The organism is Enterobacter sp. 3U4 (assembly GCF_057224565.1).
This window is the reverse complement of record NZ_CP136665.1, coordinates 3,485,052-3,542,722: the sequence shown is the minus strand read 5'-3', so window position 1 is coordinate 3,542,722 and position 57,671 is coordinate 3,485,052. Positions and strand designations below refer to the sequence as shown.

Genomic DNA, 57,671 nt, shown 5'->3' with positions numbered 1-57,671 from the left:
AGCGAGCGCGCGCCGCGTAACGTCGGTAAAACCGAGCGTGAAAGGGCGAAAAAAACCGGTAACGGTAAACCGGGCGGCGGTAAACGTCGTCAGGCGGGCAAGAAGGTGAACTTCGAGCCGGACAGCGCGTTCCGCGGCGAGAAGAAGCAGAAGCCGAAGGCGGCGAAGAAAGAGGCCCGTTCAGCGAAGAAACCTTCTGCGAAGACACAGAAAATAGCGGCCGCCACCAAAGCGAAGCGCGCGGCCAAGAAAAAGCAGGCGGAGTAAAATCTCCCCTCATCCTGACCCTCTCCCCAGCGGGGGGAGGGGAAATACTTATTACGAGAACCATCAATGAGTGAAATGATTTACGGCATCCACGCGGTGCAGGCCCTTCTCGAGCGCGCACCGGAGCGTTTTCAGGAAGTGTTTATTCTGAAAGGGCGTGAAGATAAGCGTCTGATGCCGCTGATCCACGCCCTGGAAGCACAGGGCGTGGTGATCCAACTGGCGAACCGCCAGTTCCTGGATGAAAAAAGTGACGGGGCGGTGCATCAGGGCATTATTGCCCGCGTGAAGCCGGGTCGTCAGTATCAGGAAAACGATCTGCCGGATCTGATCGCTGAGCTGGACAATCCGTTCTTCCTGATCCTCGATGGTGTTACCGATCCGCACAACCTCGGCGCGTGTCTGCGCAGCGCGGATGCGGCGGGCGTGCATGCGGTGATCGTGCCGAAAGATCGCTCCGCGCAGCTGAACGCGACGGCGAAGAAAGTGGCCTGCGGCGCGGCGGAAAACGTGCCGCTGATCCGCGTGACCAACCTGGCGCGCACCATGCGTCTGCTGCAGGAAGAGAATATCTGGATCGTCGGTACCGCCGGTGAAGCGGATCATACTCTGTACCAGAGCAAAATGACCGGCCGTCTGGCGCTGGTAATGGGCGCGGAGGGCGAAGGCATGCGTCGTCTGACCCGCGAGCACTGCGACGAGCTGATCGGCATCCCGATGGCGGGCAGCGTGTCCTCCCTGAACGTGTCTGTTGCGACGGGCATCTGCCTGTTTGAAGCGGTGCGTCAGCGCGGAGAATAAACAGCAAGGCCGTCCAAAGGACGGCCTTTTGTTTTCTCCCTCTCCCCGTGGGAGAGGGCCGGGTGAGGGCACCAGACGGTGACAAACTCACTCCTCTAACGACCGCAAATGGTCATCCTTCCTCAGCGTCATCAGCGCGAAAATACTCACGACCGCCGTTGCCATCACGTAGTAGGCCGGAATATCCAGATTGCCCGTCTCTTTAATTAAGCCTGTAATGATCAGCCCCGCACAGCCCGAGAAAATCGCGTTCGACAGCGAGTAGGCCAGCCCCAGCCCGGTATAGCGCACGCGCGTCGGGAACATCTCAGAGAGCATCGCCGGGCCCGGCCCCGCCAGCATCCCCACCAGACCGCCCGCAATCAATACCACTATCGCTTTCATCGCCAGCGTGCTGGATTCCGCCTGCAGAAGTTTCAGCAGCGGCAGGGCGAGGATCAGCAGCAGCGCGGTGGCAATAATCATCACCGTGCGCCGCCCGATCCGATCGCTGAGGATCCCCGATGGAATGATGGTCAGCGCAAACCCAACGTTCGAAATTACCGCGATCAGCAGCGCCTGGTTAAACCCGGTGTGCAGCGCCGACTGCAGATAGGTCGGCATAATCACCAGGTAGGTATACCCCGCCGCTGACCAGACCATGACGCGGCCAATCCCCATCACGATGGCCCGGAGCGTGGCGGCAATATCCGCCTGCGCGACGGCCGGTTTGTCCTGCTGCTGCACAAAGCTGGGTGTCTCTTCCATGCTGACACGAAGCCACAGCGCAACAACGCCCATGGGCAGCGCCAGGAAGAAAGGAATGCGCCAGCCCCAGTCGTGTAATGCCTCAGGCGTGAGGAGGGCGGAGAGCAGCGCCACGATGCCTGCACCCGCTAACAGCCCCAGCGCCACGGTAAAGGACTGCCAGGCGCCATAGAGCCCACGCTTGCCGCGCGGGGCGAACTCCGTCATCAGCGAGACCGCACCGCCGTACTCGCCGCCCGCGAACAGCCCCTGCAGGATGCGCAGCAGCGTAATAATGAGCGGCGCGGCAATCCCGATGCTGGCGTAGACCGGCACAACGCCGATGGCGGCGGTAGCGAGCGTCATCAATACCAGCACAATAATGAGCGTCGGCTTACGGCCAATCCGGTCGCCGATGCGGCCAAACACCACCGCGCCCAGCGGACGGAAGAAAAAGGCGATGGCGAATGAGGCGTAGGTGAGGATCAGGCTGGTAAGCCCCGCTTCCCCTTCAAGCTGGAAGAAGTTCTTCGCAATGACGGTCGCCAGAAAACCGTAGACCGCAAACTCATACCACTCGATAAAGTTACCAATGGAGCCTGCAATTAATGCTCGCTTGTGCGCATCCGGTTGCATAACGATCCTCACTGAAAAGGGTAAGAATAAATTATTCAACAAAAGCGAAGTTATGAAATAGTTTATTCTTATGTTCTGTGAGCTATTTCACGAATGATATCAGCGGGATCGTGAACGTGTGACTCCCCTCCCATGCAGCGCGAGCGCGGTCTGTCCATACTTATCGTCATTGCCACTGAAGGAGGGAGACAGCATGCACTGGCAGACCCATACCGTTTTCAATCAACCAGCACCGCTTTCCAACAGCAACCTTTTCCTCTCGGACTGCGCGCTGCGTGACGCAGTTTCGCGCGAGGGTGCCGAGTGGGATATCGAGCTGCTCGCCAGCATCGGACAGCAGTTAGGCACCGCAGAGTCGCTGGAGCTGGGCAGGCTGGCGAACGTGAATCCGCCGGAGTTGCTTCGCTATGACGCCACCGGAGAGCGACTGGATGACGTCCGCTTTCACCCGGCATGGCACCTGCTGATGCAGGGGCTGTGTGCCAATCGGGTACATAACCTGGCATGGGAAGAGGAGGCGCGTAAAGGGTCGTTTGTCGCGCGGGCTGCACGCTTTGTGCTTCATGCTCAGGTAGAAGCGGGCACGCTTTGCCCGGCCACCATGACGTTTGCCGCGACACCGCTGCTGCAGCAGGCGCTCCCCAAAATATTTCACGACTGGCTGACGCCGCTGCTCAGCGATCGCTACGATCCTCATCTTGCTCCCGGCGCGCAAAAGCGCGGCCTGCTGATCGGCATGGGGATGACGGAAAAGCAGGGCGGCTCGGACGTGCTCAGCAACACCACCAAAGCGGAAAAATGCAGCGACGGAAGCTACAGGCTGGTGGGGCATAAATGGTTTTTCTCCGTCCCGCAAAGCGATGCGCATCTGGTATTGGCCCAGGCGAAGGGCGGGCTGTCCTGCTTTTTTGTGCCGCGCTTTTTGCCTGACGGGCAGCGCAACGCCGTGCGTCTTGAGCGCCTCAAGGACAAGCTCGGGAACCGCTCCAACGCCAGCAGCGAGGTGGAGTTTCTTGATGCCTCCGGCTGGCTGCTGGGGGAAGAGGGAGAAGGGGTACGGCAGATCCTCAAAATGGGCGGTCTGACGCGCTTTGACTGCGCGCTGGGCAGCCACGGACTGATGCGTCGGGCGCTCTCGGTGGCGCTGTACCATGCGCATCAGCGTCAGACCTTCGGCAAAAATCTCATCGATCAGCCGTTAATGCGCGAAGTGCTAAGCCGGATGGCGCTGGTGCTGGAGGGGCAAACGGCGCTGCTGTTCCGCCTGGCGCGGGCGTGGGATAAACGCGCGGATCCGCAGGAGGCGGCATGGGCGCGGCTGTTTACCCCGGCTGCGAAATTTAGCGTCTGTAAAGCGGGCATCCCGTTTGTGGCTGAAGCGATGGAGGTGCTGGGTGGGATCGGATATTGCGAAGAGAGCGAACTTCCCCGCCTGTACCGCGAAATGCCGGTGAACAGTATCTGGGAAGGGTCAGGAAATATTATGTGCCTGGACGTGCTGCGCGTGCTGGCGAAGCAGCCGGGTATTCACGACCTGCTTGCCGACGAGTTTGCGCAGGTTAAAGGGCAGGACAGACACTTCGACCGCAGCTGGCGACAGCTTCAGCAAAAACTGCGTAAGCCTCAGGAAGCGCAGGGGCGGGAGATTGCGCAGCAGCTTTTCCTGCTGGGTGCCGGAAGCCAGATGCTGCGGCACGCATCGCCCCCGGTGGCGCAGGCGTGGTGCCGCATGATGCTGGATACCCGTGGCGGCACGCTGATGAGCGAGCAGGTACAAAACGACCTGCTGCTGCGTGCGACGGGCAGAGTCGGTTAACCTTTTAGCTGGAACAGACTCACCAGCTGAGCCAGATGTGAACCCTTCTCGCGCAGCGTTTGAGCGGTTTGTTCGCTGCGTGAGATGCGATCGGCATTGATATGCGACGCTTCGCCAATATGAGTCATGGCGAGGTTAACCTGGCCGATCCCTGCGGACTGCTCGCGTGAGGCATGGTTAATCTCGGTGACCAGCTGGCTGATGTTATCGATATGAATGATGATGTCATCCATCGCCAGGCGCGTCTGTTCAGACAGCGCATGACCTTCACTGACTTTTCTGAGCGTATCGCCAATCAGCTGTTCAATCTCCTTCACCGCGTTAGCGCTGCGTCCCGCCAGGGCGCGAACTTCCTGCGCGACTACCGCAAACCCTTTTCCGTGCTCGCCTGCGCGGGCTGCTTCCACTGCCGCATTCAGCGCCAGAATATTGGTCTGGAAAGCGATGGATTCGATCACGCGCGTGATGTCTTCGATACGTTTTGACGCTTCGCGAATGTCGTCCATGGTCGACACCGCGTGGGTGACCGTCTCACCGCCCTGATGGACCGCGAGCGAGGTTTCACCCACCAGCTGCTGCGTTTGCTCCATGTTGGCGGCATTTTGCTGCACGGTGGCGGCCAGCTGCTCCATGCTGGCAGACGTCTCTTCCACGCTGCTGGCCTGCTTGTTGATCTGCTCTGAAATTTCGCCAGTGTCGGCGGCCAGCGCGTTGGTGCCTAAATGGATCTCGCCTGCGGCCTCGCGGACCTGCAGGACAATTTTTTGCAGGCCGCCGCCGATGCCGTTGATAGCATCGATCAGCTGGCCGACTTCGTCCTGACGCGTCACGGGCAGGCTGGAACGAAGATCCCCTGCGGCATATTGACGGGCAAGATGGATCACATTGCGCAGCGGTCGGGTCAGCACGCGGCGAATAAGAACCACGAACAGACCAGCAAACAGGATAGATAAGACCACGCCGGCCAGCAGGAAACGATCGCGCATGGCGGTAACGCTTGAGAGCAGCACCGATTTATCCACTTCGCCGACGATAGTCCAGTTCCAGCCTGGCAGCGGGGTATAGGCCATTTTCAGCGTGCGGCCGTCGTCGCTTACGCGTTCCAGCGTGCCGGGTTTGTCACTAAGAAGCTGTTGTTGCGTCGCGTCGTCCCACTTCGGCAGTTTTCCCTCTTCGCTGGCGTGGAACAGATATTGCCCGCGCGTTTTGCCGTTGCTGCGATCCAGCACAAAGAAGTGACCGCTCTCGCCCAGGCGGCGGTTGAGGATTTTCTCGCGCATGACGTTCCAGGAGTGGGTGATGTCCACCCCGACAAAGACGATCGCAATGACCTGTCCTTCGGCGTTTTTAACCGGCTGGTACTGGGTGATGTAGCGTTTGCCAAACAGCAGCGCCAGGCCGCGGTAGACTTCACCTTTGTTGACGGCGGCAAAGGCCGGGCTGGCGTTATCCAGAACGGTACCCATTGCCCGCTCGCCGTTCTCTTTGCGCAGGGAGGTCGCTACGCGAACAAAGTCGTTTCCGCTGCGTACAAACAGCGTCGAAATGGCTCCCGTACGATTCAGGAACTCGTCTGAAAGCGTGTTGTTTTCATGCAGCCCGGTGTCTCCGCCTTTCAGAAGCGGAACGCTAAGTCCGTTAATCGTCTGGGGTTGGGAAGTATCAATGTTCAGGGGCTGCGGTAAAAAGGTGGTAAAAAGACGGGTATAGCTCTCCACCTCTTCGCTCAGGCTGGTGTTAAACATCTGCACCATGTCGACCATGCCGGTGGACTGATTATGCAGGTCTTCGACCGCAAGGGCTTCAAGCTGCTGGCTGGCTTTTTGGCTGAGCAGAAAGGTGAAAAGCAGAAACAGCGTGGCGACACTGACGCCAGTCAGCAGCGAGAGTTTCGATCCAAGGCCCGCACGGCGGAAAAAGTTGATCATAAATTGCTCATCATTGAAAAGTTATGGTTCTTCAACGGCAGAGCGGGGATTACGTTTACTGTTTTAATGTAACAAAATGTTATTTAATTGTTCTTTATTAGTTTTATACAAGATAAAAAATTTGCAAAAACGAAAAGCCACTAAAAGTAAGTGGCTTTTATCAGGAGGGAGATTACACGTAGAGAATGGCCTGTACCCGCCAGTGGTCGATATGGTTATCTTCCTGCATCTGGATGATGCGATACCATGAAGCACCCTGCTCATCGGCCTTTAATGCTACGACACGTTCAACGTCTTGCGGGCTCCCCGAGATATTATTCACGGAGATCTGGCCAATTTCATTCAGGCCAGTCACACAATCAGCACTGGCGAATTCTGCTGACTGCGCGGTGGTGCTCACCAGGCCTGCTGAGAGCAACAGTGAGGTCAAAGCAAGAGTTCGTTTCATCGTCAGCTCCATTTCACATATATCCGGTATCCGCCGGGCAATCCTTCGCAAATAAACTCCCTTCCATTAACGCGGGCATGGAGTTTATTGTGGACAGGAAAATGTCTATGGACGCAAAGCAGTGTAAATCTCGTTCAAAGGAAAACCATTATTTACGGTACAAAATGGCCTGTGAATACCACTGTCCCGTTATGATGGTTTCGTCGATCATAATGATGACGTAATAATCTGCTTTGGCGGCGACGGCCTGTGCTTTTATTGCCGCTTCTGCGTCATCCGGAGAGCCGCGAACCAGCGCGGAGATGGTGCCCATTCGTTGTAATCCTTCCGTCTGATTACGACGAATCTCCTGTGGATGATCGGCGACCGGTGGAGCGGGTTGCGGCGTTCCCTGCAGCGCGCTACAGCCACTCAGCAGAAACACCAGCAATAAAGCAGCAAACCTGCGCATAACCATATCTCGTTTCCTGATAGCCATAGTGTAGTTGTCTGTGTATTTAGTTTTGGGGGAATGTTCCCGAAGTGTTATCTGGGACGTATATTTCGAATGAAAATGACGTGAAAGCGTAACCCAGTTCTCAACATTATGAATCATACATTCGCACAGGGTCGACAATGATTGAAATTGAAATACGCCACCTCGGCGGCCATGAAATTTTACACGCAATGCCGGCGGGTAAACGTGATAAACCGCTGCCTGTTGTGGTTTTTTATCATGGGTTTACCTCATCGAAGCTGGTTTACAGTTATTTTGCGGTTGCGCTGGCGCAGGCGGGTTTTCGCGTGGTGATGCCGGATGCACCCGACCACGGCGCGCGCTTTACGGGTAATGAACAGGCGCGGCTGGGGCAGTTCTGGCAGATTCTGCACGGGAGTCTGACCGAATTTGCCGGGCTGCGCGATGCCCTTTATGAGGCAGGGCTGGTGGCCGACCGTCGTCTGGCTGTCGCCGGGGCATCGATGGGCGGTATGACGGCGCTGGGGATTATGACGCATCATCCTGAAGTGAAGTCTGTCGCCTGTCTGATGGGCTCGGGCTATTTTACGTCGCTGGCGAAGACCCTTTTTCCCCCTCAGAATTTAACGGAAATGACCGCGACGCTGGCAGAGTGGGAAGTGACCCGGGCCTTGCCGCGCGTGGCCGATCGCCCGCTGCTGCTGTGGCACGGTGACGCGGATGATGTGGTCCCGCCTGAGGGAACCTTCCGTCTGCAGCAGGCGTTAATGAATGAAGGGCTGGACGGTAATCTGACCTGTCTGTGGGAGTCGGGCGTCCGCCACCGCATTACGCCCACCGCGCTGGACGCTACGGTGGCGTTTTTCCGCCAGCATCTTTAAAAGCGCAGCACTTTACTCCCTGATCTTCCCGCTTCTGGAGGATCTCAGGGTTGGCGCCTTTGCCAGCGAGCGCTACTAAAAGCGGCTGTAACCGGGGGTATTTTGGAGCCATTCACAAAAAAAAAGCCCCCGGGCAGGGGGCAACGTCAACTATGGCTATGTTCTCGTTGTTGGCTTTCCTGGTGCTAGCGTTAAAGCGTTATCGGTAAATATCTGCACTGGCGTGCATGTTGCCGTTGCTGCCGGGCTCACGGGTTAACATCACGTGGTAATAGGTTGCGCCCTGCGCATCGGTTTCTTCATTTAATGCCTGATCTGCTTCACTTTCCGTGGCGAAATTATGATTGATGTAAATTACGCCCAAGCTTTGCACATCATCCATGTTTCTGGCCTGTCGGCTGTCTATCTTGATGGCTGCCATCGCGTTTGCACTGAGCAAAAGCGCCGCCATTATGGCTAATGCGATTTTTTTCATGATATGCGCTCCACGACTACGTGCTGCGAGAGAGGGGATGCTCCTTCTTAATTCAGGCGATCTCTGATTAAAGTGTAATCACTCATCCGGCGGGGATGCGTGACCATTTCTGATGCAGTTGTTCAAAAAAACAGCTATTCCGGGTGTGACCAATTTTAAATCACCCACTTAGAGCCGCTTCGCGCTTTGTGCGAATTATTTGTGCAATCAGCTTGAGTTTCCAGGGGCGCGCAAGTATTATGACGCGTCAATTTTTCAGCCGACCTTTAACACGTTCCTTGCCTCCCCGGGCCTCGGCTGACCCAGACAGGAGGCTGAATAATCCGTAAGGAGCAATTCGATGCGTCATTACGAAATCGTTTTTATGGTCCATCCTGACCAGAGCGAACAGGTTCCGGGTATGATCGAGCGTTACTCTGCTGCCATCACTGGTGCAGAAGGTACGATCCACCGTCTGGAAGACTGGGGCCGCCGTCAGCTGGCTTACCCGATCAACAAACTGCACAAAGCACACTACGTTCTGATGAACGTTGAAGCGCCGCAGGAAGTGATCGATGAGCTGGAAACTACCTTCCGCTTCAACGATGCCGTTATCCGCAGCATGGTTATGCGTACCAAAAACGCAGTTACCGAAGCATCTCCGATGGTTAAAGCGAAAGACGAGCGCCGTGAGCGTCGCGATGATTTCGCAAACGAAACCGCAGATGATTCTGATGCTGGGGATTCTGAAGAGTAATTTCTGATGACCAACCGTCTGGCGTTGTCCGGCATCGTATGCAGGGCTCCCCTTCGAAAGGTCAGTCCATCAGGAATTCCGCATTGCCAGTTCGTGCTTGAGCATCGTTCTGTGCAAGAGGAAGCCGGGTTTCACCGGCAGGCGTGGTGCCAAATGCCCGTTATTATTAGCGGACACGAAAACCAGGCCATTACTCACAGTTTAACGGTCGGTAGCGCAGTAATCGTTCAGGGGTTCATCTCTTGCCACAAGGCAAAGAACGGCCTGAGCAAAATGGTTCTGCATGCCGAGCAGATTGATTTGATAGATTCTGGAGACTAGCCATATGGCACGTTATTTCCGTCGTCGCAAGTTCTGCCGTTTCACCGCGGAAGGCGTTCAAGAGATCGACTATAAAGATATCGCAACGCTGAAAAACTACATCACCGAAAGCGGTAAGATTGTCCCAAGCCGTATCACCGGTACTCGTGCAAAATACCAGCGTCAGCTGGCTCGCGCTATCAAACGCGCTCGCTACCTGTCCCTGCTGCCGTACACTGATCGTCATCAGTAATCGGGCACGGTCCATTAATACGACTTTAAGAGGATAAGGTAATGCAAGTTATTCTGCTTGATAAAGTAGCAAACCTGGGCAGCCTGGGTGATCAGGTTAACGTTAAAGCGGGTTACGCACGTAACTTCCTGGTTCCACAGGGTAAAGCTGTTCCAGCTACCAAGAAAAACGTAGAGTTTTTCGAAGCACGTCGCGCTGAACTGGAAGCCAAACTGGCTGACGTTCTGGCGGCTGCTAACGCTCGCGCTGAAGCAATCAACGCACTGGGCACCGTTACCATCGCGTCCAAAGCTGGCGACGAAGGTAAACTGTTCGGTTCCATCGGTACCCGCGATATCGCTGATGCAGTTTCTGCAGCAGGCGTTAAAGTGGCTAAGAGCGAAGTTCGTCTGCCGAACGGCGTTCTGCGTACCACTGGTGAGCACGAAGTTGACTTCCAGGTTCACAGCGAAGTGTTCGCTAAACTGGTTGTTAACGTTGTAGCTGAGTAATTTTTTACTCTGCTCACGTTGAAACGCCGGCCTTGTGCCGGCGTTTTGCTTTTTACAGACCCCAGTCCTTAACGCGCCCTGATAAAACTGCCGTCTGGCTGGCGGGTAAACAGTACCTGTTGTCCACTTCCCGTATCAATCGTTAACCCTGTCACTACCCCGCTGGCATTCTGGCGAATCTGTACCATCTGACCATTCTGCAGGTTACTGAGCGGTTTGCCCGCACCTTCTACCTTTGCCATGGCATAAACGTCGGTTGGCGGCAGGTTGTGGTCACGGAACAGCTGTGCCAGAGTTTTGCCCGGCTCTACGCGATAGGAACGCCACTGTTGTTCAATGCCGGTAGGCTGTTGCGTCTGAGGCTGAGACGGGGCGGCGGCTTGATCCTGCGGCTGTTCATCCTGAATGGGTTCTGGTTCAACCGGCGCGACCTGACCCGGATCGTTAGACGGGGTGACGAGCTGCGTCTGCATCGGCTGTGCGTCAGGCTGCGGCCGCGTCTGCGACTGAATATCCAGCTGAGCATTGCGGGTGACGGGGGCGGTATCAACATCATCGCCACCGGAAGGAAGCAGGAAGCCCACAATCACCATCAGCGCACCAATGATGATCCCTCTGCGATGCAGAGGAGGCAGCGGGTCCATGATGCGAAAATTGTCCGGCGCCTGCCAGATTTTCGCCAGGGTAGGTTTCAGTTCAAATCGCCCGGGCATGGCACTCCTCCTGCTCCGCGTATTTTTTATCCTGTGCCCCGAAGTATAGTTTGCTAACTGCCTGAACGGCGTAGTAAACCCGACATCCGTGACATCAGTTCGGGATTAATCCTGGTTCTCTCTATTGTTTCTGTTTCGTCGCGGTTTGTCACCTTAACTTCAGACAAAGTTTTACCCATAAGGGCATGGCTGATATGCTGCCCGCTACTTTAAATGTGATGGAAGGAAAACCCATGACCACCCCGACTTTTGACACTATCGAAGCGCAGGCAAGTTACGGTATCGGCTTGCAGGTAGGACAGCAGCTGAGCGAATCCGGCCTGGAAGGTCTGTTACCAGAAGCGCTGGTGGCGGGTATCGCTGACGCGCTGGAAGGCAAACAGCCTGCCGTTCCGGTTGACGTTGTGCACCGTGCGCTGCGTGAAATCCACGAGCGTGCTGACGCCGTGCGTCGTGCGCGCTTTGAAGAGATGGCGGCCGAAGGTGTGAAATATCTGGAAGAGAACCGCGAGCGTGAAGGCGTGAACAGCACCGAATCCGGTCTGCAGTTCCGCGTGATCAATCAGGGCGACGGCGCAATCCCGGCGCGTACCGACCACGTTCGCGTACACTACACCGGTAAGCTGATCGACGGTACCGTCTTCGACAGCTCCGTGGCGCGCGGCGAACCGGCTGAGTTCCCGGTTAACGGCGTTATCGCAGGCTGGATTGAAGCACTGACCCTGATGCCGGTCGGTTCTAAATGGGAACTGACTATTCCGCACAACCTGGCCTACGGCGAGCGCGGCGCTGGCGCGTCCATCCCGCCATTCAGCACCCTGGTCTTTGAAGTTGAGCTGCTGGAAATTCTGTAATCGAATTTTCTTATTTCCTCTCCCCTGTTGGGGAGAGGAAAATAGTGTAAAAACCTATAGTTACGGTGCTATCAACATTTTATCTTGCAAACGAAACTGTTGCGTGTATTTTTGTGAGCTGTTTCGCGCTGTATGAGTGATATGACACTCACTTTCAACATATTATTAACATAATATCTAAATCATAGTATTCATCCCGCCGATTCTTACCTAATATCGATTAGCCCTTACAAGGGAACGTCGTTTTTTGACGTATTTAAAGGCCAGAAGAGCCTTAACAACACAGACAGGCATAAACAGGAAAATATCACATGGTAGATCAGGTCAAAGTCGTCGCCGACGAAGAGGCGTCGTCTGAACAGTCGCTACGGCGCAATCTCACAAACCGTCATATTCAGCTCATTGCCATCGGGGGTGCCATCGGTACCGGGCTGTTTATGGGGTCAGGCAAAACCATCAGTCTCGCCGGACCGTCAATCATATTTGTCTATATGATTATCGGTTTTATGCTGTTCTTCGTGATGCGTGCAATGGGTGAACTGCTGCTCTCGAACCTCGAATACAAATCCTTTAGCGACTTCGCTTCAGACCTGCTCGGACCGTGGGCGGGCTATTTTACCGGCTGGACCTACTGGTTCTGCTGGGTCGTGACCGGTATGGCGGACGTCGTGGCGATTACCGCCTACGCACAGTTCTGGTTCCCGGGGCTGTCGGACTGGGTCGCCTCGCTGGCGGTCATCGTTCTGCTGCTGAGCCTTAACCTCGCCACCGTTAAAATGTTCGGTGAGATGGAGTTCTGGTTCGCGATGATCAAAATCGTGGCCATTGTTGGACTCATCGTGGTGGGGCTGGTGATGGTGCTTACCCACTTCCAGTCACCAACCGGCGTTCAGGCATCGTTTACCCATCTGTGGAATGACGGCGGCTGGTTCCCGAAAGGCATTAGCGGCTTCTTTGCCGGCTTCCAGATTGCGGTGTTCGCGTTTGTGGGAATTGAGCTTGTCGGAACGACCGCTGCGGAAACCAAAGATCCGGAGAAGTCCCTGCCGCGCGCCATCAACTCCATTCCGGTGCGTATCATCATGTTCTACGTCTTCGCGCTGGTTATCATTATGTCCGTGACGCCGTGGAGCTCCGTAGTGCCGACCAAGAGCCCGTTCGTTGAGCTGTTCGTGCTGGTGGGCCTGCCTGCGGCCGCGAGCCTGATTAACTTCGTGGTCCTGACCTCTGCTGCCTCTTCCGCGAACAGCGGCGTATTCTCCACGAGCCGTATGCTGTTTGGTCTGGCGCAGGAAGGCGTGGCGCCGAGCGCGTTCGCCAAGCTCTCTAAGCGTGCGGTACCGGCAAAAGGGCTGACCTTCTCATGCATGTGTCTGCTGGGCGGCGTGGTGATGCTCTACGTGAACCCAAGCGTGATTGGCGCGTTCACCATGATCACTACGGTCTCTGCGATCCTGTTTATGTTCGTCTGGACCATCATCCTCTGTTCATACCTGGTGTACCGCAAGCAGCGTCCACACCTGCATGAAAAATCGATCTACAAGATGCCGCTGGGCAAGCTGATGTGCTGGGTGTGCATGGCGTTCTTCGTCTTCGTGCTGGTTCTTCTGACGCTGGAAGATGATACCCGTCAGGCGCTGATCGTCACGCCGCTGTGGTTTATCGCGCTGGGGCTGGGCTGGGTGTTTATCGGTAAGAAACGTATGGCTGGCATGCGTTAAGCATGTTGCCGGGTGGCGCTGACGCTTACCCGGCCTACGTTCGAGGACGTTGTAGGCCCGGTAAGCGCTAGCGCCACCGGGCCTTTTTTATTCCCCAGCTAAAGTCCGCGGGAACAGAACGTTGTTCTCAAGACTGATGTGTTCCATCAGGTCGTCGATCGTTTCGTTAATGCCGTTGTACATCGCTTTCCACGTTGTGCACGCTTCTGGCGGCGGCGTGACGTTGTGGGTGGTGTGTTTGATCACTTCCAGCAGTTCGCCCGCGTCATCGTGCTCGCTTTCCATCACGCTGATGGGCCCCATCGCCTGGCTTCCCATTCCCTGTTTAATCATCGGGAAGAGGATCTGCTCTTCCTTCATCATGTGGCTGGAAAGCTCTTCGTGCAGCAGGGTCAGGTACTTCGCCAGACCGCGCGGTACGGAAGGTTTGTCGGCATGGACGCGTTCGACTTTGGTCGCCTGGAGGATCAGCTCCGGCAGCTGTTCACGGTGACGGTCATGATAACGCACGATGATATGGTCGATGATTTCCGCGAGCGGAGCGGTTCGCCAGTCTTTGTCGATCGGCTGCTCGGCCAGCAGCGCCAGCTCGGCTTCAATCACCTCAACGTTCAGCTCTTTGCGTGAGGCCGCACGCGCCAGGGTTTGCTTACCGCCGCAGCAGTAATCCATATCGTATTTACGAAACAGCGCAGAAGCGCGAGGAATGGAGAGCGCCAGCTCGCCGAGTGGTTGGTCGCGAAAGGCCATAGCAATTACCTCGTCATTAATAATATAAGATGCATGTTAAATGCATCTTTAGGCCGGCGCTATAACCCTTTAGAGGGACGGGTAAAAATGAGATGCGCATCACAAAAAAATATCTGATTTAACTCTCTGAATGGCCTTAGGAAAGTGGTTTCGAAAGTTTTTAAAGGTGGAGAAACAGTAAACAACCCGCTGCGCCTGCCGATATATCCACGTCAGACAAACCTGCATATAACAAAGGCAACGCATGTTTAAACGTATAAAAGTCATTACCCTTCTGATTTCGGTGCTGCTTGTGCTCGGCATCATGCAAGTGATTTCCGCCGGTATCTTTATCAATGCCCTGAACAACGATAAAGACAACTTCACCGTGGCGCAGCTCTCCAGCAAGAACGTGGCGGAGTTTACCGATGCGTGGATCAGTCTGAACCAGGCGCGCGTCACTCTGAACCGCGGGATGCTGCGCCTGCAAAGCAGCATGGCCTCGCAAATTAACGGCGGTCAGCTGAATGAGCTGGTGACCACGGCGAAAAATCTGCTGACTGAAGCGCAGGTTCATTACGATAAATACTATGCCTTGCCGAATACGCCAGGCCTGGATGAGAACCTGACCAACCAACTCGAAGAGCAATACCGCATTTACTCTGCAACGCTGACGCAAATGAACGTTCTGCTGAGCCAGGGCAATCTGGAAGATATGTTCAAGCAGAATGCCGAACAAAAACAGAACGCGATGCAGACGGTTTACCGTGAATGGCGTGAAGCGCAGGCCGCGCTCACGGATAAAGGCATTCAGGATAACGAAAGTGATTACAAGCGCATCCTGTGGATCCTCTCTGCGGTCATGCTGCTGGTGATTGTGGTGATTATCTCCAGCTGGATTGCTATGCGCCGCGTGCTGCTGCTGCCGCTGGAAGAGGTGATAAACCATATTCGCGCCATTGCGGCAGGGGATTTAACCCAGCCGATTCAGGCCGAAGGTAAGAACGAAATGGCTATTCTGGCGCGCAACGTGCAGGAGATGCAAACCTCGCTGGCGAACACCGTGGGCGTGGTGCGTGAAGGTGCGGATACTATCTACACCGGAGCCGGTGAAATTTCTGCAGGCAGCAACGATCTCTCTTCCCGTACCGAGCAGCAGGCCGCATCTCTGGAAGAGACGGCAGCCAGCATGGAACAGCTGACGGCAACCGTGAAGCAGAACGCCGATAACGCGCGTCAGGCTTCCCGTCTGGCGCTGGACGCCTCCTCAACGGCGAAGAAGGGCGGTAACGTGGTTGAAGGCGTGGTGCGTACAATGGACGAAATTGCCACCAGCTCCAGCAAAATCGCGCAAATTACTAACGTGATCGACGGCATTGCCTTCCAGACTAACATCCTGGCGCTGAACGCGGCGGTGGAAGCCGCGCGCGCGGGCGAGCAGGGCCGAGGTTTTGCAGTGGTGGCTGGGGAAGTACGCACCCTCGCCCAGCGCAGCGCCCAGGCGGCGAAAGAGATCAAAGCGCTGATCGATGATTCCGGCGAGCGCGTGAACGCGGGCTCGCAGCTGGTTAACGAAGCCGGGGAGACGATGGCCGAGATCGTTAATGCGGTTACCCGCGTCACCGACATCATGGGTGAAATTGCCTCGGCTTCTGACGAGCAGAGCCGCGGTATTGACCAGGTGGGCCAGGCGGTAGCCGAGATGGACCGCGTGACCCAGCAAAACGCCTCGCTAGTGGAGGAGTCAGCGGCCGCGGCGGCGGCGCTGGAAGATCAGGCTGCACGTCTGAACGAAGCGGTGGCTGTGTTCAAAATTACCCGCAACCAGGCGGTTAAAGCGGCGCCGGTGAAAACCTATGTGCCAAAAGCGCAGCCCGTAGCGACGGCGCCTGAAGCGAACTGGGAAACGTTTTAAGGGCTTGCCCGGTGGCGGCTACGCCTTACCGGGCCTACGGTTTTGTAGGCCCTGCAAGCGCAGCGCTGCTGGGCAAAAATCACATCTCCGACGCCGGAACAACACTTGGTTTTTCCGGCTTCGCTCTCACCGCCATCACCACCCCCACGACCAACAGCACGATCCCACAGGCCGTGAACAACGGCGGCACGCTCTGGCGCATCAGGAAGGTATAAAGCAGCCCGGCCAGGGTTTCAAAGACTATCAGCGGTCCTAAGATCACCGTCGGCAGCTTCTGGCTGGCAATGTTCCAGCACAGCGCGCCCACCCATGAACACAGCACCGCAATCGCCACCATCAGGCCGATAAACACCCACGGTCTTGGCCCGAAAGGCTGGGCGAAGTCCGGCTGCTGATGGCCCAGCCAGAGGCATGCGCCGAGATACCCTACGACCGATACGGGCAGCGTGACCAGCGCCTGCGCTGTTGCCCACATCATCGGGTGCTTGTCCGGGTTCTCCCGCAGCCAGCGCGCGTTGCGCAGGGCATACCATGCCCAGCACGCCACGGAAATGAACGCCAGCAGAATGCCAGAACCGTAACGCCACAGGTCAACGTCCGCCTGGCCATGACGCAGCTCGGCAATATTGACGCATATCAGCCCCAGGGCAGTGCACACCAGCGCCGGTGCCATTTTTGACCACGCCAGTTTGCCATCGCGGTGGCTGTAGAGCAGGTTAGCAAAGACGGGAATGACGACCGGCAGCGTGCCGATAATCATGGTCGATACCGGCGCTCCGGTACGCTGAATGGCACTTGCAAGGCAAACGTAATAGATAAGGTTACCCATCATGGTCAGCGCCAGCGCGGTGGCCCAGTCCTGACGGCTGAGCTGACGCAAGCGCGCGCGCCCCAGCCACGCCAGGGGCAGGGCAATCAGCCCCAGCGCCAGATATCGTCCGGTCGACTGCAATATTGCCGGATACTCGGGCACGATCAGCGGGCCGACAAAAATCAGCCCCCACATCATCCCGGCCAGAAGGGCATACAACACTCCACTAATCATTTTTCCATCCACAGGTATTTACGCTGTAGCCAGTGTAGAAGGGGCAAATGCGCGCGTATTGTATGAGATTGCGCATTAGCGCCGGGTGACCTGCTTCTGGTAGCGCACGGGAGTAATACCGTAGCGGTGGGTAAACGCGCGCGTGAGATGCGACTGATCGGTCAGTCCGGTTGCGGCGGCGACCTCTGCAGCGGGCATGCCGTGGGTGAGAAACGCTTTGGCGCGCCAGAGGCGAATGGCCATCAGCATCTGATGTGGCGTCACGTGAAAATGGGCTTTGAACTGGCGCTGGAAATGATACGGGCTGAGTGAAACGACGCTGGCCAGCTCGTCCAGCGTCAGGGCGCGCATATAGTTGTCGTGCAGGTACTCGCGTACCCGTTCGAAGCGGTGCGCGCCTTCCTGAACCTGCGGCGCGTGATGGGCAAACGGCTGGAAAGTTTCAATCAGATCCAGCAGCAATCCTTTTTGCGCAAGCGGATCGTCCGCGTGCCACAGGCCGTAAATAAGCCTGCCGATTTGCTGCGAGCGCAACGGGTCATGACGGGTCACGTCGCTGAACCACCAGTGCCGCAGACCGGTCATCTCTTCCAGCAGATTGGGTTCGATATAGACCATCCGGTAGCGCCAGCCGCCTTCGGTGGCGGATTCGCCGGTATGGATCTCGTCCGGGTTCATGGTGACGACGGATTTTTCCGCCGCGAGATGCTGGCTACCGCGATAGCGAAAGCGTTCGGCACCGGTTTCAATTGTGCCGATCCCGAAGGCTTCATGGGTGTGAGGCTCAAAGGCGTAGTCAGAAATATGGGCATGATAAAGCTCCAGGCCCGGCAGCTGCGCCAGATGGCGAAAGCGCGCGCTGTCTCTTTCATCATTAAACTGTTCCGGTACGCCTTGCACGTTGAGCCTCCTCGCGGTCATCTTTTCATTATCAGAGATGACCGGAGTTTATGCACTAAACATCTTTGCCCGGACCGTCTTACGATAATCCCCCGGTGACACCGTGGTTTTATGCTTAAACTGGCGGTTAAAGTGCGCAATATCCTGATATCCCACCGCATTGGCGATCTCCTGAATGCTCAGATTGGTGGATTGCAACATCGTCATGGCGGATTCAATTCTGGCGGTTAATAAATACTGAAGAGGGGACATGTCGGTGGCATTTTTAAAGCGACGGTTGAAGTTGCGCAAACTCATGCCAGCCATATCGGCAAGATTCTGCATGGATATATCCGAGGCGCAGTTGGCTTTTATCCAGATCTGAATTTGAACAATGTCTTCATCCGGATGCGGTTTGTTTTCTTCACTGTAACACTGGCGATCGAACTGACTCCGAATTTCATGGAAAAAGGTCCGTTGGGTATGCGTGGCTACACGTTTCCCGTATATCGTTTCGATGAAATGGATGGTCAAATCTGAGAGGGCTTTGACGCTGGCGGCGCAGTAAATATTATCGGCCTGCGTGAGAAAATGTTTGGTTTGTAATTTTACGTTGGGGTAGTCACGCGAGAACTGTTTGAAGTAGTGCCAGTGGGTGGTGGCGGGTTTTCCGTTGAGCAATCCTGATTCCGCCAGAAAACAGCAGCCCGTTCCGACGGCCGCGATACGGGTTCCTCGCGCAGCCTGTTCGGTCAACCAGGCCAGGAGTTCAGGCTGTTGTCTGACCACTGCGCGAGGATTGCGCCACAGGGCAGGAAGATAGATAACGTCATAGTGCCGGTCTGCGGCAAGGGTGGTATCGGCGGTTATGCTAAAGCCACTGTGCGTCAGGATGGGCTCGTTATTTATGCCAATAGTATGAACTTTCAGTATATTATCCGGACGACAGAGCCTGAATGAAGACGTCTCCGGTTTGTGCGTGTCTACGTGGGATGTTGTTTTTTGCTCGGCTAAATAGCTACTGGCTGCGGCTTTCCACATTTCAATCGGCAGACTGAGACCGGAACTTAGCATGCGTTCGCATAACACAAATCCTATTTGTGTATTTGTCATTTTTGATTAATACCTGTTTTGACTATTATTTTTGGTAGCTCATCGTTGTCCTGGCCAAAAAAGTCAGCATTTTGGCTGGATTTTCATATTAGCTTTTGTTGGTAATTTGTAAACTAATATCTGAAATTATCGTGCTTACTTAACAAAATAAATCCACGACCACTACAGGATGAATTATGGCGAAATTACCCGTAATAACGGCTTTTGGCGGCTATGGTCCAGCTGGTCGTAGTTCTTCACATCATGCATTTCGTCGAATGATTATTGAATCATTATCAGAAGAGGAAAGGCAGCAGACTTTATTATCGTTAGCCATTCTGATGGGCGTGCTTAAATATGATGAAGGCGGATATTGCGACAATTCCTGTAAAAGATTTACCCCCGCTCAGGCTGCCGCGAAGATAAAAGACGAAGCGCTGAAAGGAACCCTTATCAGAAAAATTACGCGCGACTATTTTGATGTCGATGCTATCGCCAGCCATGCAAAATTGAATATGGTTTCAGGCGAAGAGGGATTCAGTTTTAATATATCTTCCAGACAATTGCCTCAACCCTTACCGGCGGGATGGCACGTTGAAGAATTAGCGGATCAGCGCGTGCGTATTACCGTTCAGGGAGAGATGGACTGTAAAATAGAGGCATTGCTGCGCACGGAGGTTCAGGCTGCAGGGCTGTTGCCGCAGGGATTCCGGCCGGGTGATCATTACAATTCGCAGTTCCATCCGCGGGCGCTACAAATGGCGATTGTCGGAGCATCGGACGCCATCAACGCCCTGGGGATCCCGTGGCGAGAGATACAGGCCAACATCACGCCGGATCAGCTCGGAGTCTATTCGGGCAATATCATGGGACAGCTCGACGATTATGGCTTTGGCGGTATGCTCCAGTCGCGCCTGAAAGGCCAGCGCGTCAGCGCCAAACAGTGTCCGCTGGGCCTGAACAGCATGTGCGCCGATTTCCTCAATGCGTATGTGCTGGGTAGCGTCGGTCATACCAGCGCCACGCTGGGGGCATGCGCCACGTTTCTGTATAACCTGAATGCGGCAGTTGAAGATATCAAGGCGGGGCGCATTCGCGTGGCCGTTGTGGGCAGCGCCGAAGCGCCGGTCACCTCCGAAGTGATTGAAGGATTCGACGCCATGGGCGCCCTGGCAACGGAGAGCAAGCTTAAGCATATTGATGAAACGGAAACGGCCGACTGGCGCAACAGCAGCCGCCCGTTTGGCAACAGCTGCGGTTTTGTGATCGCAGAATCCAGCCAGTATGTCGTGTTAATGGACGATGAGCTGGCGCTGCAGCTTGGGGCAGAGATCCACGGTTCGGTGGGGAATGTCTTCATCAACGCTGACGGCTTTAAGCGTTCTATTGCGTCACCGGGGCCGGGGAACTACATCACCATGGCGAAAGCCGTGGCTTCTGCGGTATCGATGGCCGGGATGGAGACGGTACAGAAGGGATCGTTTATTCAGGCGCACGGTTCAAGCACGCCGAAGAATTGCGTCTCCGAGGCGGATATTTTTGACCGCGTTGCGCAAGCCTTTGCGATCCGCGACTGGCCGGTGACGGCGGTGAAATCGTATCTTGGTCACTCCCTGGGGCCCGCCAGCGGCGACCAGCTCATCAGCAGCCTCGGCGTCTTCCGCTATGGTATTTTGCCGGGAATTAAAAGCGTGTCGAACATTGCGCCGCAGGTGAATAACGCGCGCTTAACCATTCCTCTTCAGGACTGCAGGTTAGAAGAAAACCAGGGACAAATCGCCTTTATCAATTCAAAAGGCTTTGGCGGGAATAACGCCACGGGGGTGGTTTACTCGCCAAAGCTTACCCATCAATGGTTGCGCAAACGCTACGGGGACGCGGTGTATGCGGATTATCAGCAGCGTAACCGCCAGGTGCGACGTCAGGCTAACGCCTACGACGAGGCGGCGTCGCAGGGTGAACTCAACGTCATTTATCTGTTCGGCCAGCAGGGGATAAATGAGGAAGATATTAAGATTGATATGAACGGCATCACCATTCCCGGATTTGAAAAACCGATTACATACGCGACGGATAAAGAATACCCGGACTTTTAATCGTTATATCTGATTTTATTTTTAATAAATAAAGGTGCCTGTATTTCCTCAGGCGCCTTACCTTTGTGCAGCGCTAAACAGGAGAAAGAAAGTGGCTAATCTCAGTGCAATACTGATTGCCTTTGGCTGGAGCGGTATTGTTGTCGGCATAATGATGGGCGGGTTAATGGGGATGTACGCCTTTAAGGGACCCTTTCGCGCGCCTAAAGGGCATGAGAATTATACCGATTTAAATCGCAGAATGTTAAGGCTGGCACATATTGCCTTTATTATGCTGCCCTTAATATCCATGCTCTATGGCATGTGTATTGACGATCTCGCCGTGTCTTATATCTACAAATATTATGCCGTTATTTGCATGATGATACTTTCGGTGGGTATTCCGGTACTGCTGATTGCATCGTGTTTTTATCTGCCATTTAAATATGTGCAGGTTATACCGTTTAGCTGTGGAATGTATGCGTTAGTTGTAATGGCAATTGGCAGGGTTTCCGCCCTGTAAATAATCACTCACCTGAGATAAAAAATGAAAACGTTACTGAATACCCGCCAGCTGGGTCGGGATGCTATTGTCGCGACCGTAGATAAGCACGTTTATACCGAAAACCGCGCATTTGCCAACAGGCTTATTGACCGGATTGAATCCCATCCGCTGATGCGCAGCCCTATTTTGGCAAAAATGAACAGCGGTGAAGTTGATATTCAACAGATGCGCGTATTCCACCTGGAGTTTTATCACGCGTTTGCGCAAGTCTTTACCGATGCCGTTATTGAAGCACTAAGCGCGGCGAAACAGCTGGAAGCGCCGCTGGGCGCGCAGGCGAAAATGGCTGCCCGTTTTCTGCTGCAAATCAACCTGCTGGACGAGCTGGGCTTCCACCCTGGCGAAGACGCCGAAGGCAACTACAACGGCCAGCCCGCGCTGGCGCACTACGTGCAGTTCTTTACGACTATCCAGCAGCTGGGAATGACGGAACACGAGGTGAAATCCTGGCTGCCGATGTCCAGCTCTCTGGCCTGCCGCGCAACCTTCGAGAATGCCTATGGCGACTATACCCAGCTGGTGGGTTTGCTGGCCGTGGCCGAGACCGTCTTCCATGATTTCGCCACGCCGTGGGCCAAAGGTGTTGATAAAGCGACGGATATTGACGTCACGAAGGGCTATCACAGCATCCATGTGGAAAGCGAAACGGGAGAATCCATTGAAGATGGTCACTCCGAAGATGCATGGATCCTGTTCTGCCAGGCGCTGACTGAAGACCGCTATGCCGAAATGGAACAGCGCGTCGATCTCTGGCTGAAGGTCTGGAACGACTTCTGTAACGATCTGCTGGCTGGCCGCGCCGGAAAATAATCTTTTCACCCTCATTATCTTTGAAAATATAGAGCGAATTATGATGCCGTCTCATCAGTTGTTTAACAGGGGATATCATTCCTTCAACCAGCTTTTGCCCGAACTTGCTGTTCAACAGACTACTCAGACGGCATTTGAATTCGTCCGCAGCGCCAGTGAAATTCACAGCCTAAGCTATGACCAGCTACACCAGCGCGCCGCGTCGCTTGCAGAGGCATTGATGCAGTACGGGCAGCGGGGCGACCGGATAATATTGCTCTATCCGGATGGTGAAGATTTCATTGGCGCTTTTTTTGGATGCCTTTACGCCGGCAGGGTGGCGGTTCCGGTCCCGATGCCCGCAAAATCATCAGGAAGCGCGTGGGAGCGTTTTGCTGGCGTGTTACGCGATGCGCAAACGGACTGTATTGTTACAACGGCAAAGGGGGCAGAAACGCTGGGCCAGCTATCTCTTCCGTTATCTCCTCTTATTTTTACCTTCGACAAACCCGACGCGTCCGCGCTTCCTGCGGGCTATCGTCTGCATCATCTTGAGCGCGCGTTCTCCGGGGCATTTCACCCCGTTCCGGCAGCGGAAAACGATCTGGCTTTTTTACAGTACACCTCGGGTTCGACGGGCTCTCCGAAAGGCGTGATGGTGACCCACGGCAACCTGTGGGCTAACTCGCATGCCATTCACCGCTTTTTCGGCCATCACAGCGAAAGCCGGGGCATGATCTGGCTGCCGCATTTTCATGATATGGGGCTGATTGGCGGGCTACTGCAGCCCGTGTTTGGCGCATTCCCCTGTCGGGTGATGTCGCCCATGATGTTAATGAAAAATCCCCTTAACTGGCTCAAACAGGTCTCTGACTATCAGGCCACGACCTCCGGCGGCCCTAATTTCGCCTACGAGCTGTGCGTGCGCAAGATTGGCCGAGAGCAGGTTGAGGCACTGGATCTTTCGCGCTGGGACGTGGCCTTCTGCGGCGCAGAGCCGATTCGTCCCGCCACGCTCCAGCAGTTTAGCGAGCACTTTGCGCCCGCAGGGTTTCGGCCCGGCGCGTTCCTGCCCTGCTACGGCATGGCGGAAACCACGCTCATCATCACCGGAATGGACAAAGGGCAGGGGCTTCGCGTTTCCGACGAGGCCGGTGCGGTGAGCTGCGGGCAGGCTCTGACTGATACCGAGGTGCGTATCGTCGATCCTGACCACCATCAGCCGCTTGCTGACGGTGAGAGTGGAGAAATATGGCTGCGTGGTCCGAGCGTTGCCGCCGGATACTGGGACAATGACGCCGCCACGCGCGAAACCTTCCGGGCGTCTCTGGCAGGCGATCCGTACCCGTGGCTGCGCAGCGGCGATATGGGTTTTCTCCAGTCCGGCCATTTGTACGTCACCGGACGGCTCAAAGAGCTGCTGATTATCAACGGCCAGAACCACTACCCGACGGATATTGAAGAGACGATCCGCCGGTCCGCTCCCGCGCTGGCGGAAGCGACGGTTTGCGTGTTTGCAAGTGTAGACGAGCGCCCGGTAGCGCTGCTTGAGCTGATGATGCGCCATAAAACCGATCTCGATATGGCGACGCTGGCACCGTCCGTGACCGCGGCGGTGGCGGAGCGTCACGGCATTACGCTGGATGAACTGCTCCTTGTCGAAAGAAGGGCAATTCCTCGCACCACCAGCGGGAAATTACAGCGTACCCGCGCGAAAGTGATGTATCAGCAGGGGACCCTGGAAGTGGCGTGGCGCAGCCGCCAGGACGCGTCGAAACCTGTTGAGCACGCGGGCGAAACCCCTCCCGCGCTGGCGGCACTGATTGCCGGGATAATCGGCAGCACGCTGAACACGACGATCGGCGAATCCCGGTGGGATGAGGCGTTTACTGGCTTTGGCTTGAGCTCTTTGCAGGCGGTGGGCGTCATTGGCGAACTTGAACAGCGGCTGGACCGCGAGCTCTCTCCGGCGCTGATTTACGACTATCCCACCATCAATCAGCTGGCGGCCGCGCTGGGAGAACCCGCCGCGGTCCGGCCGGTCAGCGCCGCCGTCGCGGAAAGCGCCATTGCGGTGATTGGTATCGGCGTGGAGCTGCCGGGGCATAGCGGCGTGGAGGCGCTGTGGTCGCTGCTGCAGCAGGGCCACAGCACGACCGGCGAGATCCCGGCGCAGCGCTGGCGTACCTCGTCCCTTGACGGTTTTAACCGTAAGGGCAGCTTCTTCGACGAAGTTGACGCCTTCGACGCAGGCTATTTCGGCGTCTCTCCCCGCGAAGCCGTCTATATCGATCCGCAGCATCGCCTGCTGTTAGAAACCGTTCAACAGGCGCTCACCGATGCCGGTCTTAAGGCATCCTCCCTTCGCGGGAGCGATACGGCGGTTTATGTCGGGATCAGCGCCAGCGACTATGCCCTGGCGTGCGGCGATAACGTCTCGGCCTACAGCGGCTTAGGCAACGCGCACAGCATCGCGGCCAACCGAATTTCTTATCTTTATGATTTAAAAGGGCCAAGCGTCGCCGTCGACACGGCATGCTCTTCCTCGCTGGTGGCGATAGAGGGGGCAATGCAAAGCCTGCGGGCCGGACGTAGTTCTCTGGCTATTGCCGGAGGCGTTAATCTGGCGCTGACGCCGCATTTGCAAAAAGTCTTCACCGAAGCCCAGATGCTGGCCCCCGATGGCCGGTGTAAAACCTTTGACGCCCGCGCGGATGGCTACGTTCGTGGCGAAGGGTGTGGCGTCGTGGTGCTTAAGCCGCTTTCGCAGGCGCTGGCGGATGGCGATCGGGTCTATGCCACGCTGGTGGCGAGCGCCGTGAATCAGGACGGCCGCAGCAACGGCATTACCGCGCCGAATGGCCCATCGCAGCAGGCGGTCATTCGGCAGGCAATGGCGGACGCCGGGCTGGACAGCGATAGCATTGACTATATCGAAGCGCACGGGACGGGAACGGCGCTGGGCGATCTGATTGAATATCAGGCGCTGGAAGCGGTGTTTGCGGACCGGAAAAAAAAGGCACCTGTCCAGGTGGGCTCGATTAAAACCAACATTGGCCACCTGGAAGCGGCCGCGGGCGTGCTGGGCGTGGTGAAAGCGTCTCTGATGTTGCACTACCGGCAATACGTGCCGCACCTCAACTTCCAGCATAAAAACCCGCATATTGCGGCGATTAGCCGTCATGTTGAGGTGAGTGGCACGCAGTCTGCCTCATGGCATGCCGATGGTGACGCACGCTACGCGGGCGTAAGCAGCTTTGGCTTCGGCGGCACCAACGGTCACGTGATTTTGCGCAGCGCGCCAGCGGTGGAAAAACGCCAGGAGCCCGCTGCGCCGCACGCCCTGCTTCTGGTCGGTTCACATGATGAAGGGGCGTTTACCCTTCAGCGGGAGGCGATCGGAATAGGCTTGTCCGCCTGCCAGGAGAGCGATATCGCCACCTGGTGCCGTCTGGTGAACACCCGCTACGATGCGGCCCGCTTTCGCGGCGTGGCGTATGGCGCGGACCGCGCCCAGCTGGCGGAAAGCCTTGCGCAGCTGACGGCCTGCAAGGCGGGTAAAGCCCAGCCTCAGGTCTGGCTCTTCCCGGGGCAGGGCACCCAGCAAATCGGCATGGGGGCCGAGCTGTATCACCATCTGTCGCACTATCGCGCCCAGTTTGACGCGCTGGCGGCGACCATCCTGAAGCGTTATCAGATTGATATCACGCAGGCGCTATTTTCCCGTGACGATAGCTGGCAGCGCTGCGCCAGAACCTGTCAGCTCTCATTATTTGCCTGTAGCTACGCGCTTGCTCAGAGCGTCATGCAGTTTGGTCCCCGTCCGGCTGCCGTGATGGGGCACAGCCTGGGAGAGTACTGCGCGGCGGTCATCGCTGGCTATCTCTCGCTGGACGACGGGCTGGCTATGGTTCATCAGCGCGCGCTGTTGATGTCAGCCCTGACGCAGGAAGGGGCGATGGCGGTTGTTTTCAGCGGTGAAGCCGAGGTGCGCCAGCTCATTTCGCCGTGGGCGGGCGATATTGATATTGCCGCATTCAACACGCCGACGCTGACCACCATCGCAGGCAGCCAGACGGCGATTAACGCCTGCCTCCAGGCCATTTCTTCTCAGGGCGGCCACGCCAGAAAAATTAAAACCGCCAGCGCATTCCACTCCTCGATGATGGATCCGATCCTCGGCGCCTGGCGCGAGTGGCTGGTCAACAACGTCACCTTCACCCGCGGGACGATCCCCTTTTACAGCAACCTGACCGGCGAGGCGTGCGGTCAAACCGACGCCGACTACTGGACCCGGCAAATTCGCCAGCCCGTGCGTTTCCTTCAGGGCGTGCAAAACGTGCTTGCGCAGGGTGAGTTCACCTTTATCGATCTGAGCGCGGACAGTTCGCTGGGCAAATTTGTGACCGCCACCGACCGCCGTCACCGGGTGCTGGCCGCAGGCGATCGGCGACATGAGTACAAATCACTGCTGACGCTGCTGGGAAAGCTGTGGCAGCAAGGGCACGACATCAACTGGAGCGGGCTGTACCACGCGACCACGCGGGAGGCGTTAAACCTGCCTGCTATCCAGTTCTGCCGCAAACGTTACTGGCTGGCGGATGAGACGCCAGCGCAGACCCCATCTGCAAAAGAGGACGCTATGTCAAATCAACACCATTTAGCCGCTGAAATAAAAGCGATTATTGCCGGTTTTCTTGAGGCGGATCCCGCCACGCTTGACGACGAACTGCCCTTCCTGGAAATGGGGGCGGATTCGCTGGTGCTGCTGGATGCCATCAATACCATTAAGGACCGCTACGGCGTGGCCATCCCGGTGCGGGCGCTGTTTGAAGAGCTCAATACGCTGGACGCGGTGATCGGTTATGTGGTGGAGCACGCGCAGCCAGCGGCGGCTGTTCCGCCGAGCGCGACCGAAACCGCCGAGCAGGCGGCGCAGCCTGTCGTGGCCATGCCGGAAACCAGCAAGCCGGTGCCTGGCGCAGTTCAGGATCTGATTGCCCGCCAGCTGGAGCTTATGTCCCAGCAGCTCACGCTGCTCAACGGCACGGCGCAGACTCTCCCGATGCCCGTCGCACCAAAGATGCCGGACGTCATCGCGCCAGCGCCTGTTGCAACCCCGGCCGCACCGGTGAAGGCCAGCGCGCACAGCAGCTGGTTTAAAAAAGAGACGAAAAAGGTCTCTCTGGGCACCGGGCGCGACCAGCATCTGGCGCAGCTCACCCAGCGGTTTGTCGATAAAACGGGCGGGTCGAAACGCAATGCCCAGCAGTACCGCGCCGTGCTGGCGGACAACCGGGCCTCTGCGGGCTTTCGTTTATCGACCAAAGAGATGCTTTACCCCTTAGTGGGGGAACGCTCTCAGGGATCGCGCATCTGGGACGTTGATGGCAACGAGTATATTGATTTTACGATGGGGTTTGGCGCCAACCTGCTGGGTCATGCGCCGGACTGCGTGCAGCAGGCCGTTGCCGACCAGCTGGCGCGGGGCATGCAGATTGGGCCGCAAAGCGCCCTGGCGGGCGAGGTGGCAACGCTTATCAGCGAGCTGACCGGCCAGCAGCGGGTGGCATTTTGTAACTCCGGCTCTGAAGCGGTAATGAGCGCCGTGCGCCTGGCGCGCGCCGTGACGGGGAAAAACAAAGTCGCGCTGTTTAGCGGCTCATATCACGGCGTGTTTGACGGTATTCTGGGGCGGCAGCAGGGCGGCGAAAATCCCGAGCGCGCCACGCCGATTGCCGCCGGCACGCCGCCATCGCTGGTGGACGACCTGCTGGTGCTCGATTACGGCAGCGAAGAGAGCCTGGCGCTTATCGCCCGCTATGCCGCCGAGCTGGCGGTGGTGATCGTCGAACCGGTGCAGAGCCGTTATCCCGATCATCAGCCACGCGAATACCTGCATACCCTGCGTGAACTGACGACGACCCACAACATTGCGCTGATGTTTGACGAGGTGATCACCGGTTTCCGTCTGGCGGCCGGCGGCGCGCAGGCGTATTACGGCGTTCAGGCGGATATTGCCTCCTACGGAAAGATTGTCGGCGGCGGTATGCCGATCGGCGTGATTGCAGGCTCTGCCCGCTTTATGGACAGTATCGACGGCGGATTCTGGCAGTATGGCGATGACTCCTGGCCGCAGGCTGAACTGATCTTCTTTGCCGGTACGTTCTCAAAGCATCCGCTGACCATGGCGGCAAGCAAAGCCGTGCTGGAGTACATCAAAGCCCACCCGGCGCTGTATGACGATATCAATCAAAAAACCGCGCGTCTGGCGATGTCGCTAAATAGCTGGTTCTCTGCAACCGGCACGCCGATTGAGATCGTCTCTGCCGGCAGCCTGTTCCGTTTCAAATTCAACGGTAACTTCGACATCCTTTTCCACCACCTGATGCTGCGCGGCATTTTCATCTGGGAAGGGCGTAACTGCTTTGTCTCGGTCGCACACGCTGACGAGGATATCGACCGGTTTATTGCGGCGGTAAAAGAGAGCGTTAACGCCATGCGCGTGGACGGTTTCTTTGGGCAGGCCGGATTACGCCCCGACACGCGCTATGCCGTTGCGGACAGCCAGCAGCGTTTTCTGCAGCTGGCCGCGCAGGATGAAAGCGGGCTGTTGGCCGGGACGATCGGCGGCGTCATTGAAACGCCGCGCAGCGTAGACAGCGACATCATGCGCGCCGCCTGGCAACTGCTGTGCGAGCGCCATGACGCGCTGCGCATGCAGTTTACCGACGCGGGCGAACTTCAGGTGGCCCAGGTGCCCTCAGTCGATCTCCGCGAGGAATACGCGGCGCCTGCCGCCTGCCTCGCTGAGTTTGCCGCGCGTCCCTTTGAACTGACCGCTGCGCCGCTGGCCCGCCTGCTGCTGGTTCGCCATGAGGGGAAAACCACGCTCGCGATCGCGGCACATCATACGGTGGTGGATGGCTGGTCGTTCATGGTCATGCTGCGCGAGCTGCTGCATCTTTACGATGCGCTGGCGTCGGGAAATCGTCCTGAGCTGGCGGCTGCGGCAAGCTATCTGCAGGCTATCCGTGCGCAGAACATTGTCAGCGAGGCTGAGCTACCTGCGCGTCTTGCGGCGCTTCCAGCGCGCCGGGTAACGCCGGAAGTTCTGTGCGTGCAGGACCCCTCCCTGACGTATCAGGGGCAGCGGCTGGTACAGCGCTTGTCGTATCCCGGCCTGACCGCACAGCTGCGCAAAGCCTCCGCCGAGCTGCGGGTGACCCGCTTCGCGATGCTGAATGCGCTCTTTACCCTGACGCTTGAGAAGGCGGTCGGCCACACCCAGGTGCCGGTCGGCGTGCCGGATGCCGGGCGGGAATTCGGGCAGGGCGACGCGCTTGTCGGCCAGTGCGTCAGGCTGTTGCCGCTATGTATCGACAGCGCTGTCTGCGCGTCGGTGTCCGGGGTTGCCAGGGCAATCCATGACGGTATCCTCGCGCAGCGCGGCGAGCCCGCACTGCCGTCACGCTGCTTCCACGGTCAGGATGCGCCGCTTCCTCTGCTGGCGACCTTTAACGTCGAGCCGCATGCTCCGCTGGCAGAAATGCGGCAGTGGGAGGCCAGCCTGTCGCTGCTCCCGATCGGCGCCGTCGAATTCCCGCTGATGGTTAACATTCTCGAGACGAAAGAGGGGCTGTCCGTCGAGCTGGATTACCAGATGCGCTATTTCACCGAGGCGAGTGCCCGCGCGTTACTGGAGCACTTCCTGAAGGCGATAACCGTGCTGGCCGAGCAGGGAGAAGAGGCTGCCGAAGCACTGTTCTCGTCGTCAGAGGCGCTGGCCGCATCATGAAAAAGCTGATGATTTTCATCCTCGGGGGAGCCGTGCTGGCGTTCGTGGTTAATCTGCTGATTGATGCCGGACTGTTTTATCAGGTGCAGGAGCGCGGCGGTGAGCAGTGCCAGAAAGTTACCGGCATTGAGGGCGCGGAAGATATCGCTCCCTTATCGGATGGCGGGGCAATAGCCAGTAGCCTCAACCGGCACGGCAGCTCGCCCGGGGCGCTGTATTACCTCAACGGCAGCGACCAGCCGCGGCGATTGGCCGGTGACTATCCGGATGCCTTCTTCCCGCACGGTATCGACGTCTGGCAGCAGGAGGGCGAGACGTGGGTCTACGTGGTGAACCACCGCCCCCAGGAGGACAGCATTGACGTGTTTCGCTTTAATCGTGCGCAGATGCGTCTCGAGTATCAGCCCGCCCTGTCGCGCGCGGTCGGACACAATATCAACGATATCAGCGTGATTGATAAAACCCGCTGGCTGCTGACGCGGGATCACCGCTGGACGGGCTTCGCCGGGCGCATAGAGGATTATCTGCGACTGCCGCTCTCCAGCGTTATGCTGGCAGACGAGGCGGGGCTGCATACCCTGATCGATGGCCTGCATTTTGCGAACGGCATTTACTACAGCCGACCGCGGGGGCGTCTGTACGTGGCGGAAACCACCCGCGGCGCGGTGAGCAGCTGGGCGTGGCGACCAGACGACGCTGCGCCCGTCCTGCTGGGACGTATCAACGGTCTGCATGGCGTCGACAATATCCTGCCGGACGGGCAGGGCATGCTGGCGGCGGCGCACCCGCAGCTTCTGAAGCTGGCCGCCTATCAGAAAGATGCCCAGGCGCGTTCACCGTCTATGGTTTGGCGGCTGACAACCGGCGCACGGGGTGAAATCAGTCACGCCACTCTTTTCTATCAAAGCCACGGTGCGTCGCTGGCGGCAGTCAGCGTTGCCGCGCCCGTGGGCGGAAAAGTGATGATGGGCAGCGTCTTTGACGACGGGCTGCTGCTGTGCGGGGAGCAATAAGATGCTGAAGAGATGGTTTTCCCGCCGCGGTCATTTTCAGGGGACGCTTGAGGGACATGAATTCCCCCTGCCGTCCGGCCATACGCTTCTCGAAAGCGCGCTCAACGCCGGCGTTTCCCTGCCGTATAGCTGCCAGGTCGGCTCGTGTAAATCCTGCCTTTGCCGGGTAACGAGCGGCAAGGTGCGTTCGCTTGTCGACCTGAGCTATTTGCTCAGCCAGGAAGAGATTGCCGCCGGCCACGTGCTGGCATGCCAGTGCCTGCCGGAATCGGATTTGACGCTGGCCGCGGCATCCACGGCCTGGACGCCTGCGCGAGTTGAGCGGGCTGTTGCGCTCTCATCCACGGTATGGCGCGTGACGCTGCTGGCGGAGCAGGCGTTGCCCTTTCAGCCTGGACAATACGTTCAGGTCTGTCTCGAAAAGGATAAGGATATCCGGAGCTTTTCCGTGAGCTGGCCGAGCCGGGGGCGAGAGATTGTTCTGGATATCACGCGCCGTGAAGAGGGGCGACTCTCCCCGCTGCTGTGTGATGAACAGGGGATTGAACGGAAGGTGTGGCTCTCAGACTGCCGGGGGCAGTTCGGCCAGCAGGATGACGGTAACGGTCCGCTGCTGGCTATCGCCAGTGGTTCGGGACTGGGAACGACGCTGGGTCTGGTCCGCGCCGCGCTGGCGCGTCATCCCCACCGTGAGGTCATGCTGATCCACGCGGTTCGCAGGCGGCAGGACACATTCGACCTGCAGGAACTGCAGCGTCTGCGTCAGCGCCATCCCGGTTTTCACTATCTGCACGCGTTATCCCGGGAGCGTGAGGTTCAGGCGCTGGAGCTGGCAGGACGCATTACCTGCTGGCTGGACGACTGGCGCGCCCTCTATCCCCGCCGGACGGCGGTTGCCGAATGGCGCGTCGTGATTTGCGGCAATCCCGCGCTGGCGCAGGCGTGTCGGCAGAGGCTGCTCGCCGGAGGGGTGATGAGCCACTTGCTTGAAATGGACTGCTTCTCGCCGCCGGTCGGTGCAAAAAACAGTCATAACAATAAGGAGCCCGTATGTTGAGTTACCTGAGATTTGCCCTTGTCCCCTGCGTTTTTTTACCGCTAACCGCGCTCACAACCGTGCTCGGCGGCGTGTGGATCGTCGTCTCCATGCTCTGCGTGACGCTGAGCTATGTCTTCTTCGATAACGCAACCACGCACGACACCGCCGATCGCCACTACCGGCTTCCGGCGCTGCTGGAAATCATCCCGTATTTACAGCTTCCGGCCGCGCTGCTGGCGTTGTTTACCCTTATCTGGCAGGCCGCTCCGGGCGATCTGCTCGGATTTGGCGCATGGCTGACCGCCCTGACCGGTTACAACATCATGGGGCAACATCACCTTACTGTGCCGGAACTGCTGCTGGCGGCGGCCTCCACTGGCTATACCATGAGCACTAACACCGTGGTAGCCCATGAGCTTATCCACAAAACTCACAGTTTGATGGCGATGATGGTCGGGCGCTGGCTTCTGGCGCTGGTCGGCGATGCGCAGTTTTCGATTTCACACGTCTATTCGCATCATCCTAACGTGGCGACCCCGGCGGACGGCGCGACGGCGCGTCGCGGGGAGAATGTGTATCGCTTCTTTATCCGCTCTTCTCTGTCACAGTATGTTGAATCCTGGCAGGTGGAAGCGCAGCGGCTTTCACATCAGAACCGGCGCGGCGCCATGCTGGCGAACCGGGTAACGCGCGGGGTGCTGATGAGCCTGCTGATCGTGGCGGTCTGCTTTATGGCGGCGGGCGTCAGGGGCGCGCTGGCGTGTCTGGTGACCATGCTGGTCTCTAAATTCCTGTTTGAAACGGTGAATTACATCCAGCACTACGGTCTGGTCCGCCTTCCAGGCACGCGCGTGGAGCCGCGACACAGCTGGGATTGTAATAACCGGGCCTCGTCGGCCGGTCTGCTGAACCTGACGCGCCACTCCGATCATCACACCCATCCCCGTCGTGAATACTGGAATTTGCAGGCGCACAGCTACGCGGTGGGAATAGAAAAAGGGTATGTCGCCCATATATTTTACGCGCTGATACCGCCGCTGTGGTTTAAGCGAATGGAGGCAAAACTCGCGTACTGGGACGAACACGTAGCCAGCGACGCGGAGCGCGCCCTGATCCGACAGTCTGCATCATCCGCGGTTAATTCCACTGTTCCCTGTGTTTCCGGAGAGTCCCATGAGTGAGCAATTTGATCGTCTGATTGAGCAAGCCTACCAGCAGTATCGTGGACCCGCCTACCTGCGCTCGCCGATGGTTTCATGCGTGAAGGTCGGAATTCGTCTGATGGATCGGGTTGTGCCGGGGGCGACCGCCGACTGGCTGGGTAATCGGTTTTTTACGCCGCGCCGGGTGCCGACGCGTGCAGGCGATAAAGAGATGACGGCGCTGGCGAGCCGCATTGAGTCTCTCCCTTTGAGCAATGGTAAACATGCGGTGGTGTACCGCTGGGGAAGCGCGGGACCTACCGTGCTGTTAGCCCACGGCTGGGAGTCGAGGGCTTCCCACTTTGGCAGACTGATCAAAGCGCTGGTCGAAAAAGGCTTTCAGGTCATCGGGTTTGACGCCCCTGCACATGGTAACGCGGCAGGGCATCAGAGCAGCATCGTCGAGTTCATTGAAATCATTGACCAACTGGCGCAACAGGAAGGCGGTTTTGACGCGATTGTGGCGCACTCTTTTGGCGGGTTATCCGTCATTAATGCGGTAAAGGCGGGATTGCGGACCCGCGCGCTGGTTATCGTAGGCGCGCCGACGCACTTTAGCGGGCTGGTCACGAAATATGCCGCGATCCTGAACCTCCCGGGACGCCAGCAGCAGAGGCTGCGCCGGTATATTGAAGGGTACTTTGGCATTGGCGAGGCGGTCTGGCAGCGCTTTAACGCTTACGAGGGGCTGCAGCAGGTCGATCAGCCCGCTCTTGTAATTCACGACAGCAGCGATGACATCGTATTGCGGGTCGAAGCGGAATGCCTGGTAAAAGCCTGGCCCGGCGCGAGGCTGGCAGAGACCCACGGTCAGGGGCATAACCCGCTGCGCCGTCCGGGGGAGGGGATCGACATGGTGATGACGTATCTGGCTCCCTTGCTGACGTCAGGCTATGAGCGTGATAACCCTGTTGCCTGATAGCTGATAATAGCCCTGGATTCGGCTGCCCTTTACGCGTTGGGGGGAAAGCGTCCGGGTCAGCTCCAGGGCGATTCTTTGCCGTTCAGGCGCGATGTGGCACACGCGGGCCGCGTCAAAATCGAGGGCGCGGCCAACCTCAGGATAGAGCGCCTTATAGAGACTCTCTTTTGCGGAAAAGGTGATGAGTAGCGCGCTGGCATCGTCGATCTGGCTGGCGGCAAGACGCTCCCGCTCCTGCGGTGTGGTAAACAGATGCGCCGTCCGCTGCATCATCTCGGGTGCCAGCAACTCAATGTCGACGCCCGGCGTCAGGCCCGATGCCTCTGGCGCAACGACCGCCAGCGCCCACTCATGAGAATGTGACAGGCTTCCCCGCCAGCCGGAAGGCCACACCGGAGAGCGGTCCGGCGCGCTGCCCGGCGTAGCGTCACAGCCGAAGGATTTCAGCACCCGTTGCGCGGCATAGCGTGCCGCAAGATACTCCGCCCTACGTTTTACCACGGCGCTGTTGAGCGGGCCGGGAAAGGAGATGCCCCATTTATCAAAGAGCCCGTCATGATAATCACGCGCGGTGAATGAGACCAGGCAGTAGCGCAGAGCGGGAAAAGCGTCGACGTTGCCCATCTCTACGGAGTGAATAAAAGGGAGCGCGGAATCCGTGTTTATTACAGTCAACATTGCGGGATATCGGTATCTGTCGGGAGGACAGAATGCCACATAAGTGCGGGCCGGGTAAGGGGAATCACCCGGCCGCGGGAGATAACGGTCAGGCCGTTACAGAATGGCTTTAATGCTCTGCGCCAGCGGCGTGGTGGCGCGCCCGATCAGTTTGCTCAGCGTATGGCTGTCGTCAAAGAGCCCGCCTTTGGAGGCCCCGACATCGGAGTCCGCCAGCATATCGGCCAGACCGGCAGGCAGGCCGACGCTCTTCAGCGCGGCGGCAAAATCCGCTTCACTGAGATTCTGGTAGGTGACCGGCTTCCCGCTCTGTTTGCTGAGTTCAGCCGCCAGTTCGCTCAGCGTCCAGCCGTGGTCGCCCGCCAGTTCATACACCTTGCCTTCATGGCCCTCTTCAGCAATCACTTTGGCTGCCGCCGCGGCATAGTCTGCGCGGGTGGCAGAGGCAATTTTGCCTTCGCCTGCCGCACCAATAAACACGCCGTGTTCCAGCGCTGGCGGCGCGCTCGCCAGGTAGTTTTCGGTATACCAGCCGTTGCGCAGCAGGGCATAAGGAATCCCGGACGCCGCCAGCGCTTTTTCAGTGGCAACGTGTTCAACGTGCAGGCCGAGCGGCGAGGTATCCGCATGCAGCAGGCTGGTGTAGGCGATAAATTTCACGCCTGCCGTTTTGGCGGCGTTAATTACGTTCTGGTGCTGGGTTGCGCGCTGGCCGACTTCGCTGGACGAGATCAGCAGCAGTTTATCCACGCCGCTCAGCGCAGCGGCGAAGGCGGCTTCATCCGTGTAGTCTGCCTGACGAACCACAATCCCCTGCTGGCTTAAGGCTTGCGCTTTCGCCGGGTTACGTACGATGGCCACAATCTGGCTGGCCGGTACGGTTTTCAACAGCTGTTCGATAACGAGATGGCCAAGCTGGCCGGTGGCGCCGGTAATCGCGATCATGATGAATCTCCTTCGTGTTTGTCTGGTGTTGTGGCACACTAGCACCATAGCTAACTTTTAGTAAGTACGTACAAAAAGGTAAGTATGAAAACAACGATACCGACGCTCAGCGAACAAATGCGCGATGGCAATCTTTTCGCGGAACAGTGCCCTTCGCGCGAGGTGCTCAAACACGTGACCAGCCGCTGGGGAGTCCTGATTCTGCTGGCCCTGCGCCAGGGAACGCATCGCTTTAGCGATCTGCGCCGTAAAATGGGCGGGGTGAGTGAAAAGATGCTGTCCCAGTCGCTCCAGGCGCTGGAGCTGGACGGATTTGTCGATCGCGTGTCGTATCCAGTGGTGCCGCCGCACGTAGAGTATAGCCTGACGCCGCTGGGTATTGAGGTGAGCGAGAAGGTCGCCGCGCTGGCGGACTGGATTGAGGTGAATACGCCGAAGGTGATGGCGAACAGGGACGATCGTGCGGCGTAGAAGCCGGGTATGTGCGGCCTGATGCACTCACCCTGGCCCTCTCCCACAGGGAGAGGGAACAAACACCAAAAACGGCAACGTGCGTTGCCGTTTTGCTTTTACCTGCTCAAATCCACCTGATAAATCGCGAACCCAATATCATCCGTCGCGACCTGTTTCATCGGATACTGCGCCTTCTCCTTAATAAATGCGGCTGCCTTGTCGGACGGTGACGTTTCAAAGCGGATATCCAGCGGCGTATCGCTGTGGATCGGCGCGAGACGCCAGTTGTTGTCCACTGCCGGATGAATTTCTCCCGCCTTTTTCGACTCCGCGCTGATCCACGCCGCCAGCACCGAGCGGTTCTCATCAGGAGAAGCAAAGGCGATGTGGCTATCGCCCGTACCGGCAAATTTACCGCCGTAGGCACGGTAGTTATTGGTCACCACCAGGAAGGTGGCATTCGGGTCAATCGCCTTGCCGTTGAAGGTCAGGTTTTTAATGCGCTCCGCCTGCGGGTTGATCGCCTGACACTCACCGTCATATTTCGCCGGCTGGGTGACGTCAATCTGGTAGTTCACGCCGTCGATCACGTCGAAGTTGTAGGTGCGGAAGCCGTCCCAGTTAATCAGCGACTGCGGCTTGCTGCTGTGCGGGTCAATCTGGTTAAACTGTCCGGCTGAGCACTCCAGCCACTCTTTTACCTCTTTGCCGGTGGCTTTAACCACCACCAGCGTATTCGGATAGAGATAGAGGTCGGCGGCATTACGGAAGGTGAGCTGGCCCTTTTCGACCTCAACATAGCTTGCCGGGTCATTCTTACGCCCGCCCACCTTGAATGGCGCAGCGGCTGACAGAACCGGCAGTTTTGCCAGATCCGGATCGCCCTGCACAAAGTGTTCGGCATAGGCTTTCTGCGCCATGTTGACGACCTGAACGGTCGGGTCGTCCTGAACCAGCGCCAGGAAGCTGTACATGTTGTCGGCGGATTTGCCGATCGGCTTGCTGACGAATTCGCGCGTGGCGTCGTGATCGTGCTTCAGCACGTCGACCAGTTTTTTATCTTCAGCCGCCAGAGATTTTTTAGCCGCAGCGTCGTAGATCGGGCGCGCTTCGGCTTTTGACTGCGTCACCTTCCAGCGGTCGCCGTCGTTATTCAGCACCAGATCCACCACGCCAAGATGGTCGCCCCACATGCCCGGCATTACCGACGGCACGCCGTTGAGCGTTCCTTTCTCAATATCCGCCCCTTTGATGCTGGCGAAATCTTTGCCCGGGAAGACCGCGTGGGCGTGGCCGAACAGGATCGCGTCGATGCCCGGAACTTCACTCAGATAGTAAACGGAGTTTTCTGCCATGGCCTGGTACGGATCGGCGGAGAGACCCGAGTGGGCGACAACGACCACCAGATCGGCGCCTTTTTTACGCATTTCCGGCACGTATTTGCGCGCGGTTTCGGTGATGTCGTTAACGGTCACTTTACCGTCCAGGTTGGCTTTATCCCACGTCATGATCTGCGGCGGTACAAAACCGATATAGCCGATTTTTAGCGTCTGTTTTTTACCCTCCCGGTCGACGACGCTAGTCTCTTTAATCAGGTAAGGGGTAAAGAGCGGCTTTTGGGTCTTAACGTCGATGATATTGGCATTAACGTACGGGAATTTCGCACCGGCGAGCGCATCGTACAGGTATGTCAGACCATAGTTGAATTCGTGGTTGCCGAGGTTGCCGACGGTGTAGTCCAGGGTGCTCATTGCTTTATAAACAGGATGGATCTCGCCTTTTTTCAGCCCCTTGGTCGCCATGTAATCGCCGAGCGGACTGCCCTGAATGAGATCGCCATTGTCGACCAGCACGCTGTTTTTCACTTCGCCACGCGCCGCATTGATCAAACTTGCCGTACGTACCAGTCCGAATTTTTCCGTTGGGGTATCTTTGTAGTAATCGAAGTCCATCATGTTGCTGTGCAGATCGGTCGTTTCCAGAATACGCAGATCTACCGTCGCCGCCTGAACGCTCGCTGCAATCAGCGTCGCCAGAAGCGTTGCACTAAACTTAATCATCAGAGGAGTCCTTTTTTCGATGCAGTCCACAAAAGAGTATGTATCTATAGCTTGTTGCTTACAGAAATGTGAATCCTGACAGAAAAAAGTAACCTGAAACCGGAATTGCTTCACAGATAGCGGAATTGTTCACATTACGATATAACTAAAACAAAGAGTTAACCTCACTGCGTTAACAAAGAGGTGGAAAATGCTAGATAAAATTTGTCAGCTCGCACGGGATGCGGGAGACGCCATCATGCAGGTGTATGACGGTATTAAGCCTATGGAGGTCGTCAGCAAAGCGGACGACTCTCCGGTCACGGCGGCGGATATCGCGGCGCATAAGGTGATCCTGAAAGGGTTACAGGCCTTAACGCCGGACATCCCCGTTCTGTCAGAAGAAGCGCCGCAAAGCTGGGACGAGCGCCAGCACTGGCAGCGCTACTGGCTGGTCGATCCGCTGGACGGGACAAAAGAGTTCATCAAGCGTAACGGTGAATTCACCGTCAATATCGCCCTGATTGAGAAGGGTAAAGCGGTGCTGGGCGTAGTCTACGCGCCGGTGATGAAGGTGATGTACAGCGCCGCAGAAGGGAAGGCGTGGAAGGAAGAGTGCGGCGTGCGCAAGCAGATCCAGGTGCGCGATGCGCGTCCGCCGCTGGTGGTGATTAGCCGCTCGCACAGCGACAGCGAGCTGCAGGAGTACCTGCAGCAGCTGGGTGAACATCAGACCACCTCGATTGGCTCATCGCTGAAATTCTGCCTGGTAGCGGAAGGCCATGCGCAGCTCTACCCCCGCTTTGGGCCAACCAACGTCTGGGATACCGCGGCAGGTCATGCCGTTGCCGCGGCTGCCGGAGCGCACGTTCATGACTGGCAGGGCAAGACGCTGGACTATACCCCGCGCGAATCCTTCCTCAACCCCGGCTTCCGCGTCTCGATTTATTGAGCCAGCAGCTTATGCAGCAGGTCGACAACCTGCTGCACCTCTTCCTGAGTTAACGCGCCGTCTTTCACCCACTGTACGCGGCCCTCTTTATCCAGCACGATAATCGCGGAGCTCTCTTCCTCCAGCTGCCAGGCCTTACGGGTTACGCCGTTACTGTCAACGATAAACTGCGACCACGGATAGAGCTTTTTATTGCTCTCAAGGCTTGAGCGCACAAACATCCCGGAGCCCGGAATGGCGTCATCTGTGTTAACAATGGTGGTCGTCTGGTAGCGGTCGTGAGGGAATTTTGCGGCCTTGATCGCTTCCACCAGGTTGGCATTTTTCTCTTTTGCGGATGTACGACCGGCAATATGTTGTACAACTCTCACTTTGCCCGCAAGCTGCGCGCTATTCCAGGCTTTGTAGCTAAACTTATCATTGTCGAGAATCAATTCTCCCCGGTCAGCAATGCCGACTGGCGGTACACGTTGTCCTTTTTCAATGCTGTGAGCGGAAGCCCACAGGGGCAGCAGCAGGCAGGCTGCTGCAAGGATATTACGTAGGGTCATGGCGTTTCCTTATTGTTTGCAGGTGATCCGACCACTTGGTCTTGCGCTTTTAATCATAAGTGCGATCAATGTGGTTTTCCCGCAATCCCGATGCCAGTTTGCGGGCGAACGCACATATCCATGAAAAAACGACGGCTTATACTGCGCTCAGTCACGCTTTGCAAAGATTATTCTGAATAATTGTAATCAAACGGTAAATAAACTTATGCACACTGGGTAACACCGTAGTTCTGGTCTATAGTCATTGGGCATTAAAATTTGCGCTCAGGACAGTCGGGCCGATTGTGGCACCGCAAGAGCGTATGATTCGCAGGAGATACAAGAATGAAAATTTTCCAACGCTACAACCCGCTTCAGGTGGCGAAGTACGTGAAGATCCTGTTCCGTGGACGGTTGTACATCAAGGATGTTGGCGCTTTTGAGTTTGATAAGGGCAAAATCCTTGTCCCAAAAGTGAAGGACAAACAGCACCTGTCTGTGATGTCCGAAGTCAACCGTCAGGTTATGCGTCTGCAAACTGAGATGGCTTAACCAACGTGCTATGCAGTAGCAGTAGATAAAAAGACGGCTCCCGATGGGAGCCGTTGATGTTTGTGGGGGCAGGAACCTTACGCCGACACCTTCTCTTCCGCATCCGGCAGCTTTGGCACCAGAACGGTCGGTTTGTTGTCGATACGCGTCACCAGCAGCTGGTCGATGCGGTAGTTATCAATATCCACCACCTCAAACTTGTAGCCGGAAAACTTCACCGAGTCGGTGCGCTTCGGGATTTTACGCAGCATAAACATCATAAAGCCGCCAATGGTCTCGTAGTTTCCGGACTGCGGGAACTCGTCGATATCCAGCACGCGCATCACGTCTTCAATCGGCGTGCCGCCATCAATCAGCCATGAATTATCGTCACGCTGAACAATCTGCTCTTCCAGCCCCTGGCCTACCAGGTCGCCCATCAGCGTGGTCATGACGTCGTTGAGGGTGATAATACCCACCACCAGCGCGTATTCGTTCATGATCACCGCGAAGTCTTCCCCGGCGGTTTTGAAACTTTCCAGCGCTTCCGAGAGCGTAAGGGTGTCCGGCACAATCAGGGTATTGCGGATCTGCACGCCGCTGTTGAGCGCCAGGCTCTGGTTCGCCAGCACGCGGTTCAGCAGGTCTTTGGAGTCGACGTAACCGATGATGTGATCGATATCCTCATTACAAACCAGGAACTTGGAGTGCGGATGCTGCGCCACTTTGTTTTTCAGGCTCTGCTCATCTTCATGTAAATCGAACCAGATAATGCTTTCGCGGCCGGTCATGGAAGAGGGCACGGTACGGGATTCCAGTTCGAATACGTTCTCAATCAGCTCATGTTCCTGCTTTCGCAGCACCCCGGCCAGCGCGCCGGCTTCCACGACCGCATATATATCGTCAGAGGTGATGTCGTCTTTACGCACCATCGGCAGCTTAAAGATGCGGAAAATCACGTTCGCCAGGCCGTTGAAGAACCACACCAGCGGACGAAACACGTACAGACAGAAGCGCATCGGGTTGATGATACGCAAAGCCACAGCTTCTGGCGCAATCATACCGATGCGTTTCGGGGTCAGGTCTGCAAAGAGAATGAACAGGCCGGTCACCAGCGAGAAGGAGAGGATAAAGCTCAGCTGTTCGGCCAGCTCAACGGACATGTACTTAACAAACAGGCTATAAAACGCCGGGGAAAACGCCGCATCACCCACGATACCGCCGAGAATGGCGACCGCGTTGAGGCCAATCTGCACCACGGTGAAGAACATGCCGGGGTTTTCCTGCATTTTCAGGATGCGGGTGGCATTGATGTTGCCTTCATCGGCAAGCAGCTTCAGTTTGATTTTACGGGACGCGGCCAGCGAGATCTCAGATATCGAGAAAAATGCACTGACGGCAATCAGACAAAGTATTACTAAAATACTGTTTAACATAGTTTATCCGGCTTCTCGCCAGATCCTCAGAAGGGGAGTTGATACCATTTGTGTGGAAACACATTGAACATCCGCTCGTAGCGTTGAGCCGATTATTTCAGCGGGTAGTATAGCGTAAAGAGATGTAAATCTGCCAGAGGTCACATTTTTGGCATAAAACAGACCGGACAGCGGGCGCTGTCCGGTACATCGCGTTATTTCACGGCAGACAGGCGGACATCGCCCACTGCCCGACGGGTGGCATCGCCTCCCCATACCTGATCGTATTCATAGCCCGTGAGCTGCTTGATCACCACGCGGGTACTGGCGTCGCAGTCGCGGTAATCGCCACCCAGCTTACGGCGCGCAATCTCCTTGAGGAGCAGCTTGTGCGTCTCACGGGTGAGCTTGAACCTGTAGGTGGTGAAGAAGCTTACCGCCAGCAGGGCTGCCGTTGCGAAGATCATCAGGCCGATAATCGCCCCCAGCGCGCTTTCAGGCTGCGCACCGCTGCCCTTCACGAAACCGGATTCCTGCAGCACCAGACCAATAATCATGATGGCAATCGCCACGGTGCTCTTGCGGGTCAGAACCATCACCCCGGCAAAAATCCCTTCGCGGCGCTGCTGAGTCACCATCTCGTCAATATCCGGAATGAAGCTGTAGATATTCCACGGAATATAGTAGAGGCCAGAGCGGGCGGCACCGAGCAGAATAAAGACCGCGGAGAACAGCAGCGTCGGTACCTGCGTTTTAGTGAGATAGACCGTAAACAGGAAGGCCAGTACCAGAAAGATACAGCCGTAGGAGAGCCGCAGGGCGGCAGACGGCGTGACGTTCAGCCGGTTCAGCAACAGCATAAATCCATAGGTGCCGGGTACCGAGGCGAAGGCCGCAATGCTCAGCCAGCCGGAAACCGCAGCCGCATCCTGGATCAGACAGTACACGACATAATAGGTAAAGACCGAACCGAATACGTCCATCGCCGTGAACGAAAAGATATAAATAATAATGTGCAGGCGGAACGCGCGGATGCGGAAGGAGGAAAAGAGATCCAGCACCAGATATTTCAGGTGATTCAGTAGCCCGCCGCTGCGCTGGTTGTCCACTTTAAAACTGGATTCCTGCTGCACATCCTTCGCTTCCCAGGTGGTGTACCAGGTAATAAATACCGCAAGGCAGAACACGCAGGAAAATATCAGTCCGGTGAGAGTATAGGTAAAGGGATTATCTTTACCCGTGAACTGCATAATCACTCCGGGAACGGAAACCGCAAGAAAACCGCCCAGCTGGGAGCAGATCATCCGCACGCCGGACAGGCGGCTACGCTCTTCATACCGGTTCGTCATCTCAGCCGCCAGGGTCTCCCAGGGGACCAGCACCATCGCCGACAGCAGCTCAATAGAGAGGTAAGTGCCCAGGTAGTACCAGTAACCCATGTCCGTCATCCACAGCAGGGCATACAAAAACATGAGCGGTGAGCTGAGTAATAAAAAGAAGCGGCGACGACCAAATTTACGCCCGAGCCAGGTATCCCCGAAGTTATCGGTGATGTAGCCCATAATCGGGCTTAATAGCGCATCAATCACGCGGGCAATGGCGAATATAGATCCCGCTTCAATGACTGAGAGCCCGCAATAGGTGGTGTAAAAAAATAACAGCCAGGTGCCGATAATGGTAAACGCACCCCCGCCAAAAAGATCGGTTACGCCGTAGCCGAGCGCCACGCCATAACCCACTCTACGTTCAGTTGGTTTGACCATAATAATATCCAGTGTAGGGTAATGATTAACCCGTTTTTCCGGGTCGTTTTTTATTGAGTGCTGGAATACAAATTACGTTCTAGTTATTGATATCTATCCATTGTCTTAATTGAGACGAGCGGTAAATAGCCTCCACAAGGGTCAGTGAATGTCCGGCTTCACGGATGTTGGTGTAATCCGTATGCCCCGGGTGGGTGATTGCGTGATAAAACCGGCGGATCGCCTGCTCGTGCCCCAGGCCCCAGTAGCTTTTGACCGAGCCATCGGGAGAGTCATCGCTGTCCAGCCTGAGGCGCTCGCCGCGGGCGATGCACCAGAGCACGTTGTTATGCAGCAGCAGCGATCCCTGTTCGCAGTGGATCTCCATCAGAAGCGGGGAATCGGTGGTATTGCAGTTGCTGGCGTAAAACAGGCCGCGCGCGCCGTTGGCAAAGTGCAGCGTGGCCATTGCGCTGTCTTCCCCTTCGGTCACATCCGCCAGCTCGCCGCTGTCCACCACGCCTTTCACGCGCGTTACGCCGCCGGCGAACCACTGCATCAGGTCGAGGGTATGAATGGCCTGGTTGATCAGCAGGCTGCCACCCTCCGTTGCCAGCCGCCCGCGCCACGGGCTTTCGGTGTAGTACGCGCCCGAGCGTGACCACGTCAGCACGGCCTTAATGCTGAGCATTTTTCCCAGCTCGCCGTCCTCCAGTATCCGGCGTATGCGCAGGCTGGTGGGGTTGAGGCGGTTCTGGTAGCACACGCCGAGCAGACCCGACGCCTGTTCGGCGGCGCGGGTGATGTCCACGAGTTCGCTGCTGTTCATGCCCACCGGTTTTTCGCTGAAAACATGCTTCCCGGCGGCGAGCGCCGCCAGGATCATGCTTTTATGCTCGAAATGCGGCGTGCAGATGTGGACCACGTCGATGGCATCATCCAGCAGCATTTCCCGGTAATCCTGATAGAAGCGGCACTGATAGCGCATTGCCAGCTCCAGCCCTTTAACGCTGTCGATGTCGACTAGCGCGCGTAGCGCGACGTTGGGGAGCAGGCGCAACGCATTCACATGGCAGCCGTGGATCGCTCCGGCACCGATAACCGCCGTGTTCAGGATCGTCATTGTCGCCTCCCGTTATTCCGTCGCGTTGGCCAGCATCTGGGCCTTCACGCAGAGCTCGGCCGCTTTGAAGGCGTGCGCCTGCGTCATAGCGTTTTCGGTACGATGCAGACAGTCGAGGATCAGTTCGCCAAAGAACGGGAACCCGACCTGTCCGGCGACCGGATAGCGGAATTCCCCCTCTTTATTGACGAGATAAACCACGTCCTGCTCGCCGCGGGTGAGATCGACATATTTGCGGATCTCGATATACCCGTCGGTGCCGAGCAGCGTCAGACGTCCATCGCCCCAGGTTGAGAGTCCGTCGGGGGTGAACCAGTCGCAGCGGAAATAACCGCTGGCGCCGTTTTCGCCCCTGATTGTTGCGTCACCGAAATCTTCAAATGCCGGATGCTGCGGATGGTTGAAATTGCGCGCCTGACTGGCGACCACGGTGGCGTTACGGTTGCCCGTGTAAAACAGAAATTGCTCAATCTGGTGGCTGCCGATGTCGCACAGAATGCCGCCGAAGTAGCGACGATCGTAGAACCAGTCCGGGCGGCCGGTCCCTTCCCGGTGCGGACCTGTCCCCAGGGTTTGGACGACGCGGCCAATGGCCCCCTGCTGCACCAGCTGTCCGGCAAACACCGCGCTCTCCACGTGCAGACGTTCGCTGTAGTACACGGCGTATTTCCGGCCGGTTTTCTCGACCATCGCTTTGGCATCCGCCAGCTGTTCAAGGGTGGTGAGCGGGGCTTTATCCGTGAAGTAGTCCTTGCCTGCGGCCATTGCTTTCAGCCCCAGCGCGCAGCGTTCGGACGGGATGGCCGCACCGGCCACCAGACGCACTTCGTCGTCGTTGAGTATCACCTCCAGCGACTCCGCCACTTTTACCTGCGGGTATTGCTGGATGAATTTATCCACTTTGGCCGGATCGGGGTCGTACACCCACTTCAGGGTGGCTCCGGCTTCAATCAGGCCGTTACTCATGCCGTAGATATGCCCGTGGTCGAGCGCGGCGGCGGCAAAAACAAACTCCCCCTCGCGGACAACCGGCTGGGGTTTACCCACCGGCGCGTAGTTCATTCCGTCATTTTTGTTCATGGTGTCACTCCTTAATCCAGGTCTTTGCCAAGGGGAATCGCACCCACTTCGCTGAAGTTGGCGACGCTTGCGGATTTTTCATAAAAACGGGGAGCGAGGGCGCTCGTCCCGCCGGTACGGTAAAACGGGTCGTCGCGGCCAATGGGCAATGAGACGACACCGCGAGTAATGGCCGATTTATAAATGGCGGTAATGAGCTCCAGCGAGCGTTTGCCCTGCAGGCCATCCACTAACGGTGCCGTGCCGTGCTCGATGGCAGAAAGCAGGTCATTAATCTGTCCGGCGTGCAGCGCCCACTCAAGCTTCGGCGTCTGCTGAAACACCGCGTCGAGCTGCGCTTCTCGCGTCAGATCGTTAGTCTCCTGCGGGAAGCCGTTATCGGCGCTGACGCTGGCAAAGGCCTGCCACGGCGCGGAGATGCGCGCTTTCTCACCCTGGATAATGATTTTCTGATCTTCCCCGTGGTGCACGACCGAGGCGGTAAGCTGGGTGAGCGCACCGCTGGGGTATTTGAAGATCGCGGCGCTGAGGTCTTCGACTTCAGCGTTGTCGTGCGCCACGTTGGTCATCATCGCCACCACCTCGGAGGGGAACCCCAGCATCCACTGAATGGCGTCGATGTGGTGAACCGCGTGGTTAAGCGTGCAGCCGCCGCCCTCTTTTTCCCAGGTGCCGCGCCACCACAGATCGTAGTAGCTGTGTCCGCGCCACCAGAAGGAGTCCACCTGAGCGTGGCAAACCTTGCCCGTGAGCTCCGAATCCAGCGCGGCTTTTAAGCGCCAGAAGGCATCGGTAAAGCGGTTTTGGGCAATGATGGAGAGCGTTTTGCCGCTGGCCTTTTGTGCGGCGATCATCGCGTCGCACTCCTCCAGCGAGGCGGCCATCGGTTTTTCGCACAGCACGTGGCAGCCCGCGTTCAGGGCATCAATGCCGATCTCTGCGTGGACGTAGGGCGGCGTGCAGACGTCGACGATATCGATATCCGGTTCTGAGGCCAGCATCTGCTGGTGGCTGTCATACACGCGGGCGTCCGTCAGGCCGTAGCGCGTTTTTTTCTCGTGGGCTTTTTCGGGGTAGATATCCACCAGCGCCACGATCCGGCAGCGCTGGCCAAACTGCAAATAGCCCTGAATATGGTTATGCGAGATATTCCCTGTTCCCACGATAGCGACATTTAACATCGTTTTTTCTCCGGAGTTACCAGGTGCCAGAGGCGTCCAGCGTGACGCTAGCTGTCTCTTTAGCCACTGAGGTGCTGATGCGCTGTTGGAGCAGGCGCAGATACTGTTTTTCGTTGAGCGGGAACTCGACCCAGTCGTCCGTCCAGGTGGAGAGGTGCATAGCGTTGGAGAGCGTCAACCCGCGGATCCCTTCCAGACCCGGCGCAATGAGCGGCTCGCCGCGCAGGATGGCGGCACAGAAGTTGGCGGTAATGACGTGGTGTTCGCTGCATTCCGGAGCCACGGGAAGCGTGACCTCCCAGCATTCGGGTTCACCAAAACCGTTTTGCCAGCGGGCGTTGAAGGCGGTTTCTGATTCACGCAGTCGCCAGTAGCGCAGCTTGCCCTCTTCGACGACCACCTTGCCGCGATCGCCGACGATTTCCAGCCGGTTGGTGCCCGGCGTTTCCGCCACGGTGGTGATAAACACGCCCGTCGCGCCGTTGGCATACTCGGCGTAGGCGGTGACCTCGTCTTCCACTTCGATCTCACGATGTTTGCCGAACTGGCAGAACGCGCGCAGACGGACCGGCATCCCGACCAGCCACTGCCAGAGATCGAGCTGGTGCGGGTCCTGGTTGAGCAACACGCCGCCGCCTTCTCCTTTCCAGGTGGCTCGCCAGCCGCCGGAGTTGTAATAGCTCTGCGAGCGATACCAGTTGGTGATGATCCAGTTGGAGCGGCGGATCTCACCCAGCTCGCCGCTGTCGATCAGATCTTTCACCTTCTGGTAGAGCGGGTTCGGGCGCTGGTTGTACATGATGCCGAACACCACATCGCACGCCTGGGCGCAGGCGTTCATCTCCTGCACCTGGGCGGTATACACGCCCGCCGGTTTTTCACACAGGGTGTGGATGCCGTTGCGCATCGCCAGCATCGACAGGCGCGGATGCTCGTAGTGCGGCGTGGCGACAATCACCGCGTCGATAAGCCCGCTCTGGAGCATCTCCTGCGCGTCGCTGAACACGGGGAGGGGGCCGACCAGCTGGCGAATGGCCGGATGCTTTTCCGGTGCATTATCACAAACTGCGGCAAGGCAGGCGTCGCTGACCTTACCCGCCAGTAAATAACGCGCGTGGACCGTACCGATATTCCCTATTCCAATAATGCCAAAACGTACCTTCTCCATGTCACACCTTAATTTCAGTTGAAATGAGTGATGACCGGAAAATAGGAAAGGGGAGCGATAGCGACAATGTGTTTTTGTGAGAATACTCGCAAGGTGATGAAGTAATCTCCAGACGTTTTGACATTTGGTTTTAAAATCAAAGGACTGTTTCTGCAAATATTTGCAAAAACTGAATGAGAGCGAGGTCACACTATGCCGGGCAAGTTAAAAATGGAGGAAATTGCTACCCTGACGGGCTATTCCGTCAGCACGGTTTCGCGGGTATTAAGCGGCAAGTCGTATACCAGCGAAAAAGCCCGGGAGGCGATCGTTCGCACCGCGCGGGAGCTCGGTGTGCTGGAGTCTATGGCGAGCGGAAGACTGTTAATTAACGGTATCGCTGTTTTTGCACCGGAGAGAACCTTTCAGGGACGCGGGGATATTTTTTATCTGGAAGTGACGAAAGGAATTGCTGAAGCCTGCGCGCGGCATAATGTGTGGGTCACGTGCTGTGGTTTAGAAGAGCAGCACGCCGATGTGAAAGTCTTTCTGGAAAAGGCCAGTCATAAGAATATTAACGCGATTATTATTATTGGCACTGATGATTCCACCATATTTAAACTGGCAAGCACGCTGAATAAGCCCTGCGTGTTGATTAATTCCGTTGACCGGGATCGGGTGCTGGATTCCGTGTCACCCGACCACCGGGCGATCGGCTTCACCGCCATGCAGTACCTTTTCGAGCAGGGGCATCGCCGCGTGCTCACGCTCACCTGCCTGCGTCGGGATACGTTGTACGCGCGTCTGGACGGCATCAAAGAGGCGTACCGTCATTTTCACGTCGCCTTTGACCCGCAGCGCGATTTGCTCGTGACGGAGTGGTTCACCGCAGAAGAGGCCGAGCATGCGCTGGATGCGTGGTTAGTGAATCATGACCGCTCGCAGTGGCCGGAGGTGATTTTCCCCAACAGTACCAGCATGACGGAAGGGGTGGTGAGGGCGTTAACGCGGCACGGGCTGCGCATTCCGGAAGACATTTCGCTCATCACGACCGATTTTGCATGGAATTTAGCGCACCGTCTGGAAAAACCGGTCACCGGCGTCACGGTGCCCTGCCGCGAGCTGGGGATTGAGGCCGTACATCTGCTGCAAACGCGGCTTAACCGACCGCAGGCACCGGTCTTTAACCTGCTGCTGCAGGGCAAAGTGATGGATTACAGTTCGGTCAGTAACGCCACGCGCCACGCGGCTCGCGTGGCGCTGGATCGGTGATCAGGCCAGCTGTGGCGGCAGGCAAACGCCGATGCCCCCGATGCCGCAGTAGCCGTACGGGTTTTTATGCAGATACTGCTGGTGGTCGTCCTCGGCATAGTAGAACGGTTTCGCGGTGGCGATTTCCGTCGTTACCTCGCGCGTATCGCCCGCTTCACGCATGGCCTGCTGGAAACGCTCAAGGCTGGCGCGCGCGGCGGCATCCTGCTCAGGCGTGAGCGGATAAATGGCCGAGCGGTACTGGGTGCCGTGGTCGTTGCCCTGACGCATGCCCTGCGCCGGGTCGTGGTTTTCCCAGAAGACCTGCAGGAGCTGTTCGTAGCTGATTACCGCAGGGTCGTACACCACGCGTACCGCTTCCGCATGCCCGGTTTCGCCGGAGCAGACTTCGCGATAGGTAGGATTCGGCGTGTAACCGCCCGTGTAGCCGGCCGCCGTGCTGTAAACGCCGGGCAGCTGCCAGAAGAGGCGCTCAACGCCCCAGAAACAGCCCATAGCGAACAGGGCGATTTCCATGCCATCCGGCACGTTGGTCATGGAATGGCCATTGACGGCGTGTAAGGTCGCCACAGGCATAGGGGTGTTGCGTCCCGGTAATGCATCGGTTTGTGAAACCAGATGCTTTTTGTCGAATAAACTCACGATGGGGCCTCCCGGGGTGCGATGTTTCAGTTAAGGTTGTCACGAAGCGTTTAATTGAACACAATAAATGCGCTGAATGAGTCTAGATTTAATCATAAGAAATATTTGGGTGTTACACCCATTTTCAACCCGCGATTCGGGTTTTTGGCCAACAGGCCGTATTTTGCCGCGGAGCGGCACTTCATTTGCTTCCAGGGTGGAAACAGGGATATTCAGGAGAAAACGTGACAAAAATCCGCCAGTTATGTTTGGTCAGTGTGTTGCTGACAAGCGGGATTGCCAGCGCGGCGAATGTCCGTTTGCAGGTTGAGGGGTTATCCGGGGCGCTGGAAAAAAACGTGCGTGCGCAGCTATCGACCATCCAGAGTGATGAGGTGACGCCGGACCGGCGTTTTCGCGCGCGCGTCGATGACGCCATCCGTGAAGGTCTAAAAGCGCTTGGGTATTACGAACCCACCATTGATTTCGATCTCCGTCCGCCGCCAAAGAAGGGGCGCCAGGTCCTTATTGCCCGCGTTTCGCCGGGCGAACCGGTGCTGATTGGCGGTACGAACGTCATCCTGCGCGGCGGGGCGCGTACCGACCGGGATTACCTGGACCTGCTCAGCACGCGGCCGAAAGTCGGAACCGTGCTTAACCACGGCGACTACGACCATTTCAAAAAAGAGCTGACCAGCGTTTCCCTGCGTAAGGGCTACTTCGACAGCCAGTTCAATAAAAGCCAGCTGGGCATTGCGCTTGAACGACGTCAGGCCTTCTGGGATATCGACTACGACAGCGGGGAACGCTACCGCTTTGGCGATGTGACGTTTGAAGGTTCGCAAATTCGCGAAGAGTACCTGCAAAACCTCGTGCCGTTCAAAAAAGGGGATTACTACCAGTCGAGGGACCTGGCGGAACTGAACCGTCGTCTTTCCGCTACCGGCTGGTTTAACTCCGTGGTTGTCGCGCCGGAATTTGATAAGTCTCGCAAAACCAAGGTGTTGCCGCTGCATGGCGTTGTCTCGCCGCGCACCGAGAACACCATTGAGACCGGTGTTGGCTACTCGACGGATGTCGGACCACGCGTGAAAACCTCGTGGAAAAAACCGTGGATGAACTCGTACGGCCACAGCCTGACCACCAGCCTGAGCCTCTCTGCGCCCGAGCAGCAGCTGGATTTCAGCTACAAAATGCCGCTGCTGAAAAATCCGCTTGAGCAATATTACCTTCTGCAGGGCGGTTTTAAGCGCACCGATTTGAACGACACCAAGCAGGACTCTACGACGCTTGCCGTCTCCCGCTTCTGGGATCTCTCCAGCGGCTGGCAGCGCGCCATTAACCTGCGCTGGAGCCTGGACCACTTTACCCAGGCCAACGTCACCAATACCACCATGCTGCTTTATCCGGGCGTGATGATCAGCCGCACCCGCTCGCGCGGGGGCCTGATGCCGACCTGGGGCGACTCGCAGCGCTACTCCATCGATTATTCCAACTCTGCCTGGGGCTCCGACGTAGACTTCTCCGTCATACAGGCGCAAAACGTCTGGATCCGCACGCTGTACGACAAACACCGCTTTGTGATGCGCGGCAATCTCGGCTGGATTGAAACGGGAGACTTCGAGCGCGTTCCGCCGGATCTGCGCTTCTTCGCCGGGGGCGACCGCAGCATTCGTGGGTATAAGTACAAATCGATCTCACCTGAGAACGAAAAGGGCCAGCTGACCGGTGCGTCAAAACTGGCGACGGGATCGCTGGAGTATCAGTACAACGTCAGCGGAAAGTGGTGGGGCGCCATGTTTGTTGACGGCGGTGAAGCGGTGAACGATATCCGTCGCAGCGACTTCAAAACGGGCGCGGGCGTGGGCGTACGCTGGCAGTCACCCGTCGGGCCCATCAAGCTCGACTTCGCCGTGCCTGTCGGCGACAAAGATGAACACGGATTACAGTTTTACATCGGTCTGGGGCCTGAATTATGAGTTTATGGAAGAAAATAAGCCTCGGGGTGCTGATTTTTATCGTGCTGCTGCTCGGTACGGTAGCGTTTCTGGTGGGAACGACGACCGGGTTGCATCTGCTGTTTAACGCTGCGAACCGCTGGGTGCCTGGGCTGGAGATTGGTCAGGTAACGGGCGGCTGGCGCGATCTGCGTCTGAAGAACATCCGCTACGAGCAGCCGGGCGTGGCGGTGAACGCCGGAGAGTTTCATCTCGCGGTGAAGCTGGGCTGTCTGCGTGACAGCAAGCTCTGCGTCAACGATCTGTCGCTTAAAGACGTTAACGTGGCGATAGATTCGAAAAAAATGCCGAAGTCTGCACCGGTCGAGGAAGAGGACAGCGGCCCGCTGAATCTCTCCACGCCGTACCCGATCGCGCTCTATCGGGTGGCGCTCGATAACGTCAATATCAAAATCGACGACACCACCGTGTCCGTGATGGATTTCACCTCCGGCCTGCGCTGGCAGGAGAAAAACCTCACCCTGACGCCAACGTCGCTGCAGGGCTTGCTGATCGCGCTGCCGAAAGTGGCCGACGTGGCGCAGGAAGAGATCGTCGAGCCGAAGATCCAGAACCCGCAGCCGGAAGAAAAGCCGCTGGGCGAAACGCTGAAAGATCTCTTCTCGAAGCCTGTGCTGCCGGAAATGACCGACGTTCATCTGCCGCTGAACCTTAACATTGAGGAGTTCAAAGGCGAGCAGCTGCGCCTGACCGGCGATACCGATCTGACGGTCTACACAATGCTGCTGAAAGTCAGCAGCATTGACGGCAACATGAAGCTCGACGCGCTGGATATCGACACCAACCAGGGCTCGGTGAATGCGTCAGGGAATGCCCTGCTGCGCGATAACTGGCCGGTGGATATCACCCTCAACAGCGCGCTTAACATCGATCCGCTGAAAGGCGAAAAGGTGAAGGTCAAAGTGGGCGGAGCGCTGCGCGATAAGCTGGATGTCGGCGTGAACCTTTCCGGACCGGTGGATATGGCCCTGCGTGCGCAAACCCAGCTGGCGGAAGCCGGGCTGCCGATCAATCTTGAGGTTGTCAGCAAGCAGCTTTCCTGGCCGTTCACCGGCGAAAAGCAGTTCCAGGCCGATGACCTGAAGCTAAAGCTGAGCGGCAAGATGACCGACTACACGCTCTCATTCCGCACCGCGGTGAAGGGGCAGGGCGTACCGCCCGCGACCATCACCCTGGATGCGAAGGGCAACGAACAGCAGGTCAACCTCGACAAGCTGACCGTCGCGGCGCTGGAGGGCAAAACCGAGCTGACCGCGCTGCTTGACTGGCAGCAGGCGATCAGCTGGCGCGGCGAGCTGAAGCTGACGGGCATTAACACCGCCAAAGAAGTGCCGGACTGGCCGTCGAAGCTGGATGGCCTGATCAAAACGCGCGGTAGCCTGTACGGCGGTACGTGGCAGATGGATGTGCCGGAAATTAAGCTCACCGGGAACGTGAAGCAGAACAAGGTTAACGTTGAAGGCTCGGTGAAAGGCAACAGCTATCTGCAGTGGGTTATCCCTGGCCTGCACGTGGCGCTGGGCCGCAACACGGCGGATATCAAAGGCGAGCTGGGGGTGAAAGATCTGAATCTGGATGCCACCATCGACGCGCCGAATCTCGATAACGCCCTGCCGGGGCTTGGCGGTACGGCGAAAGGACTTGTGAAGGTGCGCGGCACGGTAGACGCGCCGCAGCTGCTGGCGGATATCACCGCCAATAACCTGCGCTGGCAGGAACTGAGCGTTGCCCGCGTTCGCGTGGAAGGGGATGTGAAATCCACCGACCAGATCGGCGGTAACCTGAACCTGCGCGTGGAGCGCATTTCTCAGCCGGACGTGAACATCAGCCTGGTCACCCTGGACGCGAAAGGGAACGAGAAGCAGCACGACCTGCAGCTACGGGTGCAGGGCGAGCCGGTCTCCGGCCAGCTGCACCTGACCGGCAGCTTCGACCGCAAAGAGGAGCGCTGGAAAGGAACGCTGGATAACACCCGCTTCAATACGCCGGTCGGGCCGCTGGCGCTGTCGCGCTCCATCGCACTGGATTACCGCAACGCCGAGCAGAAGATCAGCATTGGGCCGCACTGCTGGACCAACCCGAATGCGGAACTGTGCGTGCCGCAGACCATCGATGCGGGCGCGGAAGGGCGCGCGCAGATCAACCTCAACCGCTTCGATCTGGCGATGCTGAAGCCGTTTATGCCGGATACCACCCAGGCCAGCGGCGTCTTCAGCGGGAAAGCCGATGTCGCCTGGGACACAACCAAAGAGGGGCTGCCGCAGGGCAGCGTCACGCTGTCCGGGCGTAACGTGAAGGTGACGCAGGAGGTGAATGACGCGCCGCTGCCGGTGGCCTTCGACACCCTGAACCTGAGCGCGGATCTGCATAACAACCGTGCGGAGCTGGGGTGGCTGATTCGCCTCACCAATAACGGTCAGCTGGACGGGCAGGTACAGATTACCGATCCGCAGGGACGGCGTAATCTGGGCGGCAACGTCAACATCCGTAACTTCAACCTGGCGATGGTGAACCCGATTTTCGCGCGCGGGGAAAAAGCCGAGGGCATGGTGAATGCCAACCTGCGCCTGGCGGGCAATGCGCAAAGCCCTCAGCTGTTCGGCCAGCTGCGCCTCAGCGGCGTGGATATTGACGGTAACTTTATGCCGTTTGACATGCAGCCCAGCCAGATCGCCATGAACTTCAACGGCATGAGCTCAACGCTGAGCGGCTCGGTGCTGACGCAGCAAGGGCAAATCAACCTGAGCGGCGACGCGGACTGGAGCCAGCTCGACAACTGGCGCGCCCGTATTGCCGCGAAGGGCAGTAAGGTGCGCATCACCGTGCCGCCGATGGTGCGCCTGGACGTCTCGCCTGATGTGGTCTTTGAGGCCACGCCAAGCCTCTTCACGCTTGATGGTCGCGTCGACGTGCCGTGGGCGCGCATCGTGGTTCACGATGTGCCGGAAAGTGCGGTCGGCGTCTCAAGTGATGAAGTTATGCTCAATGAAAATCTGAAACCTGTTGAACAGAAGAGCGCTGGCATACCGATTAATAGTAACCTTATCGTGCACGTGGGGAATAACGTGCGGTTGGATGCGTTTGGGCTGAAGGCGAGGCTCACGGGCGACCTGAAGGTGGCGCAGGATAAACAAGGTCTTGGCCTGAACGGGCAAATTAATATTCCTGAAGGACGTTTCCACGCCTATGGTCAGGATCTGATTGTCCGTAAAGGCGAGCTGCTGTTCTCCGGACCACCCGATCAACCCCTGTTGAACATCGAAGCGATTCGTAACCCGGAAGCGACGGAAGACGACGTCATAGCTGGCGTTCGCGTCACCGGTTCTGCTGACGAACCTAAGGCGGAGATCTTCTCTGACCCGGCGATGTCGCAGCAGGAAGCCCTCTCTTATCTGCTGCGTGGACAAGGTCTGGGCAGCGGTCAGAGCGACAGCGCGGCGATGACCTCCATGTTAGTGGGTCTGGGGGTTGCACAAAGTGGGCAGGTTGTGGGTAAAATCGGCGAGACGTTCGGCGTAAGCAATCTGGCGCTGGACACCGAGGGCGTGGGTGACTCCTCGCAGGTGGTGGTCAGCGGTTATGTACTGCCGGGTCTGCAGGTAAAATATGGTGTGGGGATCTTTGACTCACTGGCAACACTCACGTTACGCTATCGCCTGATGCCTAAGCTATATCTGGAAGCAGTGTCCGGCATAGACCAGGCACTTGATCTGCTCTATCAGTTTGAGTTTTAGCAATGCGAATATTTGTCTACGGCAGTTTACGAACCAAGCAAGGCAACAGTCACTGGATGACCAATGCCCTGCTGCTGGGGAATTACAATATCGAGAACTACCAGTTGTACAGCCTGGGCCACTATCCAGGCGCGGTTCCCGGCGAAGGAACAGTACAGGGTGAAGTCTATCGTATTGATAACGCGACGCTTGCCGAACTTGATGCCTTGCGCACCAGGGGCGGTGAATACGCACGCCAGTTGATCCAGACGCCGTACGGAAGTGCGTGGATGTATGTCTACCAGCGTCCGGTCGAAGGGTTAACGCGGATTGTAAGCGGTAACTGGTTAGACAGAGACCAGTACTGAAAAAAACAACGCCACCGTGAGGTGGCGTTGTTTTTTTACACTTTCAATTCTCTTCTGTATTCCTGCGTCGGGTTAAAAACAGAGGAACGAACAGCATGATGTATGGGGCAATAAGCCATAAAAAACACAAGGCGCGCGAACGGCCATAGTAGTTTATGCACCGCGTATTGCTTGATATGACGGGCAGGAAAAACAGTAAAAACAGCTGAATCGCATAATCGCTTCGATAAGGGATCCATAAGTAAAACAAAAACCAGGCAAGTTGGAAGGTCAGGATGCAGAGATACTGCCATTTGCTGTCTTTGCCGTAACAGTCAAACGCCTTTATGTAGCCCATTTTTATGCTTTGAAGAAAGAAACTTAGCATGTATAACGCTCACGATCGCGACGGTCAGGAGTGTGCTCGTCAGCAACGCTCCTAAAAAATAGCTGTGGGTGATATCAGTAGCACCCGAGCTTAATGTATGTAATTTACTATATCCTCTATCTACTGCAACAAAAAGCGTATATAGCCCGACGTTAATACAGAACTGAAGCAGACAAGAAGTGACAATATTCGCTGGAATTCTTTTTAATAGAGTGAGGAACATATAAATAATACTTGCTGAAAGAGCGAAGTAAAGCCCGTTAAATAAACTAGATAGTAAGGAGCTATTTAATTCGCTGAATATTAAATTATCGCTTCCATAGTACCATGACAGATATTGAATATACGTACTTCTGCCAAAGATAAAAGAGGAAATAATAATGACGAGTAGACTTACGATATGAATTTTCTTACTCATAATTTTGCTCCCTTAGAAAGCAGTTCCTTCATCGTTTTACTGGCCTCCAGCTGATCTTTGATTATGGCAAGGTCACGATTATTGTGATTATATTTTGCAATAGCGGTTGGCGTTCCTTTACCACCATTGTCCATAAAGAAGACAATATCCTTACGACCATAAAGAAGGACCTGTGGGATGGGATCACGCCCATAGCTCACCGCCTGAGGAAGGGAGTGAACAGACTCTGTCGTGAGGAAGCGAGGAATATTTTCATGCTCAATATTGCCTAAAGGTGTAGTGGCACAAGAGAGCCGATAAAATCAGTCGTATACACTAACGTATCTGTATCTTTGGTCGTTACTTTCGAGCCCGTAAGATATTTTATCTGTTGCCAAAGTGTAATATCTTTTGGGGTAACCTTAACACCATCCATAAACATATCTTGCTTGCGTTTTAGCTGAATGACAGTGCGGTGTACCTGTGTCAAAGAGGGGCTGATTTCCCCAACGGAAGGCATAAGTCCATCGCGG

General features: G+C 56.9%; 50 protein-coding genes (2 of these 50 cut by a window edge). 26 read left to right on the top strand and 24 right to left on the bottom strand.

From position 1 onward, the window contains the following. Window positions 1–267: the end of a ribonuclease R gene (gene rnr / locus RVY89_RS16895; protein ID WP_484825950.1), read on the top strand. Its footprint begins 2,178 nt before the window's first position; 267 of the gene's 2,445 nt are visible here — the last part of the coding sequence; its start codon lies off the left edge, out of view; it ends in the stop codon at window positions 265–267. Window positions 268–333: 66 nt separating this feature from the next. Continuing rightward, window positions 334–1,068 (top strand): 23S rRNA (guanosine(2251)-2'-O)-methyltransferase RlmB, encoded by a 735-nt coding sequence (gene rlmB, locus RVY89_RS16890; RefSeq protein WP_484825949.1) that lies wholly within the window; start codon window positions 334–336, stop codon window positions 1,066–1,068. A gap of 87 nt (window positions 1,069–1,155) precedes the next feature. On the opposite strand, the gene RVY89_RS16885 is transcribed toward rlmB, so the two are convergent. Beyond that, window positions 1,156–2,430: an MFS transporter gene (locus RVY89_RS16885; RefSeq protein WP_484825948.1), complete on the bottom strand. Its 1,275-nt coding sequence runs from the start codon at window positions 2,428–2,430 to the stop codon at window positions 1,156–1,158. Between the two features lie 193 nt (window positions 2,431–2,623). Between RVY89_RS16885 and RVY89_RS16880 the strand changes: the two genes are divergently transcribed. After that, entirely contained in the window at window positions 2,624–4,246 is a 1,623-nt protein-coding gene (locus tag RVY89_RS16880) for an isovaleryl-CoA dehydrogenase (RefSeq protein ID WP_484825947.1), read from the top strand. Here the strand turns inward: RVY89_RS16880 and RVY89_RS16875 are convergent. The 3 genes from RVY89_RS16875 to bsmA form a co-directional block, all read right to left on the bottom strand. Further along, window positions 4,243–6,174, bottom strand: coding sequence for a methyl-accepting chemotaxis protein (locus tag RVY89_RS16875; RefSeq protein ID WP_484825946.1), 1,932 nt, complete (start codon window positions 6,172–6,174; stop codon window positions 4,243–4,245). The genes RVY89_RS16880 and RVY89_RS16875 overlap by 4 nt on opposite strands. A gap of 172 nt (window positions 6,175–6,346) precedes the next feature. After that, on the bottom strand, window positions 6,347–6,634 hold the full coding sequence (gene yjfN, locus RVY89_RS16870) for a DUF1471 family protease activator YjfN (protein WP_021240708.1): 288 nt from the start codon (window positions 6,632–6,634) through the stop codon (window positions 6,347–6,349). A gap of 136 nt (window positions 6,635–6,770) precedes the next feature. Next, a complete protein-coding gene (gene bsmA, locus RVY89_RS16865; RefSeq protein WP_024907326.1) occupies window positions 6,771–7,100 on the bottom strand; it encodes a biofilm peroxide resistance protein BsmA in 330 nt (109 codons plus the stop codon). Between the two features lie 137 nt (window positions 7,101–7,237). Here bsmA and yjfP point away from each other — a divergent pair, with 137 nt between their 5' ends. Next, window positions 7,238–7,960: an esterase gene (gene yjfP, locus RVY89_RS16860; protein WP_484825945.1), complete on the top strand. Its 723-nt coding sequence runs from the start codon at window positions 7,238–7,240 to the stop codon at window positions 7,958–7,960. Between the two features lie 199 nt (window positions 7,961–8,159). On the opposite strand, the gene yjfY is transcribed toward yjfP, so the two are convergent. Continuing rightward, on the bottom strand, window positions 8,160–8,435 hold the full coding sequence (gene yjfY / locus RVY89_RS16855; protein WP_010427445.1) for a DUF1471 family protein YjfY: 276 nt from the start codon (window positions 8,433–8,435) through the stop codon (window positions 8,160–8,162). 340 nt (window positions 8,436–8,775) lie between these two features. On the opposite strand from yjfY, the gene rpsF reads away from it, so the two are divergent. Genes rpsF through rplI form a run of 4 tightly spaced genes read left to right on the top strand, consistent with a single transcriptional unit; the run spans window position 8,776 to window position 10,215 of the window. Further along, on the top strand, window positions 8,776–9,171 hold the full coding sequence (gene rpsF, locus RVY89_RS16850; protein WP_014068637.1) for a 30S ribosomal protein S6: 396 nt from the start codon (window positions 8,776–8,778) through the stop codon (window positions 9,169–9,171). Window positions 9,172–9,177: 6 nt separating this feature from the next. Next, the gene (gene priB / locus RVY89_RS16845; RefSeq protein WP_008502895.1) at window positions 9,178–9,492 is read left to right on the top strand and encodes a primosomal replication protein N; all 315 of its coding nucleotides are present in this window, start codon (window positions 9,178–9,180) and stop codon (window positions 9,490–9,492) included. Window positions 9,493–9,496: 4 nt separating this feature from the next. Beyond that, complete coding sequence (gene rpsR, locus RVY89_RS16840) at window positions 9,497–9,724, top strand: 30S ribosomal protein S18 (RefSeq protein ID WP_000135199.1); 228 nt, start codon at window positions 9,497–9,499, stop codon at window positions 9,722–9,724. A gap of 41 nt (window positions 9,725–9,765) precedes the next feature. After that, complete coding sequence (gene rplI / locus RVY89_RS16835) at window positions 9,766–10,215, top strand: 50S ribosomal protein L9 (RefSeq protein WP_008502894.1); 450 nt, start codon at window positions 9,766–9,768, stop codon at window positions 10,213–10,215. 68 nt (window positions 10,216–10,283) lie between these two features. Here the strand turns inward: rplI and RVY89_RS16830 are convergent, their stop codons facing one another. Then, on the bottom strand, window positions 10,284–10,928 hold the full coding sequence (locus tag RVY89_RS16830) for an OapA family protein (RefSeq protein ID WP_048977315.1): 645 nt from the start codon (window positions 10,926–10,928) through the stop codon (window positions 10,284–10,286). A 233-nt stretch (window positions 10,929–11,161) separates the two neighbouring features. Here RVY89_RS16830 and bamJ point away from each other — a divergent pair, with 233 nt between their 5' ends. Beyond that, complete coding sequence (bamJ, locus tag RVY89_RS16825) at window positions 11,162–11,782, top strand: BamJ family beta-barrel-assembly machinery protein (protein WP_008502892.1); 621 nt, start codon at window positions 11,162–11,164, stop codon at window positions 11,780–11,782. A gap of 311 nt (window positions 11,783–12,093) precedes the next feature. Continuing rightward, window positions 12,094–13,503 carry a D-serine/D-alanine/glycine transporter gene (cycA, locus tag RVY89_RS16820; protein ID WP_032662435.1) on the top strand — a complete coding sequence of 470 codons (1,410 nt, stop codon included), beginning with the start codon at window positions 12,094–12,096 and terminating at the stop codon, window positions 13,501–13,503. 87 nt (window positions 13,504–13,590) lie between these two features. On the opposite strand, the gene ytfE is transcribed toward cycA, so the two are convergent. Continuing rightward, complete coding sequence (gene ytfE, locus RVY89_RS16815) at window positions 13,591–14,253, bottom strand: iron-sulfur cluster repair protein YtfE (RefSeq protein ID WP_484825944.1); 663 nt, start codon at window positions 14,251–14,253, stop codon at window positions 13,591–13,593. Between the two features lie 244 nt (window positions 14,254–14,497). On the opposite strand from ytfE, the gene RVY89_RS16810 reads away from it, so the two are divergent. After that, on the top strand, window positions 14,498–16,147 hold the full coding sequence (locus RVY89_RS16810) for a methyl-accepting chemotaxis protein (protein ID WP_484825943.1): 1,650 nt from the start codon (window positions 14,498–14,500) through the stop codon (window positions 16,145–16,147). 79 nt (window positions 16,148–16,226) lie between these two features. Here the strand turns inward: RVY89_RS16810 and RVY89_RS16805 are convergent, their stop codons facing one another. The 3 genes from RVY89_RS16805 to RVY89_RS16795 form a co-directional block, all read right to left on the bottom strand. Then, a complete protein-coding gene (locus tag RVY89_RS16805; protein WP_484825942.1) occupies window positions 16,227–17,192 on the bottom strand; it encodes a DMT family transporter in 966 nt (321 codons plus the stop codon). 75 nt (window positions 17,193–17,267) lie between these two features. Beyond that, window positions 17,268–18,092 (bottom strand): AraC family transcriptional regulator, encoded by an 825-nt coding sequence (locus RVY89_RS16800; RefSeq protein WP_484825941.1) that lies wholly within the window; start codon window positions 18,090–18,092, stop codon window positions 17,268–17,270. Window positions 18,093–18,140: 48 nt separating this feature from the next. Next, on the bottom strand, window positions 18,141–19,184 hold the full coding sequence (locus RVY89_RS16795) for a GlxA family transcriptional regulator (protein ID WP_484825940.1): 1,044 nt from the start codon (window positions 19,182–19,184) through the stop codon (window positions 18,141–18,143). Window positions 19,185–19,360: 176 nt separating this feature from the next. Here RVY89_RS16795 and RVY89_RS16790 point away from each other — a divergent pair, with 176 nt between their 5' ends. From RVY89_RS16790 to RVY89_RS16755, 8 genes are all read left to right on the top strand, one after another. Beyond that, complete coding sequence (locus tag RVY89_RS16790; RefSeq protein WP_484825939.1) at window positions 19,361–21,259, top strand: beta-ketoacyl synthase; 1,899 nt, start codon at window positions 19,361–19,363, stop codon at window positions 21,257–21,259. Window positions 21,260–21,350: 91 nt separating this feature from the next. Next, window positions 21,351–21,761 (top strand): membrane protein, encoded by a 411-nt coding sequence (locus tag RVY89_RS16785; protein WP_047652052.1) that lies wholly within the window; start codon window positions 21,351–21,353, stop codon window positions 21,759–21,761. A gap of 24 nt (window positions 21,762–21,785) precedes the next feature. After that, window positions 21,786–22,613 (top strand): hypothetical protein, encoded by an 828-nt coding sequence (locus tag RVY89_RS16780; protein WP_032651384.1) that lies wholly within the window; start codon window positions 21,786–21,788, stop codon window positions 22,611–22,613. A gap of 43 nt (window positions 22,614–22,656) precedes the next feature. Then, the gene (locus tag RVY89_RS16775) at window positions 22,657–30,390 is read left to right on the top strand and encodes an aminotransferase class III-fold pyridoxal phosphate-dependent enzyme (RefSeq protein WP_484827948.1); all 7,734 of its coding nucleotides are present in this window, start codon (window positions 22,657–22,659) and stop codon (window positions 30,388–30,390) included. Continuing rightward, complete coding sequence (locus RVY89_RS16770) at window positions 30,387–31,403, top strand: arylesterase (protein ID WP_484825938.1); 1,017 nt, start codon at window positions 30,387–30,389, stop codon at window positions 31,401–31,403. Before RVY89_RS16775 ends, RVY89_RS16770 begins: the two co-directional genes overlap by 4 nt. A 1-nt stretch (window position 31,404) precedes the next feature. Then, window positions 31,405–32,460 carry a 2Fe-2S iron-sulfur cluster-binding protein gene (locus RVY89_RS16765; protein WP_484825937.1) on the top strand — a complete coding sequence of 352 codons (1,056 nt, stop codon included), beginning with the start codon at window positions 31,405–31,407 and terminating at the stop codon, window positions 32,458–32,460. After that, a complete protein-coding gene (locus tag RVY89_RS16760; protein ID WP_484825936.1) occupies window positions 32,454–33,623 on the top strand; it encodes an alkane 1-monooxygenase in 1,170 nt (389 codons plus the stop codon). Before RVY89_RS16765 ends, RVY89_RS16760 begins: the two co-directional genes overlap by 7 nt. Further along, window positions 33,616–34,563: an alpha/beta fold hydrolase gene (locus RVY89_RS16755; RefSeq protein WP_484825935.1), complete on the top strand. Its 948-nt coding sequence runs from the start codon at window positions 33,616–33,618 to the stop codon at window positions 34,561–34,563. Before RVY89_RS16760 ends, RVY89_RS16755 begins: the two co-directional genes overlap by 8 nt. On the opposite strand, the gene RVY89_RS16750 is transcribed toward RVY89_RS16755, so the two are convergent. Both RVY89_RS16750 and RVY89_RS16745 read right to left on the bottom strand, forming a co-directional pair. After that, window positions 34,531–35,244: a 4'-phosphopantetheinyl transferase family protein gene (locus RVY89_RS16750; RefSeq protein ID WP_484825934.1), complete on the bottom strand. Its 714-nt coding sequence runs from the start codon at window positions 35,242–35,244 to the stop codon at window positions 34,531–34,533. The genes RVY89_RS16755 and RVY89_RS16750 overlap by 33 nt on opposite strands. A gap of 96 nt (window positions 35,245–35,340) precedes the next feature. Then, entirely contained in the window at window positions 35,341–36,189 is an 849-nt protein-coding gene (locus RVY89_RS16745; RefSeq protein WP_484825933.1) for an SDR family oxidoreductase, read from the bottom strand. An 84-nt stretch (window positions 36,190–36,273) separates the two neighbouring features. Here RVY89_RS16745 and RVY89_RS16740 point away from each other — a divergent pair, with 84 nt between their 5' ends. Further along, complete coding sequence (locus RVY89_RS16740) at window positions 36,274–36,660, top strand: winged helix-turn-helix transcriptional regulator (RefSeq protein WP_094935135.1); 387 nt, start codon at window positions 36,274–36,276, stop codon at window positions 36,658–36,660. A gap of 98 nt (window positions 36,661–36,758) precedes the next feature. Here RVY89_RS16740 and RVY89_RS16735 read toward each other — a convergent pair whose 3' ends face one another. Then, window positions 36,759–38,702 carry a bifunctional 2',3'-cyclic-nucleotide 2'-phosphodiesterase/3'-nucleotidase gene (locus tag RVY89_RS16735; RefSeq protein WP_484825932.1) on the bottom strand — a complete coding sequence of 648 codons (1,944 nt, stop codon included), beginning with the start codon at window positions 38,700–38,702 and terminating at the stop codon, window positions 36,759–36,761. A 190-nt stretch (window positions 38,703–38,892) separates the two neighbouring features. Between RVY89_RS16735 and cysQ the strand changes: the two genes are divergently transcribed. Further along, window positions 38,893–39,633: a 3'(2'),5'-bisphosphate nucleotidase CysQ gene (gene cysQ, locus RVY89_RS16730; protein WP_484825931.1), complete on the top strand. Its 741-nt coding sequence runs from the start codon at window positions 38,893–38,895 to the stop codon at window positions 39,631–39,633. Here the strand turns inward: cysQ and RVY89_RS16725 are convergent. Then, window positions 39,627–40,184 (bottom strand): YtfJ family protein, encoded by a 558-nt coding sequence (locus RVY89_RS16725; RefSeq protein ID WP_032651402.1) that lies wholly within the window; start codon window positions 40,182–40,184, stop codon window positions 39,627–39,629. The two genes, cysQ and RVY89_RS16725, sit on opposite strands and share 7 nt — an antisense overlap. 324 nt (window positions 40,185–40,508) lie before the next feature. On the opposite strand from RVY89_RS16725, the gene RVY89_RS16720 reads away from it, so the two are divergent. Further along, window positions 40,509–40,715 (top strand): DUF1107 domain-containing protein, encoded by a 207-nt coding sequence (locus RVY89_RS16720; RefSeq protein WP_008501430.1) that lies wholly within the window; start codon window positions 40,509–40,511, stop codon window positions 40,713–40,715. Between the two features lie 77 nt (window positions 40,716–40,792). Here the strand turns inward: RVY89_RS16720 and paeA are convergent, their stop codons facing one another. From paeA to RVY89_RS16690, 6 genes are all read right to left on the bottom strand, one after another. Continuing rightward, complete coding sequence (gene paeA, locus RVY89_RS16715) at window positions 40,793–42,130, bottom strand: polyamine export protein PaeA (RefSeq protein ID WP_023310162.1); 1,338 nt, start codon at window positions 42,128–42,130, stop codon at window positions 40,793–40,795. Window positions 42,131–42,324: 194 nt separating this feature from the next. Then, on the bottom strand, window positions 42,325–43,872 hold the full coding sequence (locus RVY89_RS16710; RefSeq protein ID WP_484825930.1) for an MFS transporter: 1,548 nt from the start codon (window positions 43,870–43,872) through the stop codon (window positions 42,325–42,327). Window positions 43,873–43,951: 79 nt separating this feature from the next. Further along, complete coding sequence (locus RVY89_RS16705; RefSeq protein WP_484825929.1) at window positions 43,952–44,974, bottom strand: Gfo/Idh/MocA family protein; 1,023 nt, start codon at window positions 44,972–44,974, stop codon at window positions 43,952–43,954. A gap of 12 nt (window positions 44,975–44,986) precedes the next feature. Beyond that, on the bottom strand, window positions 44,987–46,054 hold the full coding sequence (locus tag RVY89_RS16700; RefSeq protein WP_484825928.1) for a Gfo/Idh/MocA family protein: 1,068 nt from the start codon (window positions 46,052–46,054) through the stop codon (window positions 44,987–44,989). 11 nt (window positions 46,055–46,065) lie between these two features. Next, complete coding sequence (locus RVY89_RS16695; protein ID WP_484825927.1) at window positions 46,066–47,235, bottom strand: Gfo/Idh/MocA family protein; 1,170 nt, start codon at window positions 47,233–47,235, stop codon at window positions 46,066–46,068. 16 nt (window positions 47,236–47,251) lie between these two features. Further along, window positions 47,252–48,403, bottom strand: coding sequence for a Gfo/Idh/MocA family protein (locus tag RVY89_RS16690; RefSeq protein ID WP_484825926.1), 1,152 nt, complete (start codon window positions 48,401–48,403; stop codon window positions 47,252–47,254). A 192-nt stretch (window positions 48,404–48,595) separates the two neighbouring features. On the opposite strand from RVY89_RS16690, the gene RVY89_RS16685 reads away from it, so the two are divergent. Further along, window positions 48,596–49,654 (top strand): LacI family DNA-binding transcriptional regulator, encoded by a 1,059-nt coding sequence (locus RVY89_RS16685; protein ID WP_484825925.1) that lies wholly within the window; start codon window positions 48,596–48,598, stop codon window positions 49,652–49,654. Here RVY89_RS16685 and msrA read toward each other — a convergent pair whose 3' ends face one another. Beyond that, window positions 49,655–50,296 carry a peptide-methionine (S)-S-oxide reductase MsrA gene (gene msrA / locus RVY89_RS16680; RefSeq protein WP_045908042.1) on the bottom strand — a complete coding sequence of 214 codons (642 nt, stop codon included), beginning with the start codon at window positions 50,294–50,296 and terminating at the stop codon, window positions 49,655–49,657. It abuts the gene before it with no gap. Window positions 50,297–50,520: 224 nt separating this feature from the next. On the opposite strand from msrA, the gene tamA reads away from it, so the two are divergent. From tamA to RVY89_RS16665, 3 genes are read left to right on the top strand one after another with little or no spacing between them, the layout of a single operon-like run. Continuing rightward, entirely contained in the window at window positions 50,521–52,254 is a 1,734-nt protein-coding gene (tamA, locus tag RVY89_RS16675; protein ID WP_484825924.1) for an autotransporter assembly complex protein TamA, read from the top strand. Continuing rightward, window positions 52,251–56,027: an autotransporter assembly complex protein TamB gene (gene tamB, locus RVY89_RS16670; protein ID WP_484825923.1), complete on the top strand. Its 3,777-nt coding sequence runs from the start codon at window positions 52,251–52,253 to the stop codon at window positions 56,025–56,027. Before tamA ends, tamB begins: the two co-directional genes overlap by 4 nt. 2 nt (window positions 56,028–56,029) lie before the next feature. Next, a complete protein-coding gene (locus tag RVY89_RS16665; RefSeq protein ID WP_014830431.1) occupies window positions 56,030–56,374 on the top strand; it encodes a gamma-glutamylcyclotransferase family protein in 345 nt (114 codons plus the stop codon). A gap of 314 nt (window positions 56,375–56,688) precedes the next feature. On the opposite strand, the gene RVY89_RS16660 is transcribed toward RVY89_RS16665, so the two are convergent. The 3 genes from RVY89_RS16660 to RVY89_RS16650 all read right to left on the bottom strand — a co-directional run. Next, a complete protein-coding gene (locus RVY89_RS16660) occupies window positions 56,689–57,159 on the bottom strand; it encodes a hypothetical protein (RefSeq protein WP_484825922.1) in 471 nt (156 codons plus the stop codon). After that, window positions 57,156–57,359, bottom strand: a complete 204-nt coding sequence (locus RVY89_RS16655) for a hypothetical protein (RefSeq protein ID WP_484825921.1) — start codon at window positions 57,357–57,359, stop codon at window positions 57,156–57,158. Before RVY89_RS16655 ends, RVY89_RS16660 begins: the two co-directional genes overlap by 4 nt. A gap of 68 nt (window positions 57,360–57,427) precedes the next feature. Further along, window positions 57,428–57,671, bottom strand: partial view of a hypothetical protein gene (locus RVY89_RS16650; RefSeq protein WP_484825920.1) — the 3' portion only. 68 nt of this gene lie beyond the right edge of the window; the window shows 244 of its 312 coding nt (coding positions 69–312); the start codon falls outside the window, past its right edge — the gene reads right to left on this strand; it ends in the stop codon at window positions 57,428–57,430.

Bases quoted from the DNA above. Each gene is read 5' to 3' on its own strand.
- paeA (WP_023310162.1), bottom strand. From the start codon at position 42,130: ATGTTAAACAGTATTTTAGTAATACTTTGTCTGATTGCCGTCAGTGCA.
- RVY89_RS16875 (WP_484825946.1), bottom strand. From the start codon at position 6,174: ATGATCAACTTTTTCCGCCGTGCGGGCCTTGGATCGAAACTCTCGCTG.
- RVY89_RS16770 (WP_484825938.1), top strand. From the start codon at position 30,387: ATGAAAAAGCTGATGATTTTCATCCTCGGGGGAGCCGTGCTGGCGTTC.
- RVY89_RS16685 (WP_484825925.1), top strand. From the start codon at position 48,596: ATGCCGGGCAAGTTAAAAATGGAGGAAATTGCTACCCTGACGGGCTAT.
- RVY89_RS16790 (WP_484825939.1), top strand. From the start codon at position 19,361: ATGGCGAAATTACCCGTAATAACGGCTTTTGGCGGCTATGGTCCAGCT.
- bsmA (WP_024907326.1), bottom strand. From the start codon at position 7,100: ATGGCTATCAGGAAACGAGATATGGTTATGCGCAGGTTTGCTGCTTTA.
- rpsR (WP_000135199.1), top strand. From the start codon at position 9,497: ATGGCACGTTATTTCCGTCGTCGCAAGTTCTGCCGTTTCACCGCGGAA.
- rpsF (WP_014068637.1), top strand. From the start codon at position 8,776: ATGCGTCATTACGAAATCGTTTTTATGGTCCATCCTGACCAGAGCGAA.
- RVY89_RS16780 (WP_032651384.1), top strand. From the start codon at position 21,786: ATGAAAACGTTACTGAATACCCGCCAGCTGGGTCGGGATGCTATTGTC.
- RVY89_RS16830 (WP_048977315.1), bottom strand. From the start codon at position 10,928: ATGCCCGGGCGATTTGAACTGAAACCTACCCTGGCGAAAATCTGGCAG.
- RVY89_RS16805 (WP_484825942.1), bottom strand. From the start codon at position 17,192: ATGATTAGTGGAGTGTTGTATGCCCTTCTGGCCGGGATGATGTGGGGG.
- ytfE (WP_484825944.1), bottom strand. From the start codon at position 14,253: ATGGCCTTTCGCGACCAACCACTCGGCGAGCTGGCGCTCTCCATTCCT.
- RVY89_RS16740 (WP_094935135.1), top strand. From the start codon at position 36,274: ATGAAAACAACGATACCGACGCTCAGCGAACAAATGCGCGATGGCAAT.
- priB (WP_008502895.1), top strand. From the start codon at position 9,178: ATGACCAACCGTCTGGCGTTGTCCGGCATCGTATGCAGGGCTCCCCTT.
- RVY89_RS16880 (WP_484825947.1), top strand. From the start codon at position 2,624: ATGCACTGGCAGACCCATACCGTTTTCAATCAACCAGCACCGCTTTCC.
- RVY89_RS16745 (WP_484825933.1), bottom strand. From the start codon at position 36,189: ATGATCGCGATTACCGGCGCCACCGGCCAGCTTGGCCATCTCGTTATC.
- RVY89_RS16810 (WP_484825943.1), top strand. From the start codon at position 14,498: ATGTTTAAACGTATAAAAGTCATTACCCTTCTGATTTCGGTGCTGCTT.
- rlmB (WP_484825949.1), top strand. From the start codon at position 334: ATGAGTGAAATGATTTACGGCATCCACGCGGTGCAGGCCCTTCTCGAG.
- RVY89_RS16660 (WP_484825922.1), bottom strand. From the start codon at position 57,159: ATGAGTAAGAAAATTCATATCGTAAGTCTACTCGTCATTATTATTTCC.
- yjfY (WP_010427445.1), bottom strand. From the start codon at position 8,435: ATGAAAAAAATCGCATTAGCCATAATGGCGGCGCTTTTGCTCAGTGCA.
- RVY89_RS16700 (WP_484825928.1), bottom strand. From the start codon at position 46,054: ATGAACAAAAATGACGGAATGAACTACGCGCCGGTGGGTAAACCCCAG.
- cysQ (WP_484825931.1), top strand. From the start codon at position 38,893: ATGCTAGATAAAATTTGTCAGCTCGCACGGGATGCGGGAGACGCCATC.
- rplI (WP_008502894.1), top strand. From the start codon at position 9,766: ATGCAAGTTATTCTGCTTGATAAAGTAGCAAACCTGGGCAGCCTGGGT.
- RVY89_RS16765 (WP_484825937.1), top strand. From the start codon at position 31,405: ATGCTGAAGAGATGGTTTTCCCGCCGCGGTCATTTTCAGGGGACGCTT.
- RVY89_RS16775 (WP_484827948.1), top strand. From the start codon at position 22,657: ATGCCGTCTCATCAGTTGTTTAACAGGGGATATCATTCCTTCAACCAG.
- RVY89_RS16690 (WP_484825926.1), bottom strand. From the start codon at position 48,403: ATGGAGAAGGTACGTTTTGGCATTATTGGAATAGGGAATATCGGTACG.
- RVY89_RS16720 (WP_008501430.1), top strand. From the start codon at position 40,509: ATGAAAATTTTCCAACGCTACAACCCGCTTCAGGTGGCGAAGTACGTG.
- RVY89_RS16665 (WP_014830431.1), top strand. From the start codon at position 56,030: ATGCGAATATTTGTCTACGGCAGTTTACGAACCAAGCAAGGCAACAGT.
- tamB (WP_484825923.1), top strand. From the start codon at position 52,251: ATGAGTTTATGGAAGAAAATAAGCCTCGGGGTGCTGATTTTTATCGTG.
- RVY89_RS16750 (WP_484825934.1), bottom strand. From the start codon at position 35,244: ATGTTGACTGTAATAAACACGGATTCCGCGCTCCCTTTTATTCACTCC.
- RVY89_RS16755 (WP_484825935.1), top strand. From the start codon at position 33,616: ATGAGTGAGCAATTTGATCGTCTGATTGAGCAAGCCTACCAGCAGTAT.
- RVY89_RS16760 (WP_484825936.1), top strand. From the start codon at position 32,454: ATGTTGAGTTACCTGAGATTTGCCCTTGTCCCCTGCGTTTTTTTACCG.
- RVY89_RS16885 (WP_484825948.1), bottom strand. From the start codon at position 2,430: ATGCAACCGGATGCGCACAAGCGAGCATTAATTGCAGGCTCCATTGGT.
- RVY89_RS16710 (WP_484825930.1), bottom strand. From the start codon at position 43,872: ATGGTCAAACCAACTGAACGTAGAGTGGGTTATGGCGTGGCGCTCGGC.
- RVY89_RS16695 (WP_484825927.1), bottom strand. From the start codon at position 47,235: ATGTTAAATGTCGCTATCGTGGGAACAGGGAATATCTCGCATAACCAT.
- RVY89_RS16705 (WP_484825929.1), bottom strand. From the start codon at position 44,974: ATGACGATCCTGAACACGGCGGTTATCGGTGCCGGAGCGATCCACGGC.
- yjfP (WP_484825945.1), top strand. From the start codon at position 7,238: ATGATTGAAATTGAAATACGCCACCTCGGCGGCCATGAAATTTTACAC.
- yjfN (WP_021240708.1), bottom strand. From the start codon at position 6,634: ATGGAGCTGACGATGAAACGAACTCTTGCTTTGACCTCACTGTTGCTC.
- RVY89_RS16795 (WP_484825940.1), bottom strand. From the start codon at position 19,184: ATGACAAATACACAAATAGGATTTGTGTTATGCGAACGCATGCTAAGT.
- RVY89_RS16725 (WP_032651402.1), bottom strand. From the start codon at position 40,184: ATGACCCTACGTAATATCCTTGCAGCAGCCTGCCTGCTGCTGCCCCTG.
- RVY89_RS16735 (WP_484825932.1), bottom strand. From the start codon at position 38,702: ATGATTAAGTTTAGTGCAACGCTTCTGGCGACGCTGATTGCAGCGAGC.
- bamJ (WP_008502892.1), top strand. From the start codon at position 11,162: ATGACCACCCCGACTTTTGACACTATCGAAGCGCAGGCAAGTTACGGT.
- cycA (WP_032662435.1), top strand. From the start codon at position 12,094: ATGGTAGATCAGGTCAAAGTCGTCGCCGACGAAGAGGCGTCGTCTGAA.